Source organism: Microbacterium sp. NPDC056569 (assembly GCF_042793475.1).
In the GTDB taxonomy this organism is placed as follows: Bacteria; Actinomycetota; Actinomycetes; order Actinomycetales; family Microbacteriaceae; genus Microbacterium.
The window spans coordinates 1-57,671 of record NZ_JBHTUV010000001.1 but is presented as its reverse complement, the minus strand read 5'-3'; the positions used below and the strand labels follow the sequence as shown (position 1 = coordinate 57,671).

Annotated in this window: 42 protein-coding genes and 1 pseudogene (1 of these 43 running past the window's edge); 30 read left to right on the top strand and 13 right to left on the bottom strand. The window is 71.2% G+C overall.

The annotated features are described in order from the left end of the window. Positions 1 to 219, bottom strand: the beginning of a protein-coding gene (locus ACFQ7C_RS00215; RefSeq protein ID WP_378896358.1) for a glycoside hydrolase family 32 protein. It extends 1,428 nt beyond the left edge of the window; the window shows 219 of its 1,647 coding nt (coding positions 1-219); it begins with the start codon at positions 217 to 219; the stop codon falls past the left edge of the window. 85 nt (positions 220 to 304) lie between these two features. After that, positions 305 to 1,918, bottom strand: a complete 1,614-nt coding sequence (locus tag ACFQ7C_RS00210; RefSeq protein WP_378896355.1) for a glycoside hydrolase family 68 protein — start codon at positions 1,916 to 1,918, stop codon at positions 305 to 307. 197 nt (positions 1,919 to 2,115) lie between these two features. Between ACFQ7C_RS00210 and ACFQ7C_RS00205 the strand changes: the two genes are divergently transcribed. The 8 genes from ACFQ7C_RS00205 to ACFQ7C_RS00170 all read left to right on the top strand — a co-directional run bounded on the left by ACFQ7C_RS00205 (position 2,116) and on the right by ACFQ7C_RS00170 (position 11,599). Beyond that, complete coding sequence (locus tag ACFQ7C_RS00205) at positions 2,116 to 3,201, top strand: LacI family DNA-binding transcriptional regulator (RefSeq protein ID WP_378896353.1); 1,086 nt, start codon at positions 2,116 to 2,118, stop codon at positions 3,199 to 3,201. A 41-nt stretch (positions 3,202 to 3,242) separates the two neighbouring features. Then, positions 3,243 to 4,532 carry an extracellular solute-binding protein gene (locus ACFQ7C_RS00200; protein WP_378896351.1) on the top strand — a complete coding sequence of 430 codons (1,290 nt, stop codon included), beginning with the start codon at positions 3,243 to 3,245 and terminating at the stop codon, positions 4,530 to 4,532. Positions 4,533 to 4,591: 59 nt separating this feature from the next. Next, entirely contained in the window at positions 4,592 to 5,533 is a 942-nt protein-coding gene (locus ACFQ7C_RS00195; protein WP_378896349.1) for a carbohydrate ABC transporter permease, read from the top strand. Between the two features lies 1 nt (position 5,534). Continuing rightward, the gene (locus ACFQ7C_RS00190; protein ID WP_378896347.1) at positions 5,535 to 6,488 is read left to right on the top strand and encodes a carbohydrate ABC transporter permease; all 954 of its coding nucleotides are present in this window, start codon (positions 5,535 to 5,537) and stop codon (positions 6,486 to 6,488) included. Continuing rightward, positions 6,485 to 7,447, top strand: coding sequence for a carbohydrate kinase (locus ACFQ7C_RS00185; protein ID WP_378896344.1), 963 nt, complete (start codon positions 6,485 to 6,487; stop codon positions 7,445 to 7,447). The genes ACFQ7C_RS00190 and ACFQ7C_RS00185 overlap by 4 nt, the downstream gene beginning before the upstream one ends. A gap of 94 nt (positions 7,448 to 7,541) precedes the next feature. Beyond that, entirely contained in the window at positions 7,542 to 8,507 is a 966-nt protein-coding gene (locus ACFQ7C_RS00180) for a glycosyl hydrolase family 32 (protein WP_378896341.1), read from the top strand. An 81-nt stretch (positions 8,508 to 8,588) separates the two neighbouring features. After that, positions 8,589 to 10,607, top strand: a complete 2,019-nt coding sequence (locus ACFQ7C_RS00175) for a glycoside hydrolase family 32 protein (protein ID WP_378896339.1) — start codon at positions 8,589 to 8,591, stop codon at positions 10,605 to 10,607. 230 nt (positions 10,608 to 10,837) lie between these two features. Beyond that, a complete protein-coding gene (locus ACFQ7C_RS00170) occupies positions 10,838 to 11,599 on the top strand; it encodes a hypothetical protein (RefSeq protein ID WP_378896336.1) in 762 nt (253 codons plus the stop codon). 90 nt (positions 11,600 to 11,689) lie between these two features. Here ACFQ7C_RS00170 and ACFQ7C_RS00165 read toward each other — a convergent pair whose 3' ends face one another. Further along, on the bottom strand, positions 11,690 to 12,634 hold the full coding sequence (locus ACFQ7C_RS00165) for a Ppx/GppA phosphatase family protein (protein WP_378896333.1): 945 nt from the start codon (positions 12,632 to 12,634) through the stop codon (positions 11,690 to 11,692). A gap of 87 nt (positions 12,635 to 12,721) precedes the next feature. On the opposite strand from ACFQ7C_RS00165, the gene coaA reads away from it, so the two are divergent. Further along, complete coding sequence (coaA, locus tag ACFQ7C_RS00160) at positions 12,722 to 13,690, top strand: type I pantothenate kinase (RefSeq protein ID WP_378896330.1); 969 nt, start codon at positions 12,722 to 12,724, stop codon at positions 13,688 to 13,690. Between the two features lie 343 nt (positions 13,691 to 14,033). Then, positions 14,034 to 14,687, top strand: a complete 654-nt coding sequence (locus ACFQ7C_RS00155) for a Crp/Fnr family transcriptional regulator (RefSeq protein ID WP_378896327.1) — start codon at positions 14,034 to 14,036, stop codon at positions 14,685 to 14,687. Here the strand turns inward: ACFQ7C_RS00155 and ACFQ7C_RS00150 are convergent. Then, a complete protein-coding gene (locus ACFQ7C_RS00150; RefSeq protein WP_378896324.1) occupies positions 14,675 to 16,504 on the bottom strand; it encodes a CHASE2 domain-containing protein in 1,830 nt (609 codons plus the stop codon). The two genes, ACFQ7C_RS00155 and ACFQ7C_RS00150, sit on opposite strands and share 13 nt — an antisense overlap. Position 16,505: 1 nt before the next feature. Beyond that, the gene (locus ACFQ7C_RS00145; RefSeq protein WP_378896321.1) at positions 16,506 to 18,011 is read right to left on the bottom strand and encodes a FecR domain-containing protein; all 1,506 of its coding nucleotides are present in this window, start codon (positions 18,009 to 18,011) and stop codon (positions 16,506 to 16,508) included. Between the two features lie 208 nt (positions 18,012 to 18,219). On the opposite strand from ACFQ7C_RS00145, the gene ACFQ7C_RS00140 reads away from it, so the two are divergent. The 13 genes and pseudogenes from ACFQ7C_RS00140 to ACFQ7C_RS00080 all read left to right on the top strand — a co-directional run bounded on the left by ACFQ7C_RS00140 (position 18,220) and on the right by ACFQ7C_RS00080 (position 38,626). Next, the gene (locus tag ACFQ7C_RS00140; RefSeq protein WP_378896318.1) at positions 18,220 to 19,452 is read left to right on the top strand and encodes a serine protease; all 1,233 of its coding nucleotides are present in this window, start codon (positions 18,220 to 18,222) and stop codon (positions 19,450 to 19,452) included. 264 nt (positions 19,453 to 19,716) lie between these two features. After that, positions 19,717 to 22,482: a DUF6603 domain-containing protein gene (locus ACFQ7C_RS00135; protein WP_378896316.1), complete on the top strand. Its 2,766-nt coding sequence runs from the start codon at positions 19,717 to 19,719 to the stop codon at positions 22,480 to 22,482. Next, positions 22,479 to 25,556 (top strand): hypothetical protein, encoded by a 3,078-nt coding sequence (locus tag ACFQ7C_RS00130; RefSeq protein WP_378896313.1) that lies wholly within the window; start codon positions 22,479 to 22,481, stop codon positions 25,554 to 25,556. Before ACFQ7C_RS00135 ends, ACFQ7C_RS00130 begins: the two co-directional genes overlap by 4 nt. After that, positions 25,549 to 29,670, top strand: a complete 4,122-nt coding sequence (locus ACFQ7C_RS00125; protein WP_378896310.1) for a hypothetical protein — start codon at positions 25,549 to 25,551, stop codon at positions 29,668 to 29,670. The genes ACFQ7C_RS00130 and ACFQ7C_RS00125 overlap by 8 nt, the downstream gene beginning before the upstream one ends. A gap of 4 nt (positions 29,671 to 29,674) precedes the next feature. Continuing rightward, the gene (locus tag ACFQ7C_RS00120) at positions 29,675 to 31,465 is read left to right on the top strand and encodes a hypothetical protein (protein ID WP_378896307.1); all 1,791 of its coding nucleotides are present in this window, start codon (positions 29,675 to 29,677) and stop codon (positions 31,463 to 31,465) included. A 55-nt stretch (positions 31,466 to 31,520) separates the two neighbouring features. Next, positions 31,521 to 33,371 (top strand): glutamine--fructose-6-phosphate transaminase (isomerizing), encoded by a 1,851-nt coding sequence (gene glmS / locus ACFQ7C_RS00115; protein ID WP_378896304.1) that lies wholly within the window; start codon positions 31,521 to 31,523, stop codon positions 33,369 to 33,371. A gap of 100 nt (positions 33,372 to 33,471) precedes the next feature. Next, a pseudogene (locus ACFQ7C_RS00110) lies at positions 33,472 to 33,825 on the top strand (holo-ACP synthase); the annotation flags it as partial. Between the two features lie 104 nt (positions 33,826 to 33,929). Continuing rightward, positions 33,930 to 35,054 carry an alanine racemase gene (alr, locus tag ACFQ7C_RS00105; protein WP_378896302.1) on the top strand — a complete coding sequence of 375 codons (1,125 nt, stop codon included), beginning with the start codon at positions 33,930 to 33,932 and terminating at the stop codon, positions 35,052 to 35,054. Between the two features lie 104 nt (positions 35,055 to 35,158). Beyond that, the gene (gene tsaE / locus ACFQ7C_RS00100; RefSeq protein ID WP_378897384.1) at positions 35,159 to 35,605 is read left to right on the top strand and encodes a tRNA (adenosine(37)-N6)-threonylcarbamoyltransferase complex ATPase subunit type 1 TsaE; all 447 of its coding nucleotides are present in this window, start codon (positions 35,159 to 35,161) and stop codon (positions 35,603 to 35,605) included. Positions 35,606 to 35,776: 171 nt separating this feature from the next. Continuing rightward, a complete protein-coding gene (gene tsaB / locus ACFQ7C_RS00095) occupies positions 35,777 to 36,436 on the top strand; it encodes a tRNA (adenosine(37)-N6)-threonylcarbamoyltransferase complex dimerization subunit type 1 TsaB (protein WP_378896299.1) in 660 nt (219 codons plus the stop codon). Then, on the top strand, positions 36,433 to 36,918 hold the full coding sequence (rimI, locus tag ACFQ7C_RS00090) for a ribosomal protein S18-alanine N-acetyltransferase (protein ID WP_378896295.1): 486 nt from the start codon (positions 36,433 to 36,435) through the stop codon (positions 36,916 to 36,918). The genes tsaB and rimI overlap by 4 nt, the downstream gene beginning before the upstream one ends. Continuing rightward, positions 36,915 to 37,982, top strand: coding sequence for a tRNA (adenosine(37)-N6)-threonylcarbamoyltransferase complex transferase subunit TsaD (tsaD, locus tag ACFQ7C_RS00085; RefSeq protein ID WP_378896292.1), 1,068 nt, complete (start codon positions 36,915 to 36,917; stop codon positions 37,980 to 37,982). Before rimI ends, tsaD begins: the two co-directional genes overlap by 4 nt. Continuing rightward, positions 37,979 to 38,626, top strand: coding sequence for a DUF4190 domain-containing protein (locus ACFQ7C_RS00080; protein ID WP_378896289.1), 648 nt, complete (start codon positions 37,979 to 37,981; stop codon positions 38,624 to 38,626). The genes tsaD and ACFQ7C_RS00080 overlap by 4 nt, the downstream gene beginning before the upstream one ends. A 212-nt stretch (positions 38,627 to 38,838) precedes the next feature. Here ACFQ7C_RS00080 and ACFQ7C_RS00075 read toward each other — a convergent pair whose 3' ends face one another. Then, positions 38,839 to 40,026 carry an SAM-dependent methyltransferase gene (locus ACFQ7C_RS00075; RefSeq protein WP_378896286.1) on the bottom strand — a complete coding sequence of 396 codons (1,188 nt, stop codon included), beginning with the start codon at positions 40,024 to 40,026 and terminating at the stop codon, positions 38,839 to 38,841. Between the two features lie 164 nt (positions 40,027 to 40,190). Between ACFQ7C_RS00075 and ACFQ7C_RS00070 the strand changes: the two genes are divergently transcribed. From ACFQ7C_RS00070 to ACFQ7C_RS00055, 4 genes are all read left to right on the top strand, one after another. Then, positions 40,191 to 41,309: a hypothetical protein gene (locus ACFQ7C_RS00070; protein ID WP_378896283.1), complete on the top strand. Its 1,119-nt coding sequence runs from the start codon at positions 40,191 to 40,193 to the stop codon at positions 41,307 to 41,309. 115 nt (positions 41,310 to 41,424) lie between these two features. Next, positions 41,425 to 41,715, top strand: a complete 291-nt coding sequence (locus ACFQ7C_RS00065) for a hypothetical protein (RefSeq protein WP_378896280.1) — start codon at positions 41,425 to 41,427, stop codon at positions 41,713 to 41,715. 48 nt (positions 41,716 to 41,763) lie between these two features. Then, positions 41,764 to 43,656 carry a dynamin family protein gene (locus tag ACFQ7C_RS00060; protein WP_378896278.1) on the top strand — a complete coding sequence of 631 codons (1,893 nt, stop codon included), beginning with the start codon at positions 41,764 to 41,766 and terminating at the stop codon, positions 43,654 to 43,656. A gap of 13 nt (positions 43,657 to 43,669) precedes the next feature. Further along, positions 43,670 to 45,178, top strand: coding sequence for a dynamin family protein (locus ACFQ7C_RS00055; RefSeq protein ID WP_378896275.1), 1,509 nt, complete (start codon positions 43,670 to 43,672; stop codon positions 45,176 to 45,178). Here the strand turns inward: ACFQ7C_RS00055 and ACFQ7C_RS00050 are convergent. The 4 genes from ACFQ7C_RS00050 to ACFQ7C_RS00035 form a co-directional block, all read right to left on the bottom strand. Beyond that, positions 45,119 to 45,862: a hypothetical protein gene (locus tag ACFQ7C_RS00050; RefSeq protein ID WP_378896272.1), complete on the bottom strand. Its 744-nt coding sequence runs from the start codon at positions 45,860 to 45,862 to the stop codon at positions 45,119 to 45,121. The two genes, ACFQ7C_RS00055 and ACFQ7C_RS00050, sit on opposite strands and share 60 nt — an antisense overlap. A gap of 6 nt (positions 45,863 to 45,868) precedes the next feature. Further along, on the bottom strand, positions 45,869 to 46,684 hold the full coding sequence (locus ACFQ7C_RS00045) for an IniB N-terminal domain-containing protein (protein ID WP_378896270.1): 816 nt from the start codon (positions 46,682 to 46,684) through the stop codon (positions 45,869 to 45,871). 109 nt (positions 46,685 to 46,793) lie between these two features. Further along, on the bottom strand, positions 46,794 to 49,304 hold the full coding sequence (locus tag ACFQ7C_RS00040) for a LuxR C-terminal-related transcriptional regulator (protein ID WP_378896268.1): 2,511 nt from the start codon (positions 49,302 to 49,304) through the stop codon (positions 46,794 to 46,796). Beyond that, the gene (locus tag ACFQ7C_RS00035; RefSeq protein ID WP_378896265.1) at positions 49,304 to 51,109 is read right to left on the bottom strand and encodes an Hsp70 family protein; all 1,806 of its coding nucleotides are present in this window, start codon (positions 51,107 to 51,109) and stop codon (positions 49,304 to 49,306) included. The genes ACFQ7C_RS00040 and ACFQ7C_RS00035 overlap by 1 nt, the downstream gene beginning before the upstream one ends. A gap of 425 nt (positions 51,110 to 51,534) precedes the next feature. Here ACFQ7C_RS00035 and groES point away from each other — a divergent pair, with 425 nt between their 5' ends. Then, positions 51,535 to 51,831: a co-chaperone GroES gene (gene groES, locus ACFQ7C_RS00030; RefSeq protein ID WP_045275440.1), complete on the top strand. Its 297-nt coding sequence runs from the start codon at positions 51,535 to 51,537 to the stop codon at positions 51,829 to 51,831. A 259-nt stretch (positions 51,832 to 52,090) separates the two neighbouring features. Further along, on the top strand, positions 52,091 to 53,005 hold the full coding sequence (rarD, locus tag ACFQ7C_RS00025) for an EamA family transporter RarD (RefSeq protein WP_378897381.1): 915 nt from the start codon (positions 52,091 to 52,093) through the stop codon (positions 53,003 to 53,005). A 3-nt stretch (positions 53,006 to 53,008) separates the two neighbouring features. Here the strand turns inward: rarD and ACFQ7C_RS00020 are convergent, their stop codons facing one another. The 3 genes from ACFQ7C_RS00020 to ACFQ7C_RS00010 are packed head-to-tail and all read right to left on the bottom strand — an operon-like array spanning position 53,009 to position 55,910. Further along, positions 53,009 to 53,338 carry a metal-sensitive transcriptional regulator gene (locus tag ACFQ7C_RS00020; RefSeq protein WP_378896262.1) on the bottom strand — a complete coding sequence of 110 codons (330 nt, stop codon included), beginning with the start codon at positions 53,336 to 53,338 and terminating at the stop codon, positions 53,009 to 53,011. Between the two features lie 11 nt (positions 53,339 to 53,349). Next, positions 53,350 to 55,704, bottom strand: coding sequence for a heavy metal translocating P-type ATPase (locus tag ACFQ7C_RS00015; protein ID WP_378896260.1), 2,355 nt, complete (start codon positions 55,702 to 55,704; stop codon positions 53,350 to 53,352). Then, positions 55,701 to 55,910 (bottom strand): heavy-metal-associated domain-containing protein, encoded by a 210-nt coding sequence (locus tag ACFQ7C_RS00010; protein WP_378896257.1) that lies wholly within the window; start codon positions 55,908 to 55,910, stop codon positions 55,701 to 55,703. The genes ACFQ7C_RS00015 and ACFQ7C_RS00010 overlap by 4 nt, the downstream gene beginning before the upstream one ends. Before the next feature lie 310 nt (positions 55,911 to 56,220). On the opposite strand from ACFQ7C_RS00010, the gene ACFQ7C_RS00005 reads away from it, so the two are divergent. Further along, the gene (locus ACFQ7C_RS00005; protein WP_378896254.1) at positions 56,221 to 57,486 is read left to right on the top strand and encodes an ABC transporter substrate-binding protein; all 1,266 of its coding nucleotides are present in this window, start codon (positions 56,221 to 56,223) and stop codon (positions 57,484 to 57,486) included. Positions 57,487 to 57,671 lie beyond the last annotated feature (185 nt).

Here is a 57,671-nt window from a genome sequence, read left to right as displayed (position 1 = left end):
GGGCGTGACGTGCACAGCCGGCCGGTGCGGAGACCAGTCCGCCGGCCGCTCGAACGCGTCCGCCGTCGCGGACGGTGAGGGCGCAGCATCCGTCTCCGTCCGCTGCGACAGGGCGACCACGATGGCTGCCACGAGCAGCGTCGCGGAGGCGATTGCGGCTACCGCGACGAGCAGGCGTCGCCGGCGGCGGGCTGCGGAGGTGGTGTTCTGCGTGGACATTCGGTCTCCTTCTCGACGTGGAAACGGGAGAGCGGATGCCTCGGCACGGGGCCGTGCCGAGGCATCCGCTCGACTGTCGATCAGGTCAGGGCAGTGGCGTGACCTTGCCGCCCGGGTTGACGTTGATGTTCGCCGGGATGTCGGCGTAGCCGCCGAGCCCGCCGTCGCCGTACGAGTAGTCGACCGCCGACGAGGCGCCGTCGATGTCGATCTTGACCGTCGGCGCGAGCGTGCCGCCGCGGCGGAAGTCACCCTCGGTGCCGATCGTGTCGATGAACGACTGCACCAGTCCGCCGGGCATCACGTAGTGCGAGTACGCCTGGAAGTGCCCGATCGGCTGGTTGAAGTCCGGTGCGAACGGCTGTCCGCCCGCGAAGTTCAGGTTGGTCGGGTTGCCCAGTGCCAGGCCCGAGCCGGCGTTCATCGGCTGGTAGTCGCTGCGGATGCCGTCGCCGACGAACCCGTAGACGCCCTCGGGGCCGTCGATGCCGTTCGCGAACGTGCCGCGGTGGCTGATGGTGAAGAGGTAGTACTTGCCGTCCTTCATGTAGATCTGCGGACGCTCGGTCTGATCGGTCACGCAGTTCGCCGACAGGATGGGCGGCAGGAACTCCCACTCGGTGAGCTCCTTGTTCTTCGCCTTCGCAAGGCCGACGTTGCCGATCTGGTACGTGGCGCCCGAGGCGTTCACCTGGTCGACCGTCTCTGCGTAGGGGTCGCCCTCGCGGTAGCCCAGGTCCTCTTCGTCGCAGGTCGCGCTCTCGCGCGGCATGGCGGAGTTGCCTTCGAAGACCATGTAGGTCTCGCCGGGGTGGGCCGGGTCCTCGAAGGTGAACGGGTCGCGGAAGTTGAAGAACTCGTTCTGCGCACCCGTCTGGTAGTAGGTGCCATCGGCCTGGAGCAGGTCGGTCACCTTGTCGAATCCGGTCAGCTTCACGCCGTTCTTGTTGGCGTGCACCTTGCCGACGCTCAGCGCGATGCGCGGGTCGTAGGGCTTGCGGTTGGTGCCGTCCTCGTTGCGGTAGAACGCGACATCGGTGAAGAAGAGCTTGATCTCGCCGCCCTTCGAGATGCGCGCGGAACCCGACCACTGGGTCTGGTGGCTGTACGACTGGTCGGGGAAGATCTTGCCGGTCACTCCTTCGTCGAAGACGAGGCCGCCATACGTCCAGCCGCCGTTCTCCGGACGCTCGTCGGCGGGGACGCCGGCGGGGCGATAGAAGTAGCCGATCTTCGCGAACACGTGCCGCTCGTCGAAGACGAGGTTGCGGTCGGCCACGAGCGAGAAGATGATCTCCTGGCCGTTGACGCTGTACTGATTGGCGTCCTCATCGGTCAGCGGCCAGGAGTCCCAGACCCACACCTGCTCGTTGCTCATGTCCGGGAAGTCCTGCGCAACCGCGGGCATGGTGAGCTCGGCGGGCATCGAGTTCTGCTTCGAGCCCGCAGTCGGGTCCGACAGCCGCTTGAGCTGGCGGGCATCCGCCCGGGTCCACTTGGCGGTGAAGTCGTCTTCGGGGCCGTACGCCTGCTGCGTGTGCACGGTCGGCTGGGGGCCGTCCTGCAGGTCGGGGACGGCCGTCGCGGTGGGGGCCGCGACGGCTGCCGCGGGCAGTCCGACGAGCACGGATGCTGCGACCGCGGCGGCGGTGAGGCCACCGGTCAGGACGCGCCTGACCTTCTTCGGGGGAGTGTGCATTTCTGATTCGCTCCTTGGATTCTCAGCGATGCAAATCGATTTGCATTGCTGGCTCATAGTGGCATGTGCGAGCCGATCTCGCACATGTGGATCCAGGTGCATGAAGTTCGGGAAACCCCGCACTTGACGAACCGCCGCCGCGCGGTCCATAATCAAACCCGCTCGATAAATCGATTTATCACAAGGGAGTGTCTCTCATGGCGAGGGCCCGGATCTCAGACGTCGCGGCGGCAGCCGGCGTCTCGGTCACGACCGTCTCGCTCGTCATGAACGACGTCGAATCGCGCATCTCGGACGAGACGCGGCAGCGCGTCCGTGAGGCGGCCCGCGCGGTCGGTTACGCCCCCAGCTCGGTGGCGCGAGGGCTCCGCACCCAGCGCACGCGCACCGTCGGACTCATCTCCGACCAGATCGCCACGACCCCCTTCGCGGGTCGTATGCTGGCCGGCGCGCAGGACGCGGCACGCGACAACGGCTACCTCGTCTATCTCATCGACACCGGCAGCGACGCCGAGATCGAGCGCGAGGCCATCGACGCACTCACGGCGCAGCAGGTGGACGCGATGATCTACGCCTGCATGTGGCACCGAGTCGTCGACGTGCCGCAGGGCGTCCTGGCGAAGACCGTGCTGCTCGACTGCCGCCCGGCGAACGGCGGCTACCGCAGCGTCGTGCCCGACGACCGTGCCGGCGGAGCTGCAGCCGTGCGTGAGCTGGTCGCCGCCGGGCATCGGCGGATCGCCTATATCGACACCGACGACGGTCCGATCGCCTCGCAGCTGCGCCACGAGGGCTATCTCGAGGCACTCGCAGAGGCCGGCATCCCGGCCGACCCGGTGCTCCACATCACCGGCGACACCTCGGCCCACGGTGGTCGCGCGGCGGCCGAGGTCCTCCTCGACCTCCCCGACGACGAGCGACCCACCGCCGTCTTCTGCTTCAACGACCGCATGGCGGCCGGCGTGTACATCGCCGCGCACCGTCGCGGCCTCGACATCCCGCGCGATCTCTCCGTCGTCGGCTACGACGACCAGCAGCTGATCGCCGCGGAACAGGATCCCCCACTCACCACCGTCGCCCTGCCCCATTACGCCATGGGCCGCTGGGCGATGGAGGTCGCGCTCGGCGTCCGCGCGGAAGGGGATGTGGACGCCACGCACCTGATGGAGTGTCCCGTCATCCGACGAGACTCCGTAGGCCCGCCGCCGGCGCAAGTCGCCAAACCGAACCGGCGACGGGCTTCACACACCGAGCGGCCGCCGCAGGCGGCCCCCGATCGGTGACGCACGCGGGCGTGTGTCACCAAGAAAAGGAAACCACAACAATGCGCACAAGGACCCCGATCCTCGTGTCCGCAGGCCTGGTCACGGCGATCGCCCTGACCGGCTGCGGCCAAGCCGGCCAAGGTGACACCACCACCGCGGACGGCCGCACCCAGTTGACGATGTGGACCCACTCGGCGGGCAACCCGGCCGAGCTCGAGGTCTACGAACAGATCATCTCCGACTTCAACGCGTCGCAGGACGACTACGAGGTCGTGCACGAGTCATTCCCGCAGGGCGCCTACAACGACGCGATCGTCGCGGCCGCAGCATCCGGTGATCTCCCCTGCCTTCTCGACCTCGACGGGCCGATCATGCCGAACTGGGCGTGGGCCGGCTACCTGCAGCCGCTCGAGCTGCCCGCCGAGATCACCGACTCGCTGCTGCCGACGGCCGTCGGCGTGTGGGATGACGAGATCTACTCGGCCGGCTACTGGGATGCCGCACTGGGCATCTTCGCGCGCAAGTCGGTGCTCGACGCCAACGGCATCCGCATCCCGACCGTCGATCAGCCGTGGACCGCGGACGAGTTCGGCGACGCGCTGGCCACGCTCAAGGCCGCGGGCTATGAGACGCCGATCGACATCGGAGCCGAGGACACCGGCGAGTGGTGGCCCTACGCCTACTCGCCCTTCCTGCAGAGCTTCGGCGGCGACCTGATCGACCGCTCGACGATGCTGTCGGCCGACGGCGCGCTCAACGGCCCGGATGCCGTCGCGTGGGGCGACTGGTTCGCGGGCCTCTTCGCCGACGCATACGCCGGCAACAGCGGCACCGTGGGCAACCAGGAGTTCATCGACGACGAGGTAGCCCTCAGCTACACCGGCGTCTGGAACGCGGTGACCGCGCTCGACGCGGTCGGCGACGACCTGCTGATCCTGCCCCCGCCGGACCTCGGCAACGGCCCCAAGATCGGCGGCGGCTCGTGGCAGTGGGCGATCTCGTCCGAGTGCAAGGAAGCCGACGGCGCTCGCGCCTACCTCGAGTTCAGCTTCCAGGACGAGTACATCACCGAGTTCGCCGACAAGCAGGTCGTGATCCCCGCGACGGATGCCGCCGCCCAGGCCTCGGAGTACTTCGGCGACGACGGCGCCCTGCGCCCGTTCGTGGAGTTCTCGCAGGAGTACGCGGTGCTGCGCCCCGAGACGCCCGCCTACGCGGTCATCTCGACCACGTTCGAGACCGCGGCGAAGGACATCATGAACGGCGCCGACGTCCAGGAGACGCTCGACCGTGCCGTCTCGGAGATCGACGCCAACATCGCCTCGAACGACGGCTACGGCTTCCAGTGATCCACCGTGCCGGCGAGGGCCCCACGGCCCTCGCCGGCGCACTCCCCGAGAGATCTGTCATGACTGTCACTCCTCCGACGGTCGCCGCCGAAGAGCCTCGGCGCGCCTCCCGTCGCTTCCGCTCCATCAAAGGTCGCGAGACCTGGGCTGGACTGGGGATGATCGCCCCCGCGGGCATCCTCCTCGTCCTGTTCCTCGTCATCCCGGTCATCCTCGCGTTCGCGCTGTCGTTCACGAACGCGCGACTCATCTCGCCGAACCCACCCCGGTTCGTCGGCTTCGACAACTTCATCCGCGCCTTCACGGCCGACCCCGTGTTCGTGCAGTCGGTGGGCAACACCGCGCTGTTCGCGCTCGTGGTCGTACCGGTGCAGGCCGGTCTGGGACTGCTCCTCGCGGTGCTCGTCAATCGGCGCATGCGCGGGGTCACGGCGTTCCGTGTGATCTTCTTCATCCCCGTGGTGACCTCGATCGTCGTGGTCTCGATCCTGTGGAAGTTCATGTACCAGAAGGACGGCCTCATCAACTCGATGATCGACGCGCTGACGTTCGGCGCATGGTCGGGAGTCGACTGGCTGAACGACCCGAAGACGGCGCTCGGCGCGATCATCGTGCTGTCGATCTGGCAGGCCGTCGGCTTCCACATGATCATCTGGCTCGCAGGCCTGCAGACGATCCCCGAGGAGCTCTACGAGGCCGCGAAGATGGACGGCGCGAGCCCGTGGCGCCAGTTCACGAACGTGACGTGGCCGGGCCTCAGGCCCACCATGGTGTTCGTCCTCGTCACGATCACCATCGCCGCCCTCGGACTGTTCGTGCAGGTCGACGTCATGACCCAGGGCGGACCCGTGAACTCGACCTCGACGATCGTCTTCCATGCCGTGCGCAAGGGCTACGAGCAGCAGGAGATCGGCTACGCCGCGGCGATCTCGCTGATCTTCTTCGTCGCGGTCCTCGCCATCGCGCTCATCCAGCGCCGGATCACGCGAGAGAAGGACTGACATGACGGCAACCCAGACTCTGACCACGGCGCCGGGCGACTCGCGTCGCACCGCGCGCCCGACGCCGGGCCGCAGCGAGAAGGCGCAGCGCGCCCGGGGCACGGTGTTCCTCTACATCGCCCTGTCGCTGTTCGGCATCGTGTTCCTGTTCCCGCTGGTCTTCATGTTCGTGTCGAGCCTCAAGCCCGACAGCCAGATCCTGCAGGACATCGACTCGCCCGCGGCCTTCCTCCCGGTCGGCGACATCAGCCTCGACAACTACTTCGGGGTGTTCGACCGGGTGCCCGTCGCCCAGTTCCTGTTCAACTCCGTGCTCGTGACCGTGCTCACCGTCGGTCTCGGGCTCATCGTGAACTCGATGGCCGGCTTCGCGCTCTCCCGGCTGGCGTGGAAAGGGCGGATCGTGGTGCTCGCGCTGATCATCGCGACGCTGATCGTGCCGTTCGAGACGATCGCCGTGCCGATGGTCTACTGGGTCGCGCAGCTGCCCACCCTCGTGATGGAGGGCGGCGTCCTGAAGTACGACTTCGGCTGGCTGAACACCTACGAGGTGCAGATCGTGCCGTTCATCGCGAATGCGTTCTCGATCTTCCTGTTCACGCAGTACTTCTCCACGATCCCGAAGTCACTCGATGAAGCGGCGCGCATCGACGGCGCGAGCTGGTTCACCATCTACCGGCGCATCCTCGTCCCGCTGTCGGGTCCGGCCTTCGCGACTGTGGCGATCCTGACGTTCCTGCCGGCGTGGAACCAGTACCTGTGGCCCCTCATGGTGGTGCAGAAGGAGGAGCTGCGGCCGGTCATGGTCGGCATGCAGTACTTCTTCCAGCTGAACACCGCGTGGGGCGAGGTGATGGCCTACACCTCGCTCATCACGATCCCGGTGCTGATCGTCTTCCTCATCTTCCAGCGCGCCTTCGTCAGCAGCATCGCCGCCAGCGGAGTCAAGGGATGACGGACCGGATGCCGCGCATCGTGGTCGTCGGCGAGGCTCTGGTCGACATCGTCCATCGTGCAGACGGCGCCGTCGAAGAGGCTCCCGGCGGCAGTCCGGCGAACACGGCGCTGACGCTGGGGAGGCTGGGCAGGGCGCCGACGCTGATCACCCGCCTCGCCCACGATGAGCGGGGTCGGCGCGTGCTGGAGTGGCTCGAGGAGTCCGACGTGCACGTGGTCGCGGTCGCCGCGCCGCGCACATCCACGGCCGCCGCTCACGTGGACGAGAGCGGCGCCGCCTCGTACGAATTCGACCTGGACTGGGATCTGGGGCCTGACACCTCCCGCCTCGACGCGCTCGCGGGCGCCGCCGACATCGTGCACGTCGGATCCGTCGCCGCGGTGCTCGACCCGGGGGCGTCGCACGTCGCCGGGCTCGTCCGCGCGGCTCGCGGACGGGCGGTCGTGACCTACGACCCGAACATCCGGCCGTCGCTCGTCGACGACCCGGACCGCGTGCGAGCGCGCGTCGCCGACCTCATCGGCCTGGCCCACGTCGTCAAGGCGAGCGACGAGGACATCCGCTGGCTGCACCCGGGGCGGGATGTCGTCGAGGTCGCCCGGGAATGGGTCGCGCGCGGGCCGCGGCTCGTCGTCGTCACGCTCGGTCCCGACGGCGCGGTGGGCGTGACCGCCGACGGCGACGTCGTCGTTCCCGCGGTCGCGTCCGAGGTCGTCGACACGGTCGGCGCCGGGGACACGTTCATGGGTGCGCTCATCGACGGGATCGTCGATCCGGGCGACCTGCGGGCGTCGCTGCGGACCGCGGGCGGCAGCGGCGCGTGGACAGGCCGTGGGGACCCTTCGGCCGCCGTCGAGTCCCTCCTGCGCCGATCGGTGCACGCCGCAGCGATCACCGTGTCGAGGCCCGGCGCCGATCCGCCCCGGCGCGCCGAGCTCGCCGCGTGGATGCCGTAGGCGGCTGCATCTCTTCTCACCACGTGCTCCTCGCCCATCGGGCGGGGGCGGACCATCGCGCGATCCACCGCGCACGACTCTCGAAGGAACTCTCTTGTTCGACCTCCCCGACTCCTGGGTGTGGGACTACTGGTTCGCCGACGACGGCGACCGCTACCACCTCTTCTTCCTGTACGCGTCTCGCGCCCTCCACGACCCGGAGGCCCGTCACTATCGCGCCTCGATCGGGCACGCCGTCTCGACCGACCTCGTCGCGTGGACGCGGGTCGCCGATGCGCTGGTCCGCAGCGACGCTCCCGCTTTCGACGAGCTCGCCACCTGGACGGGGTCGGTCGTGCGCCACCCCGACGGCACGTGGTTCATGTTCTACACGGGGGCGACCCTCGCGCCCGACGGGCGGAACGTCCAGCGGGTCGGCTATGCCACGTCGCCGGATCTGCACACCTGGACGAAGCCGGGCGGTCCGGTGCTCGAAGCGGAGGGCCCCTGGTACGAGAAGCTCTCGAGCGGTGCCTGGCACGACGAGGCGTTCCGCGACCCGTGGGTGTTCGCGGACTCCGACGGCGACGGCTGGCACATGCTGATCACCGCGCGCGCACCCGAAGGGCCGGTCGACGGGCGGGGTGTCATCGGGCACGCCTGGTCGGCGGATCTGCGCACCTGGGAGCTGCGAGAACCGCTCAGCGCGCCGAGCGCCGACGGCTTCGGGCAGCTCGAGGTGCTCCAGGCCGAGGTCGTCGACGGACGACCCGTCGTGATCTTCTCCTGCCTGAAGGAGCAGAGCACGGCGGCGCGCCGTGCCGAGGCAGGCGGCACGTGGGTGGTGCCCGCGGAGAGTCTGCTCGGACCGTTCGACATCGACGCCGCGTACCCGCTGACGGACGAGCGCCTGTACGTCGGGCGCCTGCTTCAGCGCCGGTCGGACGGTGAATGGCTGCTGTTCGCCTTCCGCAACATCGGCGAGGACGGGCGGTTCGTGGGCGGCATCACCGATCCGATGCCGCTGCGCTGGGACGGTGGCCGCCTCGTCCGCCGAGAGGCGGTGGGCGCCTCCGTCTGACACCCGTGGCCGGGGCTTCGCGGACGAGCCCCGGCCCGCACTGTGCTCAGCAACCCGTCCGCCCGAGAAAGGATGACGATGATGTCAGCTTCGAACCGACGGGGAGCGCGGCTCGCGGTCGGCGCCCTGACGGTGATCGGCGTGGGAGTGGGGGTCGGTCTCACCGGCAGCCCGGGCGCGGACGCCGCCGCCGCCGATTCCGCCGACGACTTCCGGGCGCAGTACCACTTCACGGTGCCCGACCACTGGAAGAACGACCCGCAGCGGCCGGTCTTCGTCGACGGAAAGTTCCACTACTACTACCTCTACAACAGCGACTACGACGCCGATCCGGCCGCCAACTTCGGCACGGAGTGGCGGCTCGCCACCTCGTACGACGGGGTGGTGTTCGCCGACCAGGGAGTCGCCGCACCGAAGAAGAGCAACGCGAACTACGACCTCTGGTCGGGGTCGGCCGTCGTCGACGAACAGAACACCGCCGGGTTCGGCGCCGGAGCGGTGGTGATGCTCGTCACGCAGATGGACCATCCCACGCCGGCCCAGCAGGCGAACGCGTCCGGTCCGCAGGCGCAGTTCCTCTGGTATTCGACGGACGGCGGCCGCAACTTCCGTCCGTACGGCGACGCGCCCGTCATCGCGAACGGCGGGCGCGCGGACTTCCGAGACCCGAAGATCGTGTGGGACGCCGAGCGCGGCCGCTGGGTCGCGCTGATCGCGGAGCGCGACCGGGTGAGCTTCTACACGTCACCCGATCTGAAGACGTGGTCGCGGGTGTGGGAGTACGTGAATCCTGCCATCGGCACGATCGAATGCCCCGACCTGTTCCGGATCCGGGCGAACGACGGCACCATCAAGTGGGTGTTCGGCGTGAGCGCCAACGGGTACGCCACCGCGGAACCGGCGACCTTCGCCTACTGGACGGGCGTGTTCGACGGGACGTCGTTCACGTTCGATCAGAGTGCGCCGCAGTGGCTGGACCACGGGTTCGACTGGTACGGCGCGGTGACCTGGGAGGACCCTGCCTCGCCACTGGACCGCCGCTACGCCGTGGGCTGGATGAACAACTGGGACTACGCGCACTCCACACCGACGTGGACCGCCGACGGGTTCAACGGCACCGACTCGATCACCCGCGAGATCCGTCTCAAAAGGTACGGCTCGACGTTCAGCCTGGTGTCGCAGCCGGTGGCGGCGCTCGCCGACATCACCACGGCGCGAACTGATCTCGGCGACGTCACCGTCGACGGGTTCCTCCCCCTCGCCTACGACGGTGATGCCTATCAGGTCGAGGCGGACGTGACGTGGGAGACCGCGACGAACATCGGCCTGCAGCTCCGACGCTCCGCCGATGGGACGCGTCACGCCGACGTCGGCGTGACCGGCGCGTACGCCTACCTGAATCGCGGCCAGACCGGCCACCCGGCCGGAACCTGGAAGACCGAGAGCCGCACGCCCTTCGACGGCGCCGCGGGCACGGTGCATCTGCGCATCCTCGTCGACCGCACCACGATCGAGGTCTTCGTCGACGACGGGAGATACGTCCATTCGAGCCAGGTCTTCGCGCCGGTGGGCGACGACGGCATCGCCCTGTACTCCTCAGGCGGCGCGGCCGTGTTCCGCGATCTGACGATCACGGAGTTCGGCAGCGTCGTGCAGCGACCGGCTCGTCTGCTCGCCGACTTCGAAGGCGACGCCTGGGGACAGGGCTGGACGACGACGGGCAGCTTCACCGCGGCGGGGCCGAGCGAGGCCGGATTGCGCGGCCAGGTCGGCAGGCGGGTCGCCGACACGTTCGCCGGCGGGGGAGACCCGGCGACGGGGACCATCACGTCGCCGCCGTTCACCGTCGACCGCAACTTCCTGCACTTCCTCATCGGCGGCGGCGATCACCCGCTGGGCGTCGAGCCGGCCACGTCGGTGCAGCTGCTGGTCGACGGCAGGCCTGTCCGCACCGTCACCGGTGCGGACACGGCTGAACTCCGCCATATCGAGTGGGACCTGCGCGACCTCGCCGGGCGAACGGCGCAGTTCCAGATCCTGGACGACGCAACCGGATCGTGGGGTCATCTGATGGTCGACCACGTCGTGCTCTCGGACTGACGCGAGCGCGGATCGCCTCCGTTCGCAGGGCGGACTTGAGATATGAGACTCCGAGTCTCTAGTGTGGAACGCGTGCGCAAGTCGGGGGGCTCGCGCACAACGATCTTGCCGACGGCCCCATGCCGCCGGGTTGGATCTGGTCGGTGCCGGGTTCTGGGGACCCGGCACCGCGAGTTTCTGCGGGGGCGAGGTGGCCTACCGGACAGCGCGCCGAGGGCGATAATCAACTCATGCAGCAACCCGAATCCCGATCGCGGCGGCCGGCAGGCCAGACGCGGGCGATCATGCTCGCGGTCGCGGTCGAGCGCGTCCGCCAAGAGGGCCTGCTGCTCGACTACGCGAACCTCGAGCTCGAGGATCTGATCCGGACGGCGGGCGTGCCACGCTCGACCGTGTTCCGCATCTGGCCCGACCGGGTGGCCTTCATCGCCGACCTGGTGCGCGCCCTCTTCGAGGCGGATCCCGGCTTCGACACCGGGTTCGACGGAGAGACGCTCCGGCAGCTCCAGCAGGCGGTCGCCGGCGACCCCGACGTCATGACCACGCCGGAGGGGCGGCAGATCGCACTCCGCGAGGCCCTGCGCGTGACCGTCGCGCACAACATGGGCGCCGTCGAGGGAACCGTGGCCTGGCGCGCGTACCGGACGATGTCGGCCGCGCTCGTGAGCGGCGGCTCGGTACCGGGTGGCGCGGAGATCCGCGCGCTGCTGTCCGAGATCGAGAACCGCTATCTCACGCACATGGCCGAGATGTACAAGCAGCTCAACACGGCGTTCGGGCTGCGGATGCGCGACGGGCTCACCGAACGCGACCTCGCCGTCGCGATCATGGCCATGATCGACGGCATGAGCGACCACCGCCGCATCGACCCGGCGATCATCGACGAGCCCCGCGTCGTCGCGCTCGGCCCCGAGGGTCCGCGCGACTGGCACCTCGCCGGCGTCGCGGTCTACGGCATCTACACCGCGTACACCGAGCCGGTCGAGGCGTAGTCCGCCCGGCGCGGAGCACCGGGCGTGCGGAAACCCACCCTCTCGCGATTCCCGGGCAGGCTCTGGACGCCGGGCGCCGGGCGCCGGGCGTCAGGCGCTGGGTGCGCTCCAGCTCAGCGACTCGATGTAGCGCAGCAGCACGCCCTCGCGCAGCGCCCAGGGCGACACCTCGAGCTCGTCGACGTCCATCGCGCGCATGGCCTCATGCAGCACGACGGCGCCGGCGACGATCTGGAATGTCCGGTCGGGGGTGATGCCCGGCAGCTCCTGCCGCGCCGACGCCGGGATGCGGGCCAGGCGCGGGATCCACGAGCCGAGGGCGGCGCGGGGCAGCAGCATCCGTTCGATTCCCGACCATCCGGGAACCGGATACCCCACGAGCTTCGCAAGCGAGCGGATCGCCTTCGACGACCCCACGACGTGGTCGGGCTTCGCGAGCGACCCGAACGACGTGGCGACCGGGGCGAGCGTGGCGCGCGCGTGGTCGCGCAGCTTCTCGACGGCCGCCTCGCCCGGCGGATCGTCCGGAAGGAACTGCACCGTCATGCGCCCGGCGCCGAGGGGGACGGATGCTGCCTGCTCCGGCAGCTCGTCGGCTCCGGCGGCGATCTCGAGCGAGCCTCCGCCGATGTCGAAGAGCAGGATCTGCCCGGCCGCCCACCCGAACCAGCGGCGCACCGCGAGGAACGTGTAGCGCGCCTCGGTCTCGCCGCCCAGCACCTGCAGCGGCTGGCCGAGCGCGGCCTCGATGAGGTCGATGACCTCCGGGCCGTTCTTCGCCTCGCGCACCGCGCTCGTCGCGGTGGCGAGCAGCTCGCCGACCCGCTCGGCGGCGGCGATCTCGCGCGCCTCGGTCACCGCGGCGACGAGCGCCGTGACGCCCTCCTCGGTGATGGAGCCGTCGGGAGCGAGGTAGCGCATGAGCCGCAGCACCGTGCGCTGACTGGTCGTGGCCAGCGGGCGGCCGCCGGGGCGGACGTCGGCGACCAGCAGGTGGACGGTGTTCGAGCCGATGTCGAGAACTCCGAGGCGCACGGGAAAAGAGTAGCGGTGTCCGGTCCGGGGGCATGCGCCGGGTGGCAGCATCCGTCATGGCCGTCGTCTGCGACTACGATGAACGCGATGTCCGCCGACGAAGCGACCACCTACGAAACCGGTGCTGCCACCCCCGCTCTCTCGCTGTACCGCGAGATCGACCGCGCGGACTGGGCGCGATTGGCGTCCGGTATGACGCAGCCGCTCACCGAGACCGAGATCGTGCAGATCCGGGGTCTCGGCGACCGCCTCGACATGGCCGAGGTCGCGCAGGTGTACGTGCCGCTGTCGCGGCTGCTGTCGCTGTACGCCGAGTCGACGAAGCGTCTCGGCGGCGAGGAGTCCGCGTTCCTCGGCGAGGCGGACTCGACCACGCCGTTCATCGTGGGCGTCGCGGGCTCCGTCGCGGTGGGCAAGTCGACGATCGCGCGCCTGCTGCGCGAGCTCACGTCGCGCTGGCCGGGCACGCCGCGCGTCGAGCTCATCACCACGGACGGCTTCCTGTACCCGAACGCCGAGCTCGAGCGCCGCGGGCTGATGGACCGCAAGGGCTTCCCCGAGTCGTACGACCGTCGCGCGCTCGTGTCGTTCCTCACCGAGGTGAAGAGCGGCGCCCCCGAGGTGCGCGCACCCTTCTACTCGCACATGCGGTACGACATCGTCCCCGACGCCGTCATCACCGTGCGGCGCCCCGACATCGTGATCGTCGAGGGCCTCAACGTGCTGCAGCCGCCGCCCACCCCGAACGACGTCGCCGTCAGCGACCTGTTCGACTTCTCGATCTATGTGGACGCGGATGCTGCGCACATCGCGCAGTGGTACGTCGACCGCTTCCTCGCCCTGCGCCGTGCCGCGTTCAGCAACCCGAAGTCGTTCTTCAACGTCTTCGCGCAGCTGTCGGACGAGGAGGCCGTGGAGCGCGCGCTCGGGTACTGGAACAACATCAACCTCCCCAACCTCGAAGAGAACGTGCTGCCCACCCGCCACCGCGCGAACCTCGTGCTCCAGAAGGCCGCCGACCACACCGTCGAGACGGTGCTCCTCCGCAAGCTCTGACGCCGGAGGGGACCGCTCTGTAGACGGCGGCAGCGGTCGGTCACAGATCGACGCCGATCCCGGCCATGTAACCGAGCAGGTAGTCGTCGTCGGTCGATCGAGGTTCGAGCCCCAGACCGGAGTCCATCCATCCGAGCGAGTACTGGATCGTGTTCATCGTCGGCGCCTTTCGTCCTCCGGCCACGGTCCCGCGGCGGGGCGACCGATACCGTCGGTGCCGTGACGGGCGTTGTGTCGGACGCCCGACACAACGAGCTCGCGCGCCATTGCGCGGACCATGGCGACTCGGGATGATTCAGGGGGAACGGGCGTCGCGAGGGATCGCAGGACGGGGGACGGAGCCATGCGAATCCTGCTGGAGACGCTGCCGTCGGAGGTGGTCGCTGCAGTGCGCACCCGCATGGTGCGTCGTCAGTGGAAGCATGGCGACACGATCGTGTTCCAGGGCGATCCCGGCGCCGGGATCTACTACATCGAGTCGGGGCACGTCGGAGTGAAGATCGGCACCGAGCACGGCGACTCGGTCACCGTCACGGTCCTGACGGCGGGCGACAGCTTCGGTGAGCTCGCCATGCTGCATCCGGGCCGCACGCGTACCGCGAGCGTCGAGGCGCTCAGCGCGACGGCGACGCTGGTACTGGCGCCGACCGACTTCACAGAGCTGCGTCAGGCGTACCCCGCGATCGATCGGGCTCTTGTCGACGCGCTGGCACGGCGCGTGGTGGATCTCAGCGAGCATCTCGCCCAGGCGGTATTCGAGACGGCCGATCGTCGATGCGCTCGCCGCGTGCTCGAATTGGCGACGGTTTTCGCGGAGGATGAGGCGGATGACGCCACGATCCCCCTGACGCAGGACGACATCGCCGGGCTGACGGGCGCGACCCGGCCGACCGTCAACCAGGTGCTCAGCCGGATGGCGTCGGAGCGGGTGATCTCGCTCGGCCGAGCGCGCATCGAGGTGCCGAGCATTGCTGCGTTGCGCGCCTACGTGCGCTGAGCCGGATCGACCGACCTGACCCGGACGACGTCGATCGTCGCGCTCTTCCCCTTCAGGGACAGAGCTTCACCGGGCAGTCCACGCCATTCGTCGCCCGCGGCGACGCACGAGACGACGATCTCGCCTGCCGCGGCCGCGCCGCACAACCGGGATCCGACGTTCACGACATCGCCCACCACCGCGTACTGGCGTCGGCTTTCTGGGCCCACCGTCGCCGCGACCAGCTCGCCCGCGTGCACTCCGATCCCGAATCTCAGCTCCGGAAGGCCGTTCTTACGTAGGGTCTCTTCGAGCACGTCGACATCGCCGACCAGCCGAGCCGCTGTCTCTCGTGCCGACGAGACCGGGTCGGGTTGGTGTTCGGGCGCGCCGAAGACGGCGAACACCTCGTCCCCGACGAACTGCATGACCGTCCCGCCATGCGCGAACACACGCGTGCATGCGAACTCGTAATAGATGTCCAGCGCGCGACGGACATCAGCGGGGTCCATCGATTCCGCAAGAGCGGTGAAGCCGCGCAGATCACAGAACACCACGGCACCGCTGACGCGGACGCCGTCCGCGAGAACGGCTTGACCGTCGCTCTCGAGGAGCCGCGATGCGACCGTCCGCGGCACATAGCGTGTGAACAGCTCCACCGCTGCACGACGACTCCGCTGCTCGGCGATGAGTCGGACGGCGCCTCCGGCAACGGCCGCCCCGATGATCGCCGCAGGCACCCGCACGAGGTCCAGCTGCAGACCGGCGGCGGGCAGCAGCAGAAGCGCCACACCGAGGTATGCGCCGACGAGCAGAAGTGTCGTCGTGACTGCGATCCACAACCGTGCCCGCGATGCCACCGCCGCGGAGACCGCGGCAAGGACCAGCGCGATGAGCCCGGATACCCACCACGGAGCCGGACCCACCCACGCGGAGGTGAGGATCGTGCTCAGCGCCTGGGCCTGCACGATCACGCCCGGGGTGGTCGCCCCGGGCTGCAAAGGGGTGATGTGAGTGTCGCCGATGGTGGTGTCGGCGACACCGACCAGCACGATCGCCCCATCGAGCCGGCCTTTTCCGGACCCGTCCATCACCTCCGCCGCAGAGAGGACGGGTGGACTGTTCTGCTCCAATCCGCGGCCCCACCACACCCGCAGGGCTGCAGCGTCCTCGACGGGCACAGCGAAGGCACCTGCCTCGACGGTGCGAGGTCGCACCAGCGGGCTTGGATCGACATCGTCGCCGGTGGCGATCAGGGCGAGTTGCAGGCAGAACGCGGCGAGGAGGTCGCCCTCGGTGGTCTCCACGACGAGCGGGATCCGTCGTATGACCCCGTCCGCGTCAGAGGGCACTACCACGTGGCCGACGCCCGCTGCCGCCTCCTCGAATGCGACCGCTGGGCGCACGGGCTCAGATCCCGCGTACAGGCCACGCTCGTTCCGAACGATCGACGTGTAGGTGGTGGGCATCACCGTCGGAATACGGGCGAGCGCCGTCGCCAGCGGATCGCCGGCTCCTGGCGCGTCCTCCGCGGGGATGATGTCGTAGCCGAGCGCGACGGCCCCGCCCTCGGCGATCGCGTCCACCAGGTCCGCCTGCTGGTCACGCGTCCACGGCCAGGCTCCGTGCACCTCCTGGGATGGCGCGTCGATCTGGACGACGATGACGTCGGGATCGACCCGGCTCGACGGCCACAGGAGGTCGGACGCGCGACGAGCGGCATCGCCACCGAACCCGAGCACGATGCTGCCGACGGTGAGTGTAGACGCGAGCAGCCCAATCGCCAGGATGGTGAGCCAGGCCGGAGGCGCGTTCCTGGACTCACCCGAGCCAGTCACCTCAGCGCGTCATCTCAACGGAGCGCAGGTCTTCCTTCTCTGCCTCGTCCGGAGGCAGGTCGCGGCAGAGCGCGCGCAACTCCGGGGGAACGAACACGAGCTCTCTCTGCTCGCCGGCGATCTGCGTGGCGGCCCAGATGCCGTCCCTCTCCTCCGCCCCCGTGATGGTGAGCTCGTACGAGATCGTCCGCTCGGCGACGCCCTCGGCAAGCACTTCTCCGGTGACACTGTCGATGCACGGCAGCGGGTCGAGCACCCGCTCGCCCGTGATGACAGTGCCGGACCGTGACAGGGATCCTGTGCTTCCGCTGCTCGATACCCACGTCGACGTGCACACCGCGTTGTCGCACTCCGGTTCGCTGATCGTCCACGTGACGGAGACCTGCGCGCCCGGAGGGTCTGAACTGGCGTCCCCTTCCAGTTTCGTGATGAGGATCGCCCATTCGTCGCCGCTGAGCGCGGCCGCCTCCAGCGGCGGGTCGGGTAATGCCACGGCGTCGTCCGACTCGCCGTCGCGGGCGATGTTCTCGGTGGCCCAGTCCGGCAGCGCGTCCGCCGGGATCGTGGACGGCTCGGGCTGGGCGCCTGGAATGACTACGCGCTCGTAGGGATCCACCGTGACCGTGCCGTCGTCGCCTTCGACCTCCAGCTCTCCCTCGAAGACGATGAACTCGCACGACGGGCCCTCAACGCACACGACCGAGAACACCGTGCCGCGGACAGATGCCGTGCCCACCGGCGTCACCACCTCGTATACGGCCTCGTCCGACACCAGTTCCTGCACGTTGTGCCACGTCTCCCCGATATCGAGCGAGATCGATGTGCGCTGTGCTTCCTCCGCGCCCAATTCGGTGATCTCCACCTCGCTCGATGGCCCTACTCGCATGAACGAGGAGTCGGGGAAGACGACCTCCGCGAGCCCCGCAGCATCGGTCGAGATCACGTCGCCCTGCGCGGCACCGCTCTGCTCCTCGAGATCGCGCGGATCGGCGTCGCCGGCCGCGAGCTGCACCTGAGTCTGCAGTGGATCCACGGTCGCGGCGGGGGCGCTCGCGCATCCCGTCATGGCAAGACAGACAGCGACCGCCATCGCTGCAGAGGAGAACGCCGTTGTTCTCATTGCACCACCCCCAGAGTCGTGCCGGCGCGCCGATCCCCCCAGAGGACGCAGTGACGCCGCGATTGCCGCACAGCATAAGGCAACCCCGGACCGACCGGAAGGCGTTCGCGCGCACAGCCACTCGCGCTGCCGCGAATGTCGCGAACGCGACAGAGTGTCTGTCGCGGCGACGGCGGAGCCGGATCCCCGCCGGGCCGGATGCTTCCGGTGACGGGAATCCCCGTCGATTGAGACGGAAGGAAGATCATGATCCACGCACTGCAGCGGCACCCGGCGCTGACGATTCTCGCCCTCGCTCTGATCACCGTCGCCGGCATGTTCGCCATGGACGCGCTCCTCGATTCCGTGAGCGCCCTTGAGCAGGGCGGCGGAGGCGCACTCCTGCACGACGCAGGGCGAAGGTCGCCGTAGTCGAGCACCCGCGGAGGGCACCCGAGCAGATCGCTCGGGTGCCCTTCCCTTTGCGCGCGCCGTGTCACATCACTGTCCCCGAGTCGACGCGACGACTGTCAGCACGCGAACAGAGCGCCGGCCGCCCCAGCGGGACGCTGTTCCCACGCCGGAAACCCGGCGGAAGCCACCGAAAGGAACGATCATGAACGCCATCTCCGTCACTCGCCGTATTGCTCTCGGCACCACGGCCACCTTCCTCGCGCTGGGCGCTGCGGTCGGATTCGCCGGTCCCGCCACCGCGGCCGAGAGCCCGAACCCGCTCACCGACATCGAGAACTCCCTGGTCCACGTGGTCACGACCTACACGGGCTGGGTGCAGTACCCGACCGAGGCCGGCTGGGAGTGGTCGCACCAGATCGACGTCCAGAGCGCATGCACCGGCTGGTTCGCCAGCGACGAAGGGCACATCGCGACCGCCGGACACTGCGTCGAGGTCGACGCGAGTGTGCGCGACGCGATCATCTATCAGTTCCTCGTCGACCTCGACCGGGAAGACCTCTTCGCGACCGCCCAGTCCTGGACGGTCGAGGGCTACGAGGACGGGAGCGATGTCGACCGCACCGTCCACGTGATCCAGCCCCACGCCGCACTGGACCCCGTCATCGAGGACTACACCGTCGCACAGGTCATCGACTTCCAGTCCTTCGAGGACGGCGACGCGGCGCTGCTGCGTGTCGCCGGGGCAACAGGGACGGTCCCGCTGCCGATCGCCCAGGCGGCTCCCGCGGTGGGTGACGACGTCACCTCGATCGGATTCCCCGCGAGCGTCGAGGGTGTCGCGGACGATCGCCGCCTGGCCGCGTCGTTCAAGACCGGCACCGTATCCAGCCGGCAGGTCACCGATGCCGGCGTACCCGTCACCGAGATCAATGCGCAGGTCAGCGGTGGCATGTCGGGCGGCCCGACCGTCGATGGGACCGGTTCCGTCATCGGAATCAACAGCTTCGGCATCAACGGCGAGTCCCAGAGCTTCAACTTCGTCACGGACACCGAGTCGCTCGCGTCCTTTCTCGAATCGCACGGCGTCGATCCGGTGATCGCCGGCAGCATGGAGACCACGGGTGAGGAGCCGCCCCGACGCGCCGCGGTGGCGGACGTGTCGGCCGGCGATTCCGGCACGCCGCAGACCGGCGAAGGAGCCGCCGAGGAAGCGGCGCCCGTCGCGGCTCGGACGGAGAGCGACGACGGTGCGGCCTCGCGGGTCGTGGGGCTCGTGTTCGCGGCCCTCGTCGGAGCGGGTATGGCCGCCGTCCCGGTCGTCATGATCACCCGTGCGCGCAAGCGCCTTGAGTCCGGCAAGCGCCGGGAGTCCGCGGCTCTCACCACCCCGGCAGCGGCCGCGGGCGTCCGTCCGGCGGCGGGAGCGCAGTGGTGACGGCCGGCTGAGACGAAAGCGAACCGGGCGGTCCCACGTGGGCCGCCCGGTTCGCTGCTGACGGGTGACGGTGCGAAGGCCAGACGCCGGAGGCGGCGCCCTCTTGACAGCGCCGCGGTGCGCCGCCAGTTTGGTGCGTGACGGCGTCGGCGTCTGCGTCGCCGTCACCGCCTCTCGCGCCGCCGCGGGCCGATCTCCGCGCCGGTCGTGCTTCGCACGCCTGCAGTTCCTCGCGTTCCGTCGCCGTGACCGCTGGAGGTCAGGATGGACGAGCTTCCCCGCCGGCTGCTGCGCGCGGCGGTCGCCTACGTGCTCGCGCGCCTTCGTGCCATGGACACACCCGACAAGATGCGTCAGGAGCTCGGCGTCGCCCTGCCGGCAGACCCGGCGGCGGTGAAGGCGCGCATCGACGCGGGACTCCTGGAAGCGGATGCTGCCGCCACCGCCCTCGCCGCGAACGAGGTCGAGCGCGGTGCACGCCACGCGTGGGCGGCGGTGAAGGAGTTCCTCGCGGCGGCCGCGCTCCTCGGGGTGAACGGCGCGGAGACGGTGCAGCGGGCGGTGAACAAGCTGCCTCCCGGCGCCCTCGTGCGCCAGCTCGGGCTGACCGCGCCCACGGCCACACCGCGCGCCGATGCCGTCGACCTCACGTGGTCGAAGAAGGACGCCCAGGTGTCGCTTCTGCGCGTCGGCACGATCCAGCTCGTGGTCACCCTCGGAACCGGCGGTCTGGCCGTGACCGTGCGCGGGCGGCAGGTGCGGATCGAGCTCGGGCACGCGGCGCCCGGTGTCGTGAAGCTGCTGATCGGCACCGCGGGAAGCGCCGCCGTGGATCTCGAGCTCACGGTCGACGACCGCGGCGTGACCAGTGCCGGCGCCCTCGGGCCGATCGTGCTCCCGGCCCGCCTGGACGCGAAGGTGGTCGACCTGGAGGGACTGGATCTCACGCTCAAGCCCGACGGCGCCCGGTTCGCCCTGCTCATCCGCAGCCGGATCTCCACCGACATCGCGGGCGTGCTCGGCGCGCGCATCGACGGGTACGGCGTCCGGCTTCCCCTCGACGCCGACCGCGTGCTGCAGGGCCAGCCCCCGTTCGGCGGCCTCGACGCGATCACGCCGGTGCTGCCGAACGGCATCGGCCTGTCGCTGACCGCCGGACCGGTGTCGGGGTCGGGATACCTGCTGTCGATGGACGACGGCTTCGGCGGCGTGCTGGACCTGCGCCTCGGACCGGTGAAGGTCACGGCCTTCGGGCTGCTGCGCTCGGTGCCCGGCGAAGGCCTGTCGTTCGTCGCGGTGATGGCCGTGCACTTCCCGGTGCCGGTCGAGCTCGGGTTCCTCTTCACACTCAACGCGGTGGGCGGCATCGTGGGGCTCGGCGTGACCATCGACCCCGCCGCGATCTCGAGCGGGCTCAAGGACGGCGTGCTGGATCGCCTGCTCTTCCCCGACGACGTGCGCAAGGCGGCGCCCAAGATCCTGCAGACGCTCGCGGCGGTCTTCCCCAGCGAGCCCGGCGGATTCGTCGTCGGCCCGATGGTGCGGCTCGCCTGGGGGCGCCCGGTCAGTCTCGTGACGCTCGACGTCGCCGTCCTCCTCGCCGTGCCCGACCCGCTCATCCTCGTGCTCGGGCGGGCGCGCGCGGCGATCCCGAACGAGCAGGCCGCGATCATCGATCTGCGGGCCGCGGTGCTGGTGCAGATCGGCCGGGGCATCGTGCTCATGCGCGCCGAGCTCTTCTCATCGCGGGTCGGGTTCATCTCGGTGTACGGCGGCATCGGGATGCTGATCCGGTTCGAGGGCGAGCGCACCGTGGTGATCAGCGCCGGCGGCTTCCACCCGACGTACACGCACAAGCCCCCGGAACTGGCCGACCTCAGCCGCATCGGCGCGGAGATGTCGCCCCCGATCGGCCTGCAGCTGCGCCTGCAGGGGTACGTCGCGCTGACGCCCAACACCGTCCAGTTCGGCGGCTCGATCGAACTGGGACTGTCGGTCGGGGTCGCGGCGGTGCGCGGATCGCTCACCCTCGACGCGATCATCCAGTTCGATCCGTTCGGGTTCGTGGTCGACGCGACCGCGAGCGCGCACGTCGAGGTGCTCGGATTCTCCCTGGTGGGAGTGCGGCTCTCGCTGCACCTGGCGGGACCGAGTCCGTGGCGAGTGAGTGGCACCGGCCGCGTGAGCCTGCCCTGGCCGCTGCCCGACCCGAGCCTCGACTTCGGGCCCATCGAGATCGGCGACGGCGCGCCGCCCGATCCAGCCCCGCCGCCCGTGCGCCCGCTCGAGCGCGTCCGCGATGCGATGCGGGAGCGCGACGCCTGGCAGCGCGTCGACCGCCGGCGTCAGCGCGTGCCCGTCCGGCTCCGTCCGATCGCGGCCGAAGAGCTGGTCATCGAGCCGTGGGGTCTGGTGGAGGTGAGCCAGAAGGCGTTCCCGCTGGAGATGACCCTCGATCGCCACGGCCGCGCGAAGGTCGAGCCGGCCGGATGCCGGATCTCGGTGACCGGTGCGGTCACGCTCGGACCGGGGGCCGAGGCATCCCATTCCGCGGTGAATCAGTCGTTCCCCGTCGGCCAGTTCCTCCAGCTCACCAAGGACGAGCAGCTCGCGGCGCCCGAGTTCGAGGACCGGCAGGGCGGCATCGCCGTCGACCCGGCCGGCGCCGAGACCGCGGTGTCGCAGCTCGTCGGGTTCGCGGCCGAGGCGACCATGTCGTACGAGGACTCCTGGCGCGAGCGGCCCGACGTCGAGCCGCAGCGCGGCCGGCGGATGTTCCTGTTCGCCGGGTGGGCCGCACTCCTCCTCGACGCGGGTCCCGCCGGTGCGGCGTCGCTGCGCAGCGCCGACCGGTACCTCGAGGGCGAACCGGTCCGGGCGATCGGCGTCCGCCCCGTCAGCGAGGTGCGCGTGACCGACGTCGACAGCGGCGCCGAGCTGCACGGCTTCGCACCGTGGAGCGATGCCGTGCGGTCGGCGCGATCCGCTGCGGGCGGGCTCGCCGCGATGACGAAGGTGGCGATGCCGTGAAGATCCTCGACGTGACGGCGCTCTCGGCCGCGATCGCCCCCGAGGCGGTGAAGGCCGAGAGCTTCACGTTCGTGCCGTACTTCCGCACGGGCGCGGCCGCCGGCATCCGTCGGCCGGAGTTCTCGCCCACCGCGGCCTCGCGGGCCGTCATCGACGTGACGTTCACGCTCGCAGACGGCGCCGGCGGCACCGCGACGGTGTCGCAGCCGGTCGGGGTGCGCGGGCCCGGCGACGTCGTGGCGGTCGACCCCGCGCAGATCATCCGCCGCCACCCGGCGCCGGGGACCGGGAACGCCCCCACGGGCGACCTCGTGCACATCGAGTTCGACGCGCCCGACCTGCCGTGGATGTTCACCCCGGCGGCCCCTCGCCAGGGCACGCTGCCCCCGTGGCTGCGGCTCGTGGTCGTGCGCACCCGCAGCCTGCTCGAGCCGCCGCAGCCGCCCGGCGGCCCCGATCTGCCGCCGTCGCAGAGGATCCCGCGCGCGGAGCTGCCCCCGCCGGAGGAGGCGTGGGCGTGGGCGCACGCACAGGTCGCGGGGAAGGGGCTGTCGGCCGCGCAGCTCGCTGACAGCCTCGGCGCGGGCTCGCCGCGGCTCAACCTCTCGCGGCTGCTGAGCCCGCGGAGGCTGACGCCGAACGAGCAGTGGACGGCCCTGGTCGTGCCCACGTTCGAAGCCGGCCGGCTCGCCGGCCTCGGACAGCCGCCGATCGACACGCTCGCATGGTCGTGGGGCGAGGGCGATTCCGCGGTGCTGCCGGTGTACGACCGGTGGGAGTTCGCGACCGGCCCCGCGCTCGGCTTCGAGGAGCTCGCCCGCAACATCGTCCCGGTGCCCGCTGCCGAGGGGCTGGGGCGGCGGTGGACCGACACGTCGCAGCCCGGCGCCGGCATCGACGCCTCGGCGGCCGACGGGCCGCGCGGCGTGCTGGGCGCGCTCATCGCTCCGACGCCGTCGGGGCAGCCGGAACCGGGCGACGAAGGACGATGGGATGCTGCGGCCACGGCCGCCCTGCGAGCGCTCGTGAATCCGAGTCCCGGCGCCGACGACCCCGAGGTCGGTCCGCCGCTCTACGGCGGGGCCCACCTCGAGCGCGAGGTGCTCCCCGAGCCGGCCGCGGAGCCGGAATGGCTGCCGGAACTCAGTCTCGACCCGGCCCACCGCATCGCGGCCGCGCTGGGCGCGGCCGTCGTGCGCATGGACCAGGAGCACCTGATGGCCGGCGCCTGGGCGCAGCTGCCGAACGTGCGGCAGGCCGACGCCGTGCTGCGCGCCGCCCAGTTCGCCCGGTTCACGTCGACCGCCCTGCATCGGCGCACGATCGAGCGCATGCTGCCGGGTGCCATGCTGGGGGCCACCGCCCGGGCGCATGCGCGCACCATGGCCGGGGAGCTCACGGCGCGCGGCCAGATCGGGCGCAGCGCCCTCCCGCCGGCGGCGACGAGCGCCGTGGCGCGGCGCCTCGTGCGGCCTCTCGGCCGCGCCGCCCGCTTCGTCGCCGACGACGAGCGGGCTCTGACCGCCGCCGGAGTGCTCGCCGACGGCGACGTCGGCGCCGACTGGGTGCTCCCGATCCCGGAGCCGCCGACCTCGGGCGAGGGACGGCCGATGCGCGCACTGGAGGAGGGCGGCGACACGTCGCTCCTGCAGCACCTGACTCCCGACGACGAGGCGACGGCCATCCTCCGCGAGGTGATCGACGAGCTGCCGGTGCCGTTCGAGGTCGAAGCCTTCCCGGACGGTCCCGAGCTCGAGGTGCTGTTCGACGAGACCGCGACGCTCCTCGCGTTCGGCTGGCGCCTCGCGCTCAGCCGCCCGGCGTGGGAGCTGCCCGCCCTGTCGGTGGCGCGGTTCCCCGACACCGGCGCGGGCCCCGACGACCCGCCGGACTTCGACAGCGGCCGGCTGAACGACGGGATCTTCGAGGCGGTGTTCAGCGCGCTCGTGGGTCGCGGATTCGACGGGGCGCATCCCCTGGAGGTCGGCCCGGGCGAGGAGGAGATCCGGGGGCTGTTCGGCGATCACGATCCGCGCATCGTCGAGACCCTCGTCGACGGGTTCTTCGGCGACCTGCCCGAGCCGGTGGAGCCGCCGCGGCCACGCCTGGATCTCGTCGCGCTCGACCTGCCACGGCTGCTGCTGCCGATCCTCACCGTCCCGCGGCGCGTCGCGACCCGCCTTCCCGGTTTCGCGGCGATGTTCGGCAGAGACCCCGACGACCTCGGCACCGTCATGGCGGCCCCCGAGTTCCGGCATCCGCTCTACGAAGCCCTGAGCCGGTACGACCAGGAGTGGCTCATGCCGGGCGTGGCCGCGATCCCCGAGCCCGACATGGTCACCGCGATGCAGACGAACCCCGAGTTCGTCGAGGCCTTCCTCGTCGGGGCGAACCACGAATTCGCCCGGGAGCTCGTGTGGCGCGAGTACCCGACCGACGGCCGGGCGACCAGCCTCCGCCGGTTCTGGACGCGCGAACCGGATCTCGAGACCGGCATCCACGCGATGCGCACCGGCCCCCTGGGCTCCCACCTCGACGACGCGCGATCCGGCAAGCTCGTGTTCGTCGTGCGCGGGGAACTGGTGCGGCGCTTCCCCCACGTGCTCGCGAACGTCGCCGCCTCCGCCACGGACGACGGCCGCGTCGTGACGTACGAGCCGGCGCCGGTGACGCCGCTGTTCCGCATCGCGCTGTCGCCGAACCTCCTCCTCGTCGCGGTCGACCTGACCTCGGCGAAGGTCATGACGGCCGACTCCGACCCCCGCGTGACGCCGCCGCCGGGGGCCTTCTGGTTCACGCTCGCCGAACACGTCGCCGCACCGCGCTTCGGGCTCGACGAGGGGCCGGCGGCCGCGGGGGTGCCCGAGCGCGACGACCTCAACTGGGCGCACTGGCCCCTCGCCCCCGGGGACACGCACCTGGAGGCCGATGTGCCGACGGTCTCGGATGCCGCGCAGCCCGCCGTCGAGACCGCCGCGAAGGTCGCCTGGGCGCTGTTCCAGCGTCCGGCGCGGGTCGGATTCCGCGTGCGCACCCTCCTCGAAGACATCGGAAAGGAGCGCGACGATGGCTGACCCGTGGTCCGAGCTCGACACCTCGGTTCCCCTGCTGCTGGTTCCCGTTCGGGTCGAGACGCAGTCGCGCGAATCCGCCGCCGGCGACGGCAGCATCGAGCTGCTCGTGCGCATCTACCCCGACGACGTGGCGATCGACGACACAGCGTCGCATGCCCTGCTGATGCCGGACTTCTTCCGCGTCATCGCCGTGCAGGGCGGCGACGTCTCGCACGAGGACGGCGCGCCGATCGACCGCAACGACGAGCTGGGTCTCGGGCTGGGCCACATCGGCGAGGACGCCGGCGACGCCGCGTTCGAAGAGGGCGCCCAGCGTCTCGGCGCGCTCGCGAGCGGAGCCCCGGGAGGCGACGCAGCCTGGCTCACCGACTACCGCGTCGCGCTCGACCGCGGGTTCGCGGTCACGTTGACCCTCAACGGCGGACGAGCGCGCATCGACCGGCTGTATGTGATCGGCGCGCGAAGCGGTCCGCCGGCCGATGCCGCGGGGGACGTCGTCGATGCGCTGAAGGCGCACGGACGCACCGAGCTGATCGGCGCCGGCACGCCGACGAACAACACCGAGGCGGCCCGCGCCGCCACGCCGCCGGCGAAGGACGAATCGGATGCCGCGTCCTCCGCTCTCGCCCGGGCGCTCGGCCTCGACGATCCGGAGGTGTTCGGCGACTGGCCGAGCACCGCCGCAGACCCCGATCTCGCCGGCGCCATGGCGATGGCGCTGTGGCCCGTCACGTGGGGTCGCTGGCTGCGGGACACCTGGCGCCCCCGGCGGCGCGGGCTCACCGTGTTCGACCGGATCGATCTGCGCGACCACGTCGAGCGGTTCGTGCGACCGGAAGGCCCGTTGCCCGTCGTCCGCATCGAGCGACAGCCCTACGGCGTACTGCCGACGTGCCTCACCGCCGAGATCGTGCCCGACGACCGGATCGAGCAGCTGCTGATCCGGGCGGCCCAGGTCGCATGGCCGGTGTGGGCGGCGGCCCCGCTTCCGCCCTCGGTCCACGACGGCGACCTCGCCGACAGCCTGCCGCGGATCCTCGGACTCGCCCCGGCCAGCCGGAACGTCCGGGCACGGCGCGCCCTCAGGACCGACGGCCCGTTGGGCGGGTCGATCCACCGCACCGACCCCGACAGCGAGGAGGAGCGCCGCCGCGCGACGCGCGGCCTCGAGGAACGCCTCGGAGTCGAGCCCGGCTCACTCCGCCAGGTGCCGCACCTCGGCGCCGTCCGCATGCTCGGCCTCCCGCTCGTGCACGACAGCGACGCCGACGCGCTCGCGCGGCTGGTGGAGGGGACCGGCGACGTCGGCGAGGAGAGCGTGCTGCAGATGCTGCTCACCGCCGCGGGGGAGAGCTCACGTGCCGAGGCCCGCGCCGCGCGGGCGGCGATCGTGCGCCACCTCGACATCGGGCCGGAGCTGCTCGAGATCCTCGACCGCGACCCCACGGGGAGGGAGGCCGCCGAGATCCGCTCGATGATCGTCGACCAGCTCAGCTTCTGGTGGGAGCAGTTCGCGGCGCCCGAGCGCCGCGGCGGGCCGCCGCGGCTCGGCGACGAGGGGATCCGACTCGCCGAGGTGCTCATCGCCGCCGTCTTCCCGGAGCTCTTCGACATCGACACCGCGACCCGCGACCGGTTCGCGAGGGACATCCTCGACCGGCTGCGCTTCGAGCACGCGCGTCTCGTCGACGCCGTGCGAGGATCGCCGCTCCTGGACCGGTTCCGCATCCCCGGGGCGGATCTGCTCACCCAGGCTCGTGAGCTGCTCGCGCTTCTGCTCGAATACCTCGACGCCCTCGACACCGCCCACCACACGCGGATGGGGATCGCCCGGGTGGCCGAGATCGGCACCGATGCGCAACGGCAGCGGCTTCTCGCCGGCGCGTTGGACGCAGCATCCCATCGCCTGGATGCCTGGGTGACCTCGCTCGCGACCCGGCGGCTTGCACGCCTGCGGCAGAGCGAGCCGAGGGGGATCGCCGTGGGGGCGTACGCGTGGCTCGAGGACATCACCCTGGATCCGCGCCCGGCCGACCCCGACACGCCGGTCGAGTCGCGCGGCGTCGGGTGGATCCAGGCCCCGTCGCCGACGCACGCGGCCACCGCCGCGCTGCTGCGCAGCGCGCGCCTCACACACGCGCCGCACGAGGGCGCCGAGGGTCCGTTCGAGATCGACCTCAGCAGCACCCGCACGCGGGAGGCCGTCGACATCGTCCGCGGAATGGCGCGGGGCCAGGAACTCGGCGCGTTGCTGGGCTACCGCTTCGAACGCTGGCTGCATGAGCGCGACCCCGTGCTCAACCGGCTCGTGCCCGCGCTGCGCGCGCACGCGCCGCTCGTGGTCGGGCGTGAGACGCCGCCCTCGTCGGCAGGGGGCGCCGCGTTCGCCCTCACCGGGGCGGTCGTCGACGGGCTCGTGCTGCTGCAGAAGCGCGCCGGGCTCAGGACCGCGCTGGAGAAGGAGCAGACGTACGAGGGCTGGAGCCTGCCGTCGGACGACGAGATCAGGGCTGTCGACGCGCTCGTCGAGCGGCTCGAGCGCCTCGCCGACGCCGTGTCGGACCTCATGCTCGCGGAGGGCGTGCACCAGCTCGCCGCGGGCAGCACCGCCCGCGCGGCGGCGGCGATGGACGCGCTGTCGGGAGACGTGCCACCCGAAGAGCCCGACGTGCCGCGGTCGCCCGCCGAGCGTCAGGGCATCACCCAGCGACTGGCCGTGCTCTCCGCCGCGGCGGGGGCGGCGCCGGGCCCGGCGGGCGGCTGGGCGCACAGCATCCGTTCCCGTGCCCACCCGTTCTGGGAGGCTTGGTGTCGCGCGGTGCTCGGCCGAGCCGACCGGATCGCGCTGCGGGCGCGGCCCGACGGGGGCACCGCCACCCTCTCGGCCGTGGACATCAGCGCGCTGGACTTCGTGCTCGCCGCCGACGGCAGCGAGAAGGGGCTCGAACGCTTCTGGCAGCGCTGCCGGCGCCGCCGGGGCGGCCTGCCCGAGACGCCCGTGCACTCGCACGCGCAGCTGGGCGCGCAGCGCATCACGCTGCAGGACGCCTGGCAGCTGGCGGCGGCCGCGCGGGCCGTGCTCGAGAACGCGCGCGCGCTCGAACCCGACGACCTGGTGGCCGCGGGATCGGGCAACGACGTCGCACGCCACGAGCCCGAGACGGCGGCGCTCGACGCGCGACGCATCGCCGTGATCAGGGAGCTGCAGGACCTCGCCGACCTGCCGCTGCCGACGCGGACGGCTCCGCTGCTGCGCCGTGCCGACGACCTGGCGCAGGTGGGGCTCGGGGCCGAGACGGATCCGGGTGCGCTCGGCGGCGAGCCGAAGGTGCTGACCGAGTTCGTGTCGGGCCTGATCGCCGCGCTGCGCGCGCGCATCGCCGCCGCGCAGGCCGCCGAAGACCCCGCCGTGGCGCTCGCCGAGGTCGTGGGCCGCATGCCGGTGGTGACCGATCTGCGCCCGCCGGCGTCGCCCGCGCTTTCGGGCGCGCTCATCGACGCGGACGCGCTGCCGACGGTGAGGCGATGGCTCGCCCGCATGACGCATGTGCGGCCCGCCGTCGCGCGGTTCGGCACCCTCTCGGCCCTGCGCGTCGCGACGGAGCGGGTCATGGGGCTCGGCGTCGCGGTGTTCGGGGCCGACCGCTGGGTCGGCGACGGCGTGGCACCCGAGGGGGCGGCGACGCAGCTCGTCTTCGAGCGGATGCCCGGGTTCGACGCGACGGCTGCCGTCGCCGGCTTCGTCGTGGACCAGTGGGCCGAGCATCGCCCGGCCATGCGGCGGATCGGCGAGGAGCGCGAGCCGCGGCAGCTCGTGTCGACGGGACTCGCCGTGCACGCCGACGCACCGGCTGCGCGCGCCCCGCACGCCCTGCTCCTGGGCGTCAGCCCCGAGGGCGGCGCCTGGAGCGAGGCGCGCCTCATCGCCCTGCTGGACGAGGTGCGCGCGCTGGCCCTCATGCGCCTGGCGACCCCCGGCGACCTCGGGAGGCTCGGCGAGCTGCTGCCCGCGATCGCGGTCACGCACTGGTCGCTGATCGACGAGAACGTCATCGACCCGCGCGGCCTCGCCGGCGCCGACCGCATCGTCTCGACCTACACGAAGGCGCGGTGACGCGATGGCCGGCATCTTCCGCGCGCAGGCGTTCTCGAAGCTCACGTTCATCCGCCCCTACGAGACGCGGATCGAACCCAACCCGGTCAGCGGCGACCCGCTCGTCGGGCTCATGGCCGAGGTCTGGGACCCGCTGTGGATGCTCGGCCGGCAGTGGCAGGTCGGCGAGTTCGCGGGTGAGGACACCGGAACGCCGATCCGCGTCGACGTGCACGCCGAGTTCGACCCGCTGGTGGCGTGGCACCCTGGCCCCTTCGGTCCGGGGCGGGACTGGCTCCCGCTGGCGCCTGGAGAGCTCCTCGAGCCGCTGGTCGAGGCCGAGCGCGAGGCCGGGGGCGACGGCGAGGGAGCGGCGGGTGCCGTCGGGGCCGCAGCATCCGCTCGCCTCTCCGCGGCGGCGGGAGCCGCCCTGCAGGAGACGCTTCTGGAGCTCGGCGAGAAGGCGGTCGTCGCCGCCCTGATCGAGCGCTGCCCGCCTCCCGTGCCGGTGCCGGATCCCGCCGGCAGGCCGCCGAGCGGATGGGCCGCGGTGCAGGGCGTGCTCGCCGGTCGCGCATTCGATCCGTCCGAGGTGGCGCGGCAGTTCGCGGCCGGGCACCCGGCCTGGTTCACGGCCGCCCTGCGTGGCGGTGCCCCGCGGCGCCGGCGCGCGGAGGCCGCCGTCGACGACTGGCTGGCCTGGTTCGATGCGGAGGTCGGCCGGGAGGTCGCACCCTCCAGCTGGCTCGGCGACCGGCTCGAGTACGAGTTCGCGGTCGCGACGACGAGCGCCGTGCTCCACGCGCCGCAGCACGGGGCGGGCGAGATCGGGTGGTCGACGTTCGACTCCGATCCCTCGCGCATGCCTCCCGCCGCCGAGGGCGTCGAACCCGAGCAGATCGACCGGGCGCTGCTCGCCTCGCAGCTGTCGTTTCCGGGCATGCCGGTGTCGCGGTTCTGGGAGTTCGAGGACGCCGATATGGACCTCGGCGCCGCCTTCGCCGATCCGCACGAGCTCGCCCGGCTCGCCGTGGTGGAGGCGGCGATCGTGGCCGGCGATGACTGGCTCGTCGTGCCGGTGGACTCGCCGCCGGGCGGGGTGCTGCGTGTCACGTCGGTGCAGTGGCGCGACACCTTCGGGGCCAGATGGCACGCCGACGAGAAGGCGCCCGCCGTGCCGGCAGGGCGGTTCACGCCCACGTGGCGGATGTTCTCGACGAGCGAGCACGCGTGGGAGGGCGCGGTGGACGCGGTGCGCCGCGATCTCGCCGGACTGTTCGTGCCGCCCGCGATCGCGGCGCGCCTGGAGGGGGCCGCGATCGAGGACGTGCGCTTCGTCCGCGACGAGACCGCGAATCTTGTGTGGGCGATCGAGCAGACGGTTCCGGCGGATTCCGGCGACCCCCGCATCGTCGCCGCGCGGCCCGCGCCGCCCCCGGCGCCGATCGACCCCGGCGCCCAGCCCGCCGATCAGGTCCTCGGGTACGAGCTCATGACGTATGTCCCGACCAACTGGTTCCCCTACGTGGCGCGGATCTCGGATCGCGGCGTCACGCTCGAACGCGCCGACGTCGACCGCGGTGCGGAGGGCGTGGAACCCGCCGGGCGCCTGCTCGACGAGGAGGAGCAGCGGCGGATCCTGGCGGCGGAGGTGCCGCGCCAGGGGGTGCGGGTGCAGCGCATCCCGCAGGCCGCGCGCCGGCCCGACGGGTCGTGGGTCCTGTGGACCGGCCGCCGCGTGCGCCCGGCCGCCGGTGAGGCGGAGAGCGGGCTCGAGTTCGACCGCACGCGCCGGCCGGCGCCGCCGCCCGAGTGAACCGGGACCGGTTCGTACGGAGCCCTCGCAAACATGCCTGCCTACCATTGACCGCATGTGTGGAATCGTCGGATACGTCGGCCCCCGGCAGAGCCAGGCCGTGCTGATCGCTGGCCTCTCGCGTCTCGAGTACCGCGGATACGACTCCGCCGGCATCGCCGTGATCGACGCCGATGGCGAGCTGGGCATGCGCAAGCGCGCCGGCAAGCTGCAGGTGCTGCGCGACGATCTCGCCGCCCATCCGCTCTCCGACGGCACCACCGGGATCGGCCACACGCGCTGGGCGACGCACGGCGGTCCGACCGACGGAAATGCCCACCCGCACCTCGCCGACGACGACAAGCTCGCCGTCATCCACAACGGCATCATCGAGAACTTCGCCGAACTCAAGGACGAGCTCCTCTCCGACGGCTTCACGTTCCGGAGCGAGACCGATACCGAGGTCGCCGCGGTGCTGCTCGGCCGCGAATACCGCCGCACGGGCGACCTCGAGGAGGCCTTCCGTGCTGTCGTCTCGCGCCTCGAGGGCGCGTTCACCCTTCTCGCGATGCACGAGGAGCAGCCGGGTCTCGTCGTGGGGGCGCGCCGCAACTCGCCGCTCGTCATCGGCCTCGGCGACGGCGAGAACTTCCTCGGCTCCGACGTCGCCGCCTTCGTCGAGCACACCCGCAGCGCCCTCGCGATCGGCCAGGACCAGATCGTCGCGATCACGCCCGGCGCAGTCACCGTGACGGACTTCGGCGGCGAACCCGTCGAGGTCGAGCCGTTCGAGGTCACGTGGGACGCCTCGGCCGCCGAGAAGGGCGGCTGGTCGTCGTTCATGGCGAAGGAGATCTCTGAGGAGCCCGACGCCGTCGCCAACACGCTGCGCGGACGCGTGCGCGACGGCGAGGTCGTCATCCCCGAGCTCGACGGCCTGGACGAGCTGTTCGCCGACGTCTCGCGCATCATCGTGATCGCGTGCGGCACGGCCGCCTATGCGGGCCAGGTCGGCAAGTACGCGATCGAGCAGTGGACCCGCATCCCCGTCGACGTCGAACTCGCCCACGAGTTCCGCTATCGCGACCCGGTGATCGGCCCCGACACCCTCGTCGTCTCGATCAGCCAGTCGGGCGAGACCATGGACACGCTCATGGCCGTCAAGTATGCGCGCGAGCACGGTGCGAAGACGCTGTCGGTGTGCAACACGCAGGGCGCCACCATCCCGCGCGAGTCCGACGCGATCGTCTACACCCACGCAGGCCCCGAGGTCGCGGTCGCCTCGACCAAGGCCTTCGTCGCCCAGATCACGGCGCTCTACCTGATGGCGCTGCACATCGGCCGTGTCCGCGATGCGATCAGCGCGGCCGACGCCGCCGACCACGTCCGCGAGCTCGAGGCGGTCCCCGGCAAGATCGCGCAGATCCTGGAGCGGGAGCAGCCGCGCATCGAGCAGTTCGCCGGCTGGATGGCCGACACCCGCTCGGTGCTCTTCCTCGGCCGTCACGTCGGCTTCCCGATCGCCCTCGAAGGCGCCCTCAAGCTCAAGGAGCTGGCGTACATCCATGCCGAGGGCTTCGCCGCAGGTGAGCTGAAGCACGGCCCGATCGCATTGATCGAGCCGGGTCAGCCGGTGTTCGTGATCGTGCCGTCGCCGCGCCGGTCGTCCGAGATGCACAAGAAGGTCATCTCGAGCATCGAGGAGATCCGCGCCCGCGGGGCACGCGTGATCGCGGTCGCCGAAGAGGGCGACGCGGCCGTGCTGCCGAAGGCCGACGAGGTGCTCCGCATCCCGCTGGCCGGCCGGTTCTTCGAACCGCTCCTCGCCGTCGTGCCGCTGCACATCTTCGCCATGGGTCTCGCCACGGCCAAGGGCCTCGACGTCGACCAGCCCCGCAACCTCGCGAAGTCCGTCACGGTCGAATAGCAGCATCCGTCCGCCTGCCGTGGCCTTCGCGGCAGGCGGAGGTCGCGCTGCCGCGCGATAGGGTGGCGGATGCTGCGGCTGCAGCACGCAGGAGGACCACATGATCGTCGGTATCGGCGTCGACATCGTCGACATCCCTCGGTTCGAGCGGACGATCGAGCGCACTCCGGCACTGCTGGAGCGCCTCTTCTCAGAGGCGGAGCAGCAGCTCAAGCCGCACTCGCAGGCCGCACGGTACGCCGCGAAGGAGGCTCTCATCAAAGCGCTCGGCGGCTCCGACGGCGTGCACTGGACCGAGATCGAGATCGCGTCGGAGGCATCGGGCCGTCCTGTGTTCTCGCTCTGCGGGTCGACGGCCGATGTCGTCGCCGAGCGGGGCATCACGGCCCTGCACCTCTCGCTCTCGCACGACGCGGGCCTCGCGACGGCGTACGTGATCCTCGAGGCCGTGCCTGGCGCGCCGAACCAGGGGATTCTCCGCGAGACCGACGGCGGCGCCCCCGGTCTCGGCCCGAATCCCCGGTCTCGCGAAGGCGACGGAGCCGACGGAGCCGGCGCATGAGCCGGCTGCCGGCCGGATCCCTGCGCGAGGCCGTCGTCGACGTCGGCGCGATCGAGGACAACGTGCGGCACCTCCGCCGGCTGACCGGGTCGGAGGTCATCGCGGTCGTCAAGGCCGACGGGTACGGGCACGGCGCGGTGCGCTCGGCGGTCGCCGCGCTCGCCGGCGGTGCGTCGCGGCTCGGCGTCTCCGACATCACCGAGGCGCTCGCGCTCCGTCGCGCGGGCATCGACGCTCCGATCGTCGCGTGGCTCCACGCCCCGGGCGCGGACTTCGCCGAGGCGGCCGCACTCGGCATCGAGCTCGGCATCTCGAGCCTCGAGCAGCTGCAGAAGGCCGCGGCCGCAGCATCCGCCGATCGTCCCGTCGGTGTGCACCTGAAGCTCGAGACCGGGCTGTCGCGCAACGGCATCGCCCCCGAGGAGTACCGCGTCGTGTTCGCCGAGGCCGCGCGCCTCGAGCGGATCGGCCGGGTGCGCGTGATCGCGCTGTTCAGCCACCTGTCCAACGCGTCGCCCGACGACGACCGCGCCGCGCTGCGCGCGTTCGAGGAGGGCGTCGCCGTGGCAGCCTCGGTCGGGCTCGCGCCGCCGCTGCGGCACATCGCCGCGACGCACGCCGCGATCGACCTGCCCGAGTCGCGCCTCGGGTGCGTGCGCATCGGCATCGGGCTCTACGGGCTCTCGCCCTTCGACGACCGCACCTCCGCCGACCTGGGCCTGCGCCCCGCGATGACGCTGCGCGGCACCGTCGCCGCCGTGCGCCGCGTGCCGGCGGGCAAGGGGGTGTCGTACGGCTACGACTACCGCGCCGAGCGCGAGACGACGCTCGCGCTCGTGCCGCTCGGCTACGCCGACGGCGTGCCACGGTCGGCGTCGGGCGCCGCGCCGGTGGTCATCGGCGGGCGGCGCTTCACGGTGGCCGGCCGCATCGCGATGGACCAGTTCGTCGTCGACATGGGCGACGAGCCCGTGGCCGTGGGCGATGCCGCGGTGCTGTTCGGCGACCCGACCCTGGGCGTGCCGTCGGCGACCGAATGGGCGGATGCCGCGGGCACCATCAACTACGAGATCGTCACGCGCGTCGGCCCCCGCGTGCCGCGCCGGGAGGTGTCGGAGTGAGCGGGAACGCCGCGGACGCCCCGCGCGTTGCACCGGGCGTGGACGCGACAGCACAGGGTTTGGACGCACTCGTCGGCACGCGCGAGATCACCTCGCCCGACGCCATGGAGGCACTCGGCGAAGAGATGGGACGGATGCTGCGCCCCGGCGACATGGTGGTGCTCACCGGTCCGCTCGGCGCGGGCAAGACCACGCTCACCCGCGGCATCGGCCGCGGGCTCGACGTGCGCGGCCCGATCCAGAGCCCGACGTTCGTGCTCGCCCGGACGCACCCGTCGCTCTCGGGCGGCGCGCCGCTCGTGCACGTGGACGCGTACCGCCTCGGCTCGGCGGCCGAGCTCGACGACCTCGACATCGACTTCGACGGCTCGGTCGTCATCGTGGAGTGGGGCCGCGGGCTCGTCGACGGCCTGCGCGAGCAGTGGTGGGAGGTCGAGCTCGAGCGCGAGTGGCACGGCCGCGGCGTCGACAACGCCTGCGGAACGATCGCGCACGAGGCCGACCTCGACGCCGACACCCCTCGCCTGGTGAAGATCACGCGCCACCCGTAGTCGCCGTCGGCGTCGGCGCCCCCGTCGTCTCCCGCCCGGTGTCTGTGCGCCCACTCACCTTCGTTCGTTCGTCACACGTGTACGCGAGATCCGCGGAATCGCGTGCATATGTGACGAACGAACGAGTGGCAGGGCGACCGGGGCGTGCGGGGCGCCGACTACCCTGGGAGGGTGATCCTCGGCATCGACACGTCGCTCGGCTCCGCGGTGGCGGTGGTCGAGCCGGACGGCGTCATCCGCTCGCAGGTCGAGAGCGCAGACCCCCGTGGCCACGCCGAGGTGATCGGCACGCTGATCGAGCGGGCGCTGGCCGAGGCATCCGTCTCCCCGTTCGCGATCACGCATGTCGCCGCGGGAATGGGACCAGGACCCTTCACCGGGCTGCGCGTCGGCATCGCGGCCGCCCGCACGTTCGCCCTCGGGCGTGGCGTGCCCGTCGTGCCGGTCGCGAGCCACGATGCGGTCGCCCTCGAGCTGCTCCTGCACGACGCGCTCACAGGCGGATACGAGGATGCCGCGGACGAGGCGTTCGCCGTCGTCACGGACGCGCGCCGTCGCGAGTTCGCCTACACGGTCTACCGCGGTGTCGACGACGACGGGCTTCCGGTCCGCATCGCCGAGTCGGCGCTCGTGCCCCGCGACGACCTGGACGGGGTGCTCGCGAGCGCCGGCGCCGCGCGCCGCGACGCCGACCGCATCCCCGCGGCGATGCTCGCACTCGCCGCGGCCCGCGCCCTCGCGGCCGGGCGCACGATCGGACCCGCCGACGCGCTCTACCTCCGCTCGCCCGACGTGACGCTCCCGCACGCGCCCAAGCGGGTGAACCTATGACGCTCCGCCCGGCGACCGGCGACGACCTCGCCGCCATCATGACGCTCGAGCGGGCGTCGTTCCCGACCGATGCCTGGTCCGAGGCCATGATGCGCGAAGAGCTCGCGTCGCCGCACGGCTGGTACGTCGTCGACGACGAGGCCGGCCGCCTCGTCGGGTACGCGGGACTGCGCGCCGTCGCCGGAGCGCGGGATGCCGACATCCAGACCATCACGATCGCCGAGGTGTCGCGGGGCCGCGGCCGCGGGCGGGCGATGCTGCGGGCGCTGCTCGCGGAGGCTGCGCGCCGCGGCGTCACCGACGTCTTCCTCGAGGTGCGCGCCGACAATCCCGTCGCGCAGGCGCTGTACGTGTCGGAGGGCTTCGCCGAGATCGGCCGCAAGGCCCGGTACTACCAGCCCGACGACGTCGATGCCGTCGTGATGAAGCTCGACCTGCGCGGGTGGGCCCGGCAGGACGAGGACGGAGGGGTGTGTACGTGAACCGCGCCGAACCGCTGGTGCTCGGCATCGAGACGAGCTGCGACGAGACCGGGATCGGGATCGTGCGCGGCCGCACGCTGCTGTCGAACACCATCGCGAGCTCGATGGACGAGCACGCCCGCTACGGCGGCGTGGTGCCCGAGGTCGCCGCCCGCGCGCACCTCGAGGCGCTGCAGCCGTCGATCGAGGCGGCGCTCGCCGAGTCGGGCGTCGCACTCGCCGACCTCGACGCGGTCGCCGTGACGAGCGGTCCGGGCCTCGCCGGCGCGCTCATGGTCGGCGTCGGCGCCGCGAAGGCGCTCTCGGTCTCACTCGGGAAGCCGCTCTACGCCGTGAACCACCTCGTCGGACACATCGCCGCCGACATCCTCGATGCCGACGCACCCCCGCTCGAGTACCCGACCGTCGCGCTGCTCGTCTCGGGCGGGCACACCTCGCTGCTCCTCGTCCGCGACCTCACCACCGACGTCGAGCTCCTCGGCGAGACCATGGACGACGCGGCCGGCGAGGCGTTCGACAAGGTGGCGCGGCTGCTCGGGCTGCCGTATCCGGGGGGACCCGAGATCGACCGGGCCGCAGCATCCGGTGATCCGAAGGCGATCCCGTTCCCGCGCGGGCTCTCGCGCGCGAGCGACATGGCGAAGCACCGCTACGACTTCTCGTTCTCGGGGCTCAAGACCGCGGTCGCCCGCTGGGTCGAGCAGCGCGAGGCTCTGGGGGAGACGGTGCCCGTGGCCGACGTCGCCGCGAGCTTCCGCGAGGCCGTCGTCGACGTGCTCGTCACCAAGGCCCTCGCCGCGTGCCGCGACCACGGCGTGCCCCGCCTGCTGCTCGGCGGCGGCGTGATCGCGAACCGCCGGCTGCGCGACGTCGCGCTCGAGCGCGCGGCCGCCGAGGGCGTGACGGTGCGCATCCCGCCGCTGTCGCTCTGCACCGACAACGGCGCGATGATCGCGGCGCTGACCTCCGAGCTCATCATGGCGGGCCGCGCGCCCTCGACCCTCGAGTTCGGCGCGGATTCGACGCTGCCCGTCACCGAGATCCAGGTCGCGGAGTCGGCATGACGGACGAACGGATGCCGCAGCCCGGCGACGCCGAGAAGCCCGCGGCCGACGCGAGAAACCCCGAACCGGCTGAGGAACCGCGCGAGGAGGGGTTTCCGGGCAGGAACTCGGTTTCTGAGTCCTCGGGAGACCCCACACTGGACGCAGGGCCGCCTGAGGGTGCAGCATCCGTCGATCCCGGTGCCGCGCCCGCGCCGCTACGACCTCCGGGTCCGACGGTGACGTCGGTGTCGCCCGATGTCGACCTCGCGCAGGACGCGTCGCCGCTGCCGGGTGCGCACCGCGGCGGGTTCCTGCGTCTTCCGACGGCGCCCGTCGCCGTCACGGTCGAGACCGCGCCGTCCGAGCCGGGCGGCGAGTTCCACCCCGACGACACGTCGTGGACGACGACCGACTCGGCGTTCCATCGCGGGCTCGCCGGCTGGGCGCTCGCGTTCGCGATCGTCGGGCTCGTCGTGTCGATGTTCGTCGGCTGGGGATTCCCGATCGGACTCGTCGCCGTCGTGTCGGCGATCATCGCACTGCGGCGCCCGCTCGAGAGCAGAGCCGTGGCCGTGTGGGCGATCGTGCTCGGAACGCTGTCGATCCTCTACAGCGCCGGCTGGCTGCTCTACGCCGCGATGCGCGCGCACCTGATCGGCTGAGTTCGGCCCTCCCGATCGGCTGAATTCGGCCCTCCCGATCGGCCGTCGGTGTCGCTACCCGGCCGGGATGCGGCAGCGGGGCCGACTCGTGAAGCTCGCGCGCGGTCGGTGCCCCCGCGGGACGACCGCGGTTGGCCGGAAGTGCCGCTGCGCGGCCGGGATGCGGCAGCGTGGGCCGACAGCGCGGAGATACGGGTGGGCGGGGGCGGCGCTCAGACGCGGTCGGCCAGGATCGCGGTGCGGCGGCTGCCGATGCGGGTGAGAAGCAGGGTCGCCGACTCGGGGCCGCGGAGCTTCAGCCGCGTGCGCAAGGCGGCGGGGTCGACGTCCACACCGCGCTTCTTGATCTCGAGGCGGCCGATGTCGCGCTCGCGCAGGGCCTTCGCGAGCGCCTTCTCGTCGGCGGGGAGCACCCCGCGCACACGGAACGTCGAGACGAAGGGCGAGGTGAGCGCGGCGTCCGACGTGAGGTAGGCGATGTGCTCGTCGAGCATGCCGGCCTCGAGCGAGCGGGCGACATCGCCGATGAGGCGCGCGCGGATGACGGCGCCGTCCGGCTCGTGCAGGAAGGCGCCGAGGTCTCGGGTGGGCTGGTCCGCAGCATCCGTCTCGGCCGTCAGCTCGTGCGCCTGATCGCCCCGGATCACGAGCGCGGCACGGCGCACGCCCGGGCGCGCGAGCGCCCCCGACCACAGCACGAGCTCGATCGTCGACCCGTCGGCGCTCACCCACTGCGCCTCGACGTCGTCGGGGATGAGCTCGCGGTCGAGTCCCGGGCCGAGCTTCACGCCGACGGGCATGCGCTTCGCCAGGTCGAGGACCCAGTCCAGTGACGGCGACCAGTCCTCGGATCGGGTGCGGGAGGTCTCCGAGTGGCCGGCGGTGCGGCGGGCCGGGTCCAGCCAGACGGCGTCGACGCCGTCGAGGTCGGCGGCTTCGGCGGCGCCGAGCCGCACCTCGGCGTCGGCGCCGAAAGGCGCGAGGTTGTATGCGGCGATGCCGGCGGTCACCTCGTCGGCGTCGACCGCGGTCACGCGGAGGCCGAGCCCCGCGAGGCCGAGGGCGTCGCCGCCGATCCCGCAGCCGAGATCGGCCACGTGTGCGAATCCTGCATCGCGGAACCGCGCCGCATGACGCGCCGCGATGGGCAGACGCGTCGCCTGTTCGAGGCCGGCGCGGGTGAACAGCATCCGTTCCGCCAGATCGCCGAACTTCGCCCGCGCGCGGGTGCGCAGCCGCGCCTGGCCGACGACCGCCGAGACGAGGTCGGGGGAGTGGCCGTCGCGACGCAGCCGGGTCACGGCGCGCGCGACGTCGTCGGAGGAGTCCACCGGCGGCATCGCGTCGAGCAGACGCAGGCCCTCCGGCGTCAGGAGCGCTGCGAGTTCGGAGAGTTCCACCTGCCGAGCCTATGTCCCCGTTCGGGGATCCCCCTCTGATCCCCCATGCGAACCCCGGGCGGCATAGGGGTTTCTGGGGGGATTCCTCCCGATGTTCGGATGCTGCGGGATGCGGAGACTCTTACCAACACGCCGCCTGGCACCTGTCAAGAAAGAAGATCATCATGGCTGACGACAACACGAACCTCCTTGGTCTTCAGACCAACATCGAGGACTCGGGCAACGAGTACGACACCGAGGTCGAGGTCGAGGACTCGTTCAACGAGACCGACGTCGACATCGAGGACTCGGGCAACACCGAGACCGAAGTGGACGTCGACGACTCGTTCAACGAGACCGACACCGAGATCGACGTGGAGGACTCGGGCAACGAGGACTCGTACAACGACACCGACGTGGACATCGAGGACTCGGGCAACACCGAGACCGAGGTCGAGGTCGAGGACTCGTTCAACGAGACCGACACCGACATCGACGTCGAGAACGAGGACTCGTTCAACGAGTACGACACGGACGTCGAGGTCGAGGACTCCTTCAACGAGACCGAGACCGACGTGGACGTCGAGATCGAGGACTCGTTCAACGACGACCACTCGATCAACACCGACGTGGACGTCGACATCACCGACTCGTTCAACCAGCAGACCCTCAACGACAACTCGATCACGACGGGTGTGCGTCAGTACTCGACGGGCTTCCGCGACCTCAACCTGGGTGGCGGCGCCGGCGGTGCCGGGGGCGCGGGCCTCCTCGGAGCCAGCGGCCTCTCGATCGACAACCGCTCGACGATCTTCGACCAGTCGGTCAACCAGAACATCTGGACCAGCGGCGGGGACGGCGGCGGCAGCGTCTTCCAGGTCTTCGGCCAGACGGGCGGCGTGGCGTCGGGTGACAACTCGGCAGGCGCCGGCGACGACGCGACGATCGACAACTCGACCAACTGGGACATCGACGTCGAGATCGAGGACGCCTTCAACACCGACAACTCGACCAACTGGGACGTCGAGTTCGAGGACTCGTTCAACACCGACAACTCGGTCGAGGTCGAGATCGAAGACGCGTTCAACGACGACCACTCCGTCAACACGGAGGTCGACTTCGAGGACTCGTTCAACGAGGAGACCGAGGTGGACATCGAGGACTCCTTCCAGGACAACTCGACCGACGTCGACGTGGAGGTCGAGGACGCCTTCAACGAGTACGAGTCGGACATCGACGTCGAGCTCGAGAACGACGGCATCATCAACAGCCCGGGTGCGGTTCAGGCCGAACTCGACCTGTGACACACCGTGTGCGCCCGACCGCAGCAAGCGGTCGGGCGCACACGCACCCGTCCGGAGGGCGGGAGCATACTGGTAGGCGGGGACCCTCGATCGACCCGACGAGGAGGAGAGTGCGATGACCGACCGTCATGACTGGGACGCCGGCTCGTCGGCGTTCGATGACGCCTTCTCCGTCGGCGACGAGCTGTTCGCCGACGATGAGTCCCCAGACGGCGGCGAGTTCGCCGATGAGACCTCGACGGGATCCTTCGACGAGCTCCCGTTCGCCAACGCGTTCTCGGAGGAGATCGAGAACGTCACCGCCTCGGACTGGGATGTCGACGCCGACGTCCTCTGGGGTGGCGCCGCCGGGTCGTTCGACACCGGCACCGATCCCGCCGCGAACGCCTTCGACTTCCCCGCCTGAGCCGAACGACATCGACTCAGGCGGGGAAACCCAAGGAGCTGCACACCTTTGCCCGACCACAACGACTCGGCCGCCGCCCCCGACGCAGGTCTCGACCACGCCTTCCGCGGCCACTCGGACGCGGCCCTCATCGATCTGGTGGGGAAGGTCGGCAAGGCCGCCGCCCAGGTCGGTCGCCGCGATCTGGTGCGGCGCCTCATCCAGACCCGCGACCGCCTCCGCGATCCGCACGTGCGGGTCATCGTCGTCGGCGAGTTCAAGCAGGGCAAGAGCAAGCTCGTCAACGCGCTGGTCAATGCCCCGGCCTGCCCGGTCGACGACGACATCGCGACGACCGTGCCGACGGTGGTCGGGTATGCGCCCGAGCCGTCCGCGAGCGTCCTGGTGCAGCCCGAGACCGATGGTGCAGGCGAGCCCCGGCGCGAAGTCGTCCCCATCACCTCGCTCGCCGACTACGTGTCGGCCAAGGGGAACCCCGACAACATGCGTCGCATCCTCTCGGCGGAGGTGCTGCTTCCTCGAGAGATCCTGCGCGGCGGACTGCGTCTCGTCGATTCCCCCGGCGTGGGCGGACTCGACTCGCGGAGCGCCCTGCTGACACTGTCGGCGCTGTCGAGCGCGCACGCGGTCATCCTCGTCTCGGACGCGTCCCAGGAGTACACCGAACCCGAGATGCAATTCCTGCGCCACGCGATGCGCGTCTCGCCGAACGTCGCCGCGGTGCTCGCCAAGACCGACCTCTACCCCGACTGGCGCGAGATCGAGAAGATCGACCGAGGGCACCTGTCGAAGATCGGAGACATCCCGATCTTCTCGGTGTCGAGCGACCTCCGCCTCGCCGCTGCGGAGCTGCAGGATGCCGAGCTCAACGACGAGTCCGGATTCCCCGGGCTCGTCGCGCATCTGCGCCGGCAGATCCTCGAGCGGGCGGAGGAGATCCACGAGCGCAGCGCGATGCACGACCTCGCGTCGGTCGTCGACCAGCTGGCGATCACTCTGCGCTCCGAGCTGACGGTTCTCGTCGACCCGGAGGAGACCCCGCGCCTCATCGTGCAGCTCGAGGAGGCGAAGGAACGCGCCGACGAGTTCCGCAGCCGCTCCGCGCGCTGGCAGGTGACGCTCACGGATGGCGTCGCGGATCTGATCGCCGATATGGAGCACGACCTCCGCGATCGCCTGCGCAAGGTGCAGCGCGAGGCCGAGGCATCCATCGATGCCGGCGATCCCGGTCCCATCTGGGACAAGATGACGGAGTGGCTCGACCAGCGCGTCAGCGCCGCCGTCTCGGAGACCTTCGTGTGGACCGACGAGCGCGCGCGATGGCTGTCGGAGCAGGTCGCCGAGCTGTTCCTCGAGGGCGAGGAGAGCCTGCCTGCCATCGACGTCGCCGACGCCGCCGGAGTGCTCGACCCCGTCGAGGCGCTCAGCGAGCTCGACGAGGGCCGCATGAGTGCGGCGGAGAAGATCTTCATCGGCGTGCGCGGCTCGTACGGCGGTGTGCTCATGGTGGGATTGGCGACCGGCCTCATCGGACTGCCGCTCATCAATCCGCTCTCGCTGATCGCCGGCGTGATCGTCGGCCGTCGCGCCTTCCGCGAAGACATGGGCGCACGCCTCACCCGACGTCAGACCGAGGCGAAGAACATCGTGCGCCGGCACATCGACGAGGTCATCTTCCAGGCCGGCAAGCAGCTCAAGGATCGCCTGCGCCTCGTGCAGCGCACCGCCCGAGACCACTTCGGCTCGCTCGCCGACGAGCTCGCCCGCTCATTCAGCGAGGCCATGTCCGCCGCGAAGCAGGCGGCCGGCGTCGACAGCGGCAAGCGCGAGCAGCGCATCAAGGTGCTGCGCAACCAGCTCCGCGCGCTCGAGACGCTGAAAGGCCAGATCTCGCCGCCGGCCATCGAGCAAGCCGCAGAGCCTGCGGTGATCGGACGATGAGAGGCACGCGACGATGAAGGAGCCCGCACTCGCCGACGCGCGCCGCGTCGCGCAGCAGGCGCTGGACCTCTACGCCGACGACCCCGCCGCCGAGGTGATCCGCGCCTTCGACCGCCGGTTGCAGGGGCCGTTGCGCCTGGCGCTGGCGGGCATGATCAAGGCGGGGAAGTCGACGCTGCTCAACGCGATGCTGGGGGAGACGATCGCGGCCACGGACGCCGGCGAGTGCACGCGCGTGGTCACCTGGTATCGCCGCGCGAGCACGCCGAGCATCACGCTGCACCCGCACGTGGGCGAGCCCCGCCGGCTGCGGTTCCAGCGCGAGGACGGCCGCGTCGTGATCGACCTCGGGAGCACCACCGCCGAGGAGGTGGCGTGGATCGACGTCGGCTGGCCGTCGGAGAGCCTCCGGTCGCTCATCCTCATCGACACGCCCGGCATCGCCTCCCTGTCGGCCGAGGTGTCGGCCCGCGCGACCGGCTACCTCACGACGAAGAGTGCGGCCTCGGCACCGGATGCCGTCATCTACCTCATGCGGCACCTGCATTCGTCCGACCGCAACTTCCTCGAGTCCTTCCGCGATTCCGCGATGGGCGGCTCGCTCACCGTCAACGCCGTCGCGGTCCTCTCGCGCGCGGACGAGATCGGCTCGGCGCGCATCGACTCCCTGCTGTCCGCCGGTCAGGTGGCGCAGCGCTACGCCGCAGACGGCGACCTGCACGCACTCGTCCTCGACGTCATCCCCGTAGCCGGCCTCGTCGCCGAGACCGCCCGCACCCTCCGGGAGGAGGAGTTCCGCTCGCTCACCGCCGTGGCGGGCATGGAACGCACCGCACGGGAGAAGCTCCTGCTCTCCGCCGACCGTTTCGCCCGCCCGACCGACGCGATCGAGCTCAGCGAGGCGACGCGCCGCGAGCTGCTGTCGCGGTTCGGACTGTACGGCATCCGCCTGTCGGCGGCGCTCATCCGCGGCGGCGCGACGACGTCGACGGCGCTCGCCGAGGGGCTGCTCGAGCGCAGCGGACTGAACACGCTCCAGGCGATGGTGCGTGACCACTTCCGTGCGCGCGCCGACACGCTCAAGGTGTACGGAGCGCTCCCGGGGCTCGAAGAGGTGCTGCGCGAGCGGCCCCGGCCCGGGAGCGACGCGCTCCTGGCCGAGATCGAGCGGATCTTCGCCACGACCCACTCGCTGCGCGAGCTCGCCGCACTGTCACGCACCCGCGCCGGCGGCTACGCGCTGCCGGTGGCGCGGCTGGAGGAGGCCGAGCGAATCGTCGGAGGCAGCGGCGCGGCGGCGCAGACCAGGCTCGGTCTTGCCGATGACGCCGACGGGCAGGCCGTGCGGCAGCGTGCCGACGAGCTCCTGACCGAATGGCGCGGGCTCGCCGAGTCGCCGCTCACCGAGCGCGGCGCCGTGGGACTGTGCCACACGGTGATCCGCAGCCTGGAGCAGATCGCGTCACAGGACGGGCGCGGCGCTGTCCTTCTGATGGGGGACGACGTCGCGCTGTCGCGCTGACCACGCGATCGCCTTCGGCATGACGCTCGAAAGCAGTGCGAGCAGCACGAGGCCGCACTGCGCCGCGAGGATGAGACGCAGCGGCTCGGCGCGCTCGCCGGTGAAGGCCAGGTCGAGGGCGAGCACCAGCGTGAGCACCTGCACCACCCATGTGAGCAGCTGCCACACGCGCACCTTGGGACGCCGCGCCATGAACGACACGAGCAGTGTGATCTGCACGAGGAGCGCGGCCACGAGGACGCCGAACACCGACCAGAAGACGATATCGGCGGCGGTGGTGTAGGTCTCATCCGCGCGCGCACTGTCCACGAGGCGGACGGCGTCGGCGATGAGCGGCAGCTGCTCCTTGCGGATGATCACCATGTAGACGACGGCGAACCCGCCGATGAAGAAGCTCAGGATCCAGAACAGCTGCGTCATCCGGACGGAGAACGGCGGTGTGAGCTTCGTCAGCACCGGTGCGGCGTTCGGGTTCTCGAGCGAGGGGCGCGCAGGTGGAGGCTTCGCCGGACCTGGAGGGGGCGCCTTCGCCCCAGGAGCGGGTGCAGCCGCCGTGGGCGCGGCGGGCGCCGTGGGAGCGGGCGGCGCGGCCCGGCGTGCCGGCGGGGCCGCGGCGCGCCGATCCGACGCGCCCGGCTGGGCCGGGGCGTCGGAAGGCTGGGCGCCCGAGAGGGGATCTGCCACCGGCTGCTACTGCTCCTCGAGCTCTTCGGGGTAGACGACTTCTTCGACGACCGCGGCATCGGCGGGTTCGCTCCACACCGCCTCGTCGACCTCGGCCACGGCGGGCTGCTGCGCGACGGTCTCGACGACCTCGGCGGCAGGCTCGGGCACGCCGGCATCGACCGCGGCGTCCAGCTGCTCCGCAGGTTCCTGGATGCCGTCGTCGACCGGCTCCGCGGCGAGCGCCTCGAGGTCGGTCTCTTCGATCTCCTCACCGCCCGGCAGGGGGCCCTCGGCGCCCTCGGCGCCGGTCACCGCATCCGTCACCCCCGTCACCGTGTCCTCGACGGCGTCGGGGATCGTCCCCAGGTCGTTGCCGTCGCCGTCGACGTCGATGTCGGTATCGGTGTTCGTCGAGTTGTCGATGATCGCGTCGTCGCCGCCGGCCGCAGAACCGTCCCCCGAGGCGACGCCCGCCGACTGGTCGAAGATCTGCGTGACGTCCCCTCCCTCAGTCCAGATGTTCTGGTTGACCGACTGGTCGACGATCGTCGCGCGGTTGTCGATCATCGTCCAGTTCGTGGTGATGCGCGTGATCTCGTTGACGACGTCGTTGTGGTTCGACGGGGGAGCGGGCGGGTTGACGCGCGGTGCGACGTCGGGCCGGTCGTAGATGACGGGAGCGACGGCGCGCACGTCCTCGGCGCAGACACTGCCCAGCTTGTTCTTCGCGAGGGTGGCCTCGGGCTCCTCCTTGAGCTCTTCGAGGGCGGCGGGATCCCGCAGCAGACTCAGGATGAACTCGATGATCGAGTTGGCGACGGTGGCCAAGGGCGTGGTCATGAGACGCCACCTCCGGGATGCTGATCGACGACGATGACCTCAGAGTAGGTGAGGCTCCCGATGGGAGCATCGGGGGTTCCCCCGATGCTCGGGGGGAAGTGGTACGGGGTCATGCCCCCACCGCCTCTCGAGGAGAAGGTGCGGACTGCGTGCCTTCCAGTGCGACGCGCAGCTTGGCCAGCAGATCGGATCGGGATGTCGCGTCCAGGCGCCTGCGGATATGCGCGATGTGGTGCTCCGCCGTGCGTGGCGAGATGAAGATCGCCTCGCCGATCTCGGCGTACGTCTTGCCCTGGAGCACCAGTTCCGCCACTTCGCGCTCGCGATCGCTCAGCACGCTCTCGACCGGCGCAGCCGGCGACGCGGCGCTCTCCTCCGTGCCGTCCGCGGGGCGGACGGGGTCGCGCGGGTGCAGTTCGCGGGCGCACGCGAGGAGTCGCGCGATGACCTTGCGGTCGTCGGAGCGGCCGGCGCCGTGACCGGCGAGGCGTGCCCCGTCCCACGCGAGGCCGACGGTCGCGAGACCTCGGGCCGCCGTCTCCACGGCGTCCGGATCCACCGTGCCCGCCAGCACCGACGTCCAGACGCGCCCGGCCTGCGCCATGCGGGCGGCGGGACGGTTGTGCGGCGCGGCCGCGACCAGGGCGCGGGCATGCGGGGCGAGGGCATCGGGCTGGCTCAGGAGGATGCCCCGCTGGATGCCCGCCCAGTGCAGCGGGGTGGACCAGGCCGGCGGCTCTCCGAGATCGGCGACGATGCGCAGCGCGCGTTCGAAGGGCACTCGCATCGAGGCGGCGTCGCCGAGGCGTGCGGCGGCGATCACGAGCTCGCCCAGCGGCAGCAGGGAGTAGAGGTCGGGCTCGACCCGGGTGATCCGCGCGTGCGCGGCCTCCCAGGCCGCAGCGAGACCGGCCGCGTCGTCGTAGCGGCGCGCCAGCCCGATGGCGATCGTCGCGGCGAACGCATCGTCGCGAGGCGACAGCGCCTGACCGCTCGTCGCGCGGGCCAGCGCCGCCTGCGCGTCGGTCGGACGCTCACGCTGCAGCGAGATCCATGCCGCCCACAGGTTGAGCCGAGGTGCGCGGTGCGGCCCGCCCTGCTGGCCGGTGAGCGCGTCGTCGATGATCGTGTGCGCCGTCTTGAGGTCGCCGAGGCCGATCGCCGCGGCCGCGGCGATGACCGACGGCAGCTCTACCGTGGCTCCGGTGTCGGCCGAGGCGGTGTAGAGCTCGGATGCCCGCTGCAGGTCGGCGAGCGTGGTCGAATCGGTCGTGGGACTCAGCGTCGCCGCGAGCCCGCGTTCGAGGAGCGCGTACGCCGTGCGCAGCGCCGACGGCGCGGTGCCGCGCGCGTCCGATGCCGGCACGAAGTCCGGGAGCCGGCCCACGCCCGCTGCGGCCAGGTGTGCTCGGGTGGCGGCGGCGGCGTCGCGGGGCTTTCGCGTCTGGTAGGTCTCGTCGGCCAGCTGCATCATGCCCCGGTCCGCCCAGACGGCCGCCGAAAGGTCCACCAGCCCGGTTGCGGCGGCTCCCTGCGCTGCGGCCAGTCGTGCGTCCAGGATGACGCCGGCCTCGTCGACGCGACCGAGCGCCCAGGCGGCGTAGGCGCGGTCGTCCGCGACCGCCTCGGGGTCGGCGCCGCACTCGACGGCGAGGTCGAGCAGGTTCGCGGCGAGCTGCGGGTCCCGTGCGAGCGCGTCGCGCGCCCATGCGGCGAGCGCGGTCGCGGCCCGCGCATCGCGCACGCCGTCGAAGCTGCGCAAGAGCTCGCCGTCGCGCAGGCCGAGGGCGGAGTGCGACTCGACGACCTCGATCATGCGCGTCACCGGTGCGACCGCGCGCACCGCCGCTGCGATGATGGGTGCAGGGCGTCCGTCATTGGTGAGCAGGCCTTCGGCATAGCCCTCCGCGAGCAGCGACTCGATCCCGTCGACGCTGCCGTCGGCGGTGTCGTCGAGGGGTGAGATCCCCAGTGAGATCCCGTCGACGAGCCGGCGCACGGGCGGCGAGACCGACATGAGGCGATGCAGGATGCGGGGGCGCAGCGACTCCTGCAGCACGCGATGGTCGGCATCGTCCTGGCAATCGCCCTCGTCATGGGCGTCGATGCACTCGCGGACGAGCCATGCGACTCCGCCGGTGAGCCTGAGCACCGCGTCTTCGCATTCACCGAGGTCCGAGGTCTCCCCGCGCAGGCGCTGCTTGGTCACGTCGCCGAGCAGGATCGCCGGACGGCTGCGCTCGAGCTGCTGGAGCAACGCCGGGAGCTCCGCCGGGACGGGCCAGCTGCGGACGGCGACGACGAGTCCCGCGTCGGGGTCTTCCGCGCGCGCGGCCAGTTCGCGCAGGCGGTCGGCCGACAGAGTCTGGGCATCGTCGACGATGAGCACCTCATCCGCGGGGACGGCGGAGATGCGGGTGGACTCGCGCAGAGCGACGATCTCGGTGCCCTCTGCCGCGAGCAGCCGTGTCAGGCGCCTCAGCAACGTGGACTTGCCCGACCCCGCGCTGCCCGAGACGACGGCGCGGGCGGCTTCACCGGGGAACCGGAACGCGTCAAGATCGGCCTCGGCCGACGCGGCCCACGTATCCGCTTCGATCAGCGTGGGAATCGACGACATCAGGGCACCTCAGGGACCGACGTGTCGCTCGGCGACGGTGCGGGCTCGGGTGCGGGCTCCGGCTGGGGCTCGGGCTCCGGCTGGGGCTCCGGCTCGGGCTCGGGCTGCGGCTCAGGCTCTGGCTCGGGCTCGGGCTGCGGTTCGGGCTCGGGTTCCGGCTGGGGCTCCGGCTGGGGATCGGTGGTCGGCTCCGGCTGCGGATCGGTCGTGGGCTCCGGCTGCGGATCGGTGGTCGGGTCCGGGCCGGGACCTGTCGTCGTCGGCGTCTCGTCCGCCGGATCCGAAGCCGTCCCGCTCGCGGTCTGGCCGCCGCTGCCGCTCGACGGGTTGCTCGACGACTGCGACGGCGTCGACGAGGATCCTGTGGTGGGGCGCGCGCCGGGCTTGGGTGCCGCCGTCGAGTCGGTCGAGGCCTTGGGGGTCGGTGACGACAGCTTCGCAGCATCCCTTCTCGGATTCACACCCGGGGGCTGCGGAGTGGTCGCGCTGCTGTCCGGAGCAGCACCCACCGGCGCCGCGGCCGTCGCGTCCGACGGGTCCGCCGTGTCCGGGTCGTCGTCGCGGGTGAGGTCGGCGAACGCCGGCGTGAGATCGAGCGGGAGCGAGCTGACACCCAGCGTCGTCGAGCTGAGCAGCACGATCCCGCCGGCCAGCAGGATCGTGCCGCCGGCGACGGCGGCCGTCGCGGGAAGGCGGTGGAACCAGCGGCGCGGCTTGGCCGCGCCCGCGGCGGCGTCATCGGCGAAGGGCTCCGCGGGCGCGGCATCGGCGAGGACCACCGCGCCGATCGTGCCGGTTCCTTCGCCGGCTCCGGCGAGGGAGCCGCCGGGCGTGAGACGAGTGGCGAGCACGCGGCTCGCGCCGAGGGCGACGACCGCCTTGGGGTCGGCGTCGACGGCGATGCGCGTGTCGAAGCGCTCGGAGAGGAGCTGCGCGACCCGCGGAATGCGCGACGATCCGCCCGTCAGCAGGATCGCGTCGAGCCTGCCGCCGATGTGATTGGCCTCCAGCGTGTCCTGCAGCACGTCGATCGTGCGCTCGAGGCCCTCGTCGATCAGACTCTCGAACTCCGACCGCGTGATCCGCACCGAGTTCGACGCGCCGGCGAGCAGCACCGGTATCACGGCCTCGGAGTCGAACGACAGAGCTTCTTTCGCGTCGACGCACTCACGACGCAGGGCCGCGAGCCCCACGCGCAGGCTCGGGTCTGCGGCCAGATCCTCGGCCGACAGCCCCGCGGCAGAGATGGTCGTGCGCAGCACCAGATCGTCGAAGTCCGCGCCGCCGAAGTCGCCGATTCCGGTGGGGGTGCCGATGATCCTCAGCTCGTCGTCGACATCCCGGCCGACAAGCGCGACATCGAAGGTGCCGCCGCCCAGGTCGTACACCGCGAGGACACTGCCCGGAGTCAGCGGCGACGTCGACTCGTAGTGCCACGCCGCGGCGACCGGCTCGCTCACCAGCTCGACCGGGCACGAGATCTCGCGTGCCACCGCCGCCGAGATCAGGGAACGGCGGTAATCCCCCCATGCCACCGGAACGGTGGCGATGATCGCCTCAGGGTGGGAGCCTTCGCGCTCGGCGACGGCATCCACCACCCACGCGACCATGCGGGCGAACAGATCCTCCGGCGCGTACCGCCGGCCGGCCGCCACGACCGGCACGTCGTCGCCGATGCGTCGTTTGAACTCGCGCACCAGCCGCTCCGGCTGGGCGAGGCCGCGCCGCTCGGCCGCCTCGCCGAAAAGCAGTTCGTCGTCCGCGACGAAGGCGGCCGTCGGAACGCTGTCCGCTTGCCTCCCCAACGCGAACCGAGCTGTCGCTGTATTTCCGTCAGAATCCGTGGTCGCTGTAGATGCGGCTGTTCTGCTTGTACCGATATCCACGGCGAGCACGTATGTGCTCAATGCCATCTGTCCGATTCCCCGAGATCAGGACGTCTTCCCCCGTCCGTAGTTCTATCACCATGAGCGGTCGGGCGCGAGGGAGTGCGCGTAAAACGAAGTCATGAATTCTGTGAGGGACTCAGGGGTCGCGTGATACATGAACGGACGCCCAATGTCCGGTTGCGGATCGGTGTCCGGTTCGGCGGCGGGCGGGTCGCAGCATCCGTGTGACGCAGTGCTGGCACTCACGTTGCATGAGTGCCAGCCGGTTGCCTAGACTGACGTAAGCACTCTCAATGTCAGAGTGCTAACGAGTCTTCGTCCCAAGAAAGAAGAGGTAGACCGTGTCGGTTTCCATCAAGCCGCTCGAGGACCGCATCGTCATCAAGCAGGTCGAGGCCGAGCAGACCACGTCCAGCGGTCTGGTCATCCCCGACACCGCCAAGGAGAAGCCCCAGGAGGGCGAGGTCGTGGCGGTGGGCCCGGGTCGTATCGACGACAACGGCAACCGCATCCCGCTCGACGTCGCCGTCGGCGACCGCGTGATCTACAGCAAGTACGGCGGGACCGAGGTCAAGTTCGGCGGCGACGAGTTCCTCGTCCTGTCCGCTCGCGACGTCCTCGCGGTCGTCGTTCGCTGAGTCCCGCGCACTGCGCGCACGAGAGGGTCGGATGCTTCGGCATCCGACCCTCTCGTCGTGTGCAGTGGCAGGATTCCGGCCGAGGACGGCAGACGACGGATGCTGCGAGCCCGGAGCAGCGGGCCGGCGCCGCGGCGGGCGGGCGTAGGCTGACTCGGTGAGCCACCCGCAGTCCTCCCCGTCGGAACCCACCGCTGCGGACGGACTCGACGACTCGACGGCGCTGGACCTCGGCGTCACGACCGGCACCCGACGGGTCGTGTCCGATGCCGCCGCCGCCCGGGAGCGCCGGCTCGGCGGGATCTTCACGTTCTCGGCGTACCTGCTGTGGGGCTTCCTGCCGCTGTACTTCCTGCTCCTCGCGCCGACCGGTCCGTGGGAGATCGTGGCGTGGCGCATCCTGCTGTCGCTCGTCTTCTGCGCGCTGCTCCTCACCGTGACCCGCACGTGGCCGCGGCTCACCGCGATCTTCCGGCAGCCGAGGGTGCTCGGCCTCACCGTGATCGCAGGGCTGCTGATCTACGTCAACTGGCAGGTCTTCATCTACGGCGCGCTGAACGGCCACGTCATCGAGACCAGCCTCGGCTACTTCATCAATCCGATCGCGACGGTACTGCTCGCGGTTCTTGTGCTCCGCGAGCGGCTGCGCCCGACGCAGTGGGTCGCCATCGGCATCGCCGCCACGGCGGTGCTCGTGATCGTGGTGGGGTACCGCGCCTTCCCGTGGATCGCACTCACTCTCGCAGCATCCTTCGGCGTCTACGGCCTCGTCAAGAAGAAGGTCGGTCCGTCGGTCGACGCCGTGAGCGGTCTCACGCTCGAGACGCTGTGGCTGACCCCGATCGCCGTCGTGGTGCTCGTGATCGTCGGGGCGACCGAGGGCCTCTCGATGGGGACGGAGGGGTGGGAGCACACCCTCCTGCTGAGCCTCACGGGCGTCATCACCGCTGTGCCGCTGCTGCTGTTCGCCGCGGGCGCGCGCCGCGTGTCGCTCACCACGATCGGCCTGCTGCAGTTCGTGGCGCCGATCCTGCAGTTCCTCGTCGGCTGGCTCGTCCTCGGCGAGCCGATGCCCCTCGAGCGGTGGATCGGCTTCGGCCTCGTGTGGGTCGCGCTCGTGGTGCTCACCGTCGACTCGGTGCTCCACGCCCGCCGCACGCGCGTCGCGGCGTAGCGATCAGCGCACGAGGCGGGCGATGGCCTGCGTGGCCTCGGTGATCTTGGCGTCGGCTTCCGCGCCGCCCAGGCGCGCAGCATCCACCACGCAATGGCGCAGATGGTCGTCCAGCAGGCCCACGGCGACGGCCTCGAGGGCGGAGGTCAGGGCGCTGATCTGCGTGAGGATGTCGATGCAGTACTTCTCATCCTCGACCATCTTGTGGATGCCGCGGGCCTGACCCTCGATGCGCTTGAGGCGGTTGAGGTACTTGTCCTTGTCGGTGATGTAGCCGTGATGGGAGTGCTCGCCGGCGGGAGAGTGGGAGTGCCCGAGAGCGGTGTCGGTCATATCGGACTCCTTCAACGGTGAGTGGTCGAGTGGCTGCGGAACCGCCGCAGACGCAGGCTGTTGCCCACCACGAAGACGCTCGAGAACGCCATCGCCGCTCCGGCGATCATAGGGTTCAAGAGGCCCAGGGCCGCCAGCGGGATCGCCGCGACGTTGTACGCGAACGCCCAGAAGAGGTTCACCTTGATCGTGCCCAGCGTCGCGCGCGACAGGCGGATGGCGTCGGAGGCGCTCCGCAGGTCGCCGCGGACCAGGGTGATGTCGGACGCCTCGATGGCGGCATCCGTCCCGGTCCCCATCGCGAGGCCCAGATCGGCCTGCGCGAGGGCGGCGGCGTCGTTCACCCCGTCGCCGACCATCGCGACGACGCGGCCCTCGGCCTGGAGCCCGGCGACGACGGCGACCTTGTCGTGCGGCAGCACCTCGGCGATCACGGTCTCGATGCCGACCTCCGCGGCGATGGCGTGCGCCGCCGCCGCGTTGTCGCCGGTCAGGAGCACCGGGGTGAGGCCGAGCGCCTTGAGCTGGGTCACGGCCTCTGCGCTCGTCGGCTTGACCTGGTCGGCCACGACGAGCAGCCCGCGCACGGCGCCGTCCCACGCGACGAGCACGGCGGTGCGGCCGAGCGCCTCGGCGCCTGCCTTCGCCTCCGCCAGCTCCGCGGGGAGGCCGAGCGCCCAGTCCGAGAGCAGCGCCGCGCGCCCGACGATCACGGCGTGGCCCTCCACGACTCCCGAGACGCCCCTGCCCGGCAGGCTCTGGAACGACTCCACGGCGGGGAACGCGCCGGTCTCCGCCGCCGCGGCACGGGCGATCGCCTGGGCGATGGGGTGTTCGGAGGCGTGCTCGAGCGCTCCCGCGATACGGAGGAGCTCGGCACGGGCCGCCGAGGCCTCGTTGGTGTGGGGATCGAGCGAGCCCGCGACCACCACGTCGACGAGCGACATGCGCCCGCTCGTCACCGTGCCGGTCTTGTCGAGCACGACGGTGTCGACGCTGCGGGTCGATTCGAGCACCTCGGGACCCTTGATGAGGATGCCGAGCTGCGCGCCGCGGCCCGTGCCGACCAGCAGCGCGGTCGGGGTGGCGAGGCCGAGCGCGCACGGGCACGCGATGATGAGCACGGCCACCGCGGCTGTGAAGGCCATGGATGCGGGCGCGCCGGTGAGCAGCCAGACGGCCAGCGTGCCGAGTGAGATCAGCAGCACGATGGGCACGAAGATGCCCGAGATCCGGTCGGCCAGGCGCTGCACCTCGGCCTTGCCCGACTGCGCGTCTTCGACGAGCCGGGCCATCTGTGCGAGCTGCGTGTCTTCGCCGACGCGACTCGCGCGCACGACGAGCCGACCACCCGCGTTGACCGTGGCGCCGACGACGGCGTCACCGGGCGCGACCTCGACCGGCACAGACTCGCCGGTCACCATCGAGGCGTCGACGGCCGAGGTGCCCGAGGTCACCACGCCGTCGGTCGCGATCTTCTCGCCGGGACGCACGACGAACTCCTCGCCGACCCGGAGGTCGGCGACGGGCACGCGCACCTCGACGAGCGCGGGGGCGACGGGGGAACCCAGCCCGGGCATTCCCAGCGCGACCGGCCCCGCCTCCGTGCCGGACGGGCGCAGCACGGCGACGTCCTTCGCGCCGAGCTCGAGCAGCGCGCGCAGGGCTGCGCCCGCCCGGCGCCTGGCCCGCTGCTCGAAGTACCGGCCGGCCAGCACGAACGTGGTGACGCCGGCGGCGACCTCGAGGTAGATGTCGCCCGCACCGTCGCTCGGCGTGACCGACCACTCGAACGTGTGCGTCATGCCGGGCATGCCGGCGTGCCCGAAGAACAGTGCGTACAGCGACCACAGGAACGCCGCCGAGACGCCCAGCGAGATCAGGGTGTCCATGGTGGCCGCGCCGTGGCGCAGGTTGATCCAGGCGGCGCGGTGGAAGGGCCACGCGCCCCACACCACCACGGGCGCCGCGAGCGCCAGCGACGCCCACTGCCAGGAGGTGAACTGCAGCGCCGGGATCATCGCCATGAGGATCACCGGTGTCGACAGCACGATCGACCCGATGAGCCGGTGCCGCAGGCCGGTGAGCTCGGGGTCGGCGTCGCGGTCGCCGCCGTCAGCGGGTTCGCCGGCAGGCGGCGCCGGCAGCGCGGCGGTGTACCCGGTCTTCTCGACCTCGTCGATGAGCGCCTGCGGGTCGAGCCCCGCCGGAGCGCTGACCCACGCCTTCTCGGTGGCGTAGTTGACGGATGCCTCGACCCCGTCCATCCGGTTCAACCGCTTCTCGATCCGCGCGGCGCACGACGCGCACGTCATCCCGCCGATCTCGAGTTCGAACCGGGCGGCGGGGACCGAGGCCTCGCTCATGCGCGGACCGCGCTGTAGCCGGCCTCGTCGACGGCCGCGATCACGGCGTCGTCGGCGATGTCGGCGGTGGAGACGATCTTGAGCGTGCCGGCGGCGGCGCTCACCTGGACATCCTGGACGCCCTCGAGCTTCGAGACCTCACCGCGCACGGACGCCTCGCAGTGCCCGCAGCTCATTCCAGTCACCGTGTACTCGGCCTCAGCCATGACTTCTCCTCTATGGATCGGGGAAGGATACCCCTCAGGGGTACCTGCCACACCAGTGTATACCCGCGAGGGGTATGGCACGCCGGCACCGGATGCGGCGGGCGCCCCGGCCCCGCTCGGCCGGCCGACGACGAGTTATCCACAGCACACGCCCGCGCGCAGCATCCGGAATTGCCCTCCGATCACGGTTTTCAATCCGTTACAGATCGTTAACGAAAGGCAACATTGCGGACGCTTGCCGACGATTAGGTTTAGTGCACTGGGTCGGCGCCCGAGCCGTTCCCGTTGTCAATACACAGCAAGGAGCAACATGAGCGTCTTCACCCGCTCGCGTACGACCACCGTCCTCGGTGGCATCGCGCTCGTCGGCGCCAGCGCCCTCGTCCTCGCCGGTTGCACCGGCGGCGGTGGCGGCACCGGTGGCGAGACCAGCGCGCCCCCCACCGAAGAGCGTGACCTCACGCTCAGCATCGGCACGGTCCTTCCGCAGACCGGCGCTCTGGCGTTCCTCGGACCGCCCGAGGAGGCCGGCGTGGGCCTCGCGGTCGCCGACATCAACGAGGCGGCCAAGGGCATCACCGTCGACGTCGAGTTCGGTGACTCGGGCGACCCCGACAACAAGGCGTACGAGACCACGGTCCCGCGCCTCCTGGGCAACGGCGTCTCGGCGCTCATCGGCGCCGCGTCGTCGGGTGTCACCAAGCTGTTCCTCGACCAGGCGGTGTCGGCAGGGGTCGTCACCTTCTCGCCGGCCAACACGTCGCCCGACTTCACCACCTGGGACGACAACAACCTGTACTGGCGCACCGCCCCGAGCGACCTGCTCCAGGGTGAGGTGCTCGGTAACCTGATCGCCGAGGACGGCCACCAGACGCTCGGCATCATCTACCTCAACGACGCGTACGGCACGGGACTCGAGGCGGCGCTCACCGAGAACTTCGAGGCCGCCGGTGGCGAGGTCGTCGCGAGCCAGGCCTACAACGCGACCGACACCACGTACGACGCCCAGGTCAGCGCGGTGCTCGCCGAGAACCCCGACGCCATCGCCGTGATCGGCTTCGTCGAGACCTCGACGATCGTTCCGGCCGTCGTCGCCGATGGCTTCGACGGAGGCAACTTCTACTTCGTCGACGGCAACACCAGCCAGTGGGGCACCGACATGCCGGTGCCGATCGAGGGCTCGAAGGGCACCCAGCCCGGACCCGCCCTCGAGGACGACTTCGTCGAGCGCCTCAACGGCTGGTGGACGGGCGAGGGCAACGAAGAGCTCGCCGACCTGAACTACGCCGCTGAGTCGTACGACGCCGTCGTGCTTCTTGCTCTGGCCGCACTCGTGGCCAACTCGACCGAGGGCGCCGACCTGGCCGCCAACCTCCAGGAGGTCTCGGGCGGCAGCGGCGACGGTGAGAAGTGCACCTCCTTCGAGGAGTGCGCCGACATCATCCTCGGCGGCGGCACGGCTGACTACGACGGCTACTCGGGTGCCATCACGTTCGACGAGGCCGGCGACCCGACCGAGGCGTCGATCGGCATCTTCGAGTACGGCGCCGACAACACCCACACTCGCATCAACTGACCGACGCGAGACCAGAGGGCCCCGGCAGCATGAACTGACCCCCGGGAGTTGGACTGAGAATTCAGTTCCGACTCCCGGGGGTCAGTCGTGTGCGTACTAACAGTTCGCTCAGTGAGGTGCAGCGCGAAGCGGCAGTAGCGTGGTTCGAGCAGGGTCTCGGGGACAGCGCGGTGGCGTCGCGGTTG

Coding starts and splice junctions, on each gene's coding strand:
- ACFQ7C_RS00210 (WP_378896355.1), bottom strand. CDS start 1,918: ATGCACACTCCCCCGAAGAAGGTCAGGCGCGTCCTGACCGGTGGCCTC.
- ACFQ7C_RS00205 (WP_378896353.1), top strand. CDS start 2,116: ATGGCGAGGGCCCGGATCTCAGACGTCGCGGCGGCAGCCGGCGTCTCG.
- ACFQ7C_RS00200 (WP_378896351.1), top strand. CDS start 3,243: ATGCGCACAAGGACCCCGATCCTCGTGTCCGCAGGCCTGGTCACGGCG.
- ACFQ7C_RS00195 (WP_378896349.1), top strand. CDS start 4,592: ATGACTGTCACTCCTCCGACGGTCGCCGCCGAAGAGCCTCGGCGCGCC.
- ACFQ7C_RS00190 (WP_378896347.1), top strand. CDS start 5,535: ATGACGGCAACCCAGACTCTGACCACGGCGCCGGGCGACTCGCGTCGC.
- ACFQ7C_RS00185 (WP_378896344.1), top strand. CDS start 6,485: ATGACGGACCGGATGCCGCGCATCGTGGTCGTCGGCGAGGCTCTGGTC.
- ACFQ7C_RS00175 (WP_378896339.1), top strand. CDS start 8,589: ATGTCAGCTTCGAACCGACGGGGAGCGCGGCTCGCGGTCGGCGCCCTG.
- ACFQ7C_RS00170 (WP_378896336.1), top strand. CDS start 10,838: ATGCAGCAACCCGAATCCCGATCGCGGCGGCCGGCAGGCCAGACGCGG.
- coaA (WP_378896330.1), top strand. CDS start 12,722: ATGTCCGCCGACGAAGCGACCACCTACGAAACCGGTGCTGCCACCCCC.
- ACFQ7C_RS00155 (WP_378896327.1), top strand. CDS start 14,034: ATGCGAATCCTGCTGGAGACGCTGCCGTCGGAGGTGGTCGCTGCAGTG.
- ACFQ7C_RS00140 (WP_378896318.1), top strand. CDS start 18,220: ATGAACGCCATCTCCGTCACTCGCCGTATTGCTCTCGGCACCACGGCC.
- ACFQ7C_RS00135 (WP_378896316.1), top strand. CDS start 19,717: ATGGACGAGCTTCCCCGCCGGCTGCTGCGCGCGGCGGTCGCCTACGTG.
- ACFQ7C_RS00125 (WP_378896310.1), top strand. CDS start 25,549: ATGGCTGACCCGTGGTCCGAGCTCGACACCTCGGTTCCCCTGCTGCTG.
- ACFQ7C_RS00120 (WP_378896307.1), top strand. CDS start 29,675: ATGGCCGGCATCTTCCGCGCGCAGGCGTTCTCGAAGCTCACGTTCATC.
- glmS (WP_378896304.1), top strand. CDS start 31,521: ATGTGTGGAATCGTCGGATACGTCGGCCCCCGGCAGAGCCAGGCCGTG.
- alr (WP_378896302.1), top strand. CDS start 33,930: ATGAGCCGGCTGCCGGCCGGATCCCTGCGCGAGGCCGTCGTCGACGTC.
- tsaE (WP_378897384.1), top strand. CDS start 35,159: ATGGAGGCACTCGGCGAAGAGATGGGACGGATGCTGCGCCCCGGCGAC.
- rimI (WP_378896295.1), top strand. CDS start 36,433: ATGACGCTCCGCCCGGCGACCGGCGACGACCTCGCCGCCATCATGACG.
- ACFQ7C_RS00080 (WP_378896289.1), top strand. CDS start 37,979: ATGACGGACGAACGGATGCCGCAGCCCGGCGACGCCGAGAAGCCCGCG.
- ACFQ7C_RS00070 (WP_378896283.1), top strand. CDS start 40,191: ATGGCTGACGACAACACGAACCTCCTTGGTCTTCAGACCAACATCGAG.
- ACFQ7C_RS00065 (WP_378896280.1), top strand. CDS start 41,425: ATGACCGACCGTCATGACTGGGACGCCGGCTCGTCGGCGTTCGATGAC.
- ACFQ7C_RS00055 (WP_378896275.1), top strand. CDS start 43,670: ATGAAGGAGCCCGCACTCGCCGACGCGCGCCGCGTCGCGCAGCAGGCG.
- ACFQ7C_RS00045 (WP_378896270.1), bottom strand. CDS start 46,684: ATGACCACGCCCTTGGCCACCGTCGCCAACTCGATCATCGAGTTCATC.
- ACFQ7C_RS00040 (WP_378896268.1), bottom strand. CDS start 49,304: ATGTCGTCGATTCCCACGCTGATCGAAGCGGATACGTGGGCCGCGTCG.
- ACFQ7C_RS00020 (WP_378896262.1), bottom strand. CDS start 53,338: ATGACCGACACCGCTCTCGGGCACTCCCACTCTCCCGCCGGCGAGCAC.
- ACFQ7C_RS00015 (WP_378896260.1), bottom strand. CDS start 55,704: ATGAGCGAGGCCTCGGTCCCCGCCGCCCGGTTCGAACTCGAGATCGGC.
- ACFQ7C_RS00010 (WP_378896257.1), bottom strand. CDS start 55,910: ATGGCTGAGGCCGAGTACACGGTGACTGGAATGAGCTGCGGGCACTGC.
- ACFQ7C_RS00005 (WP_378896254.1), top strand. CDS start 56,221: ATGAGCGTCTTCACCCGCTCGCGTACGACCACCGTCCTCGGTGGCATC.